Raw genomic sequence first — 54,797 nt, forward strand, 5'->3', positions numbered from 1 at the left:
CGAGCTTTCGAAGGCGACCGGGTCGAAGCCCTGCGCCTTGGCGTAGCTCTCGCCGGTGGTCTCGGCCTGGGCCCGCGACCCCACCCGGGAGGGAAAGGCAGGAGCCCCGCCGCTCTGCTCGCGCAGAGGGTGACGGGGCTCCTTGGGTACTGCTTCCAACCGCGATGAGGTTGGCCCAGGCGACTAGGCCGGGGTGACGTTCTCCGCCTGCGGGCCCTTCGGACCCTGCGTGACGTCGAAGTTCACCGTCTGGTTCTCTTCCAGGGAGCGGAAGCCAGCGGCATTGATCGCGGAGTAGTGGACGAAGACATCCGGGCCGCCGCCGTCCTGGGCGATGAAGCCGAAGCCCTTTTCAGCGTTGAACCACTTGACGGTTCCGGTAGCCATGAGCCCTCCTATGGGCCAAAGGGTCGCCCTGCTCCAGAACCTGCTAAGAAGTCTGAAAACTACAAAAGCCTGCGGGTCACATTCTCCGCAGGCCTCGTACTGCAAGGGAAACCAAACTGCAACTTGCGACGAGCCTAGCACGCACCCTCGGGCCAGGACCAGAGGGAAAGATCACGTCACCCGGACGTTTGAGGCCCGCCGGAACGCTGACGTGATGAGGGGGGCTAGTCTCGCGATGTGGACGTCTATCGCAGCCGGCCCCGCGTCGGCCACATTCAGTTCCTGAACTGCCTGCCCCTCTACTGGGGGCTGGCCAGAACCGGCACGCTGCTGGACCTGGAGCTGACCAAGGACACCCCGGAGAAGCTGAGCGAGCGCCTCGTCGCGGGCGAGCTCGACATCGCCCCCATCACCCTCGTGGAGTTCCTCCGCAACGCCGACCAGCTCGTCGCCTTCCCCGACCTCGCGGTCGGCTGCGACGGTCCCGTGATGTCCTGCGTGATCGTCTCGCAGGTGCCGCTGGAGCAGCTCGACCGCGCCCGCGTCGCGCTCGGTTCGACCTCCCGGACCTCCGTGCGCCTCGCTCAGCTGCTGCTCGCCGAGCAGTACGGGGTCCGGCCCGACTACTACACCTGCCCCCCCGACCTGGGGCTGATGATGCAGGAGGCCGACGCCGCGGTGCTGATCGGCGACGCCGCTCTGCGCGCCTCCCTGCACGACGCCCCCCGGCTCGGCCTGGCCGTGCACGACCTGGGGCAGATGTGGAAGGAGTGGACCGGGCTGCCGTTCGTCTTCGCCGTCTGGGCCGCCCGCAAGGACTACCTCGCCCGCGAGCCCCTCGTCGTCGAGAAGGTCCACGAAGCGTTCCTCGCCTCCCGGGACGTGTCCCTGGAGGAGGTCACCAAGGTCGCCGAGCAGGCGGCCCGCTGGGAGGCATTCGACGCCGACCTCCTGGAGCGGTACTTCACTACCCTCGACTTCCGCTTCGGTCCCGACCAGTTGGCCGGAGTGCGGGAATTCGCGCGGCGCACCGGACCGACGACGGGCTACCCGGCGGATGTCGCCGTGGAGTTGCTGAACACCGTCCGGCGATAGTCCCGCCATGGTCCCTTCATAGGCGGAGCGGGCGAATGCCTTCTTTCCCGGGAATTCCCTCCCTTTTCGCATTACGGTCGCCCCGCGGGAATGCGAAAAGGGAATGCGGGCCGGAGAAGAGCGGCACCGCGGGAAGGCCCGGACCCCGGGCCGCCGCGCCCCCGAAGCCCTAAGGTGCTGAGGGCCGGACCGTGCGGGAGGCCCGGCCCGGGAACTCGGGGGAGGGGAACGCGATGCAGCCGCTCGAAGCCGGCGAACCGCGGACCATCGGCGCGTACCGGCTGCTCGGCCGGCTTGGCGCGGGTGGCATGGGCCGGGTCTACCTGGGGCGCAGCGCGGGCGGCCGGACCGTCGCCGTGAAGATCGTGCACCCGCACTTCGCCGCCGACGAGGAGTTCCGGGCCCGGTTCCGCCGCGAGGTCGAGGCCGCCCGGCGGGTGGGCGGCGAGTGGACCGCGCCCGTCCTGGACGCGGACCCCGGCGCGGCCGTGCCGTGGGTGGCCACCGGGTACGTGGCCGGGCCCTCTCTGGACCGGGCGCTCGCCTCGTACGGGCCGCTGCCCGAGACCTCGGTACGGGCCATCGGCGCCGGGCTCGCCCGCGCCCTGGTCGCCGTACACGGGCTGGGCCTGGTCCACCGGGACGTGAAGCCCTCCAACGTGATGCTGACCCTCGACGGGCCGCGGCTCATCGACTTCGGGATCGCCCGCGCCACCGACGGGACGGCCTCCCTCACCTCCACCGGGGTCTCCATCGGCTCGCCCGGCTACATGTCGCCCGAGCAGATCCTCGGCAAGGGGATCACCGGCGCGGCCGACGTCTTCTCCCTCGGCGCGGTACTGGCCTTCGCGGCGACCGGGCGGCCGCCGTTCACCGGGGACAACTCCGCCACCCTCCTCTACAAGGTCGTCCACGAGCCGCCGGAGCTGGGCGACGTCCCCGCCGGACAGCTCCGCGACCTGATCGGTGCCTGCCTGGCCAAGACGGCCGCCGGCCGGCCCGCCCCCGGGGACGTGGCGGCGGCCCTCGGGGACGCCCTGGGCACCCCGGGCTGGCTCCCGGGGCTCCTCGTCGAGGAGGCCAGCCGGGCCGCGGTGGCCCTGCTCGACCTGGACGCGGCGGCTCCCGAACACCCCTCGGGACCGGTGCCCTTCACCACCCCCTCCTACGGCGGCGCGGCCGCCCCCGGCGCCGGCTTCGGGGCGCCGGACCCCTCGTACGGCTACCCCCACGGCCCGGCCGGGACCGGCTCCGGGCCGCGTCCGGCGACACCGGGCCCGTACGGACGGCCCACCCCGGGCTCCACCGGCTCCCGGAGCGCGCCCGAGGGGCGGCAGGTCACCGTGACCGCCGCCGGACGGCGGTTCAGCTGCACCGTGGTGCTCGCCGCGGCCGCCGTCCTCGCGGTGGTCTCCGGCGGCCTGTACGGGCTCGGCCTGCTGCCCGGCGGCGACGGCGGGGGCCGCGACGTGGCCGGCGACACCGGTGCCTCGGCCTCCCGGACGCCCGTCCCGGCGGGCAGTGCTCCGGCCAGCCCGCGCGCGAGCGGCGGCCCGGGCGGGAGCACCGGCCCGACGGCGAGCGGCGGGCCGCCCGCGGGCACCCGCGACGACGTCCCCCCGGAGCTCGTCGGCACGTGGAAGGGCACGGCCACCACCAACCTGGGGGCACCCGTCGCGTTCGAGATCACCATCCGGGCCGGCCGGACCGGCAGCGTCGTCGGCCGGGACAAGTCCGTCGTCCCGGTCCTCGGCACCGACTGCGGCGGGGACTGGAAGCTGGCCTCCGCCACCGACCGCTCCCTGGTCCTGGACACCTCCGGGGGCCCCAACCCGGCCCCCGGCATCTGCTCCGGCGGCTCCGCCGACGAGCGCTTCACCCTCAACCCGGGCGGAACGCTGCACTACAGGTCGGGCGACAAGGCGGCCGGAAACCCCGAGGGAGACCTCACCCGAAGCCCCTGACGGGCCCGCGGCGGCGCTGGCGTACGCTGGATCGGTCCGGACCTTGACACACCGCCGAAAGGTGACGCACCGGTGACCGACCAGGCCGCTCTCCAGTCTGTCCTCGACCGCGCCGCCGCGGGGGGCCGGATCACCAAGGAAGAGGCGCTCGACCTCTACCGGCACGCGCCGCTGCACGCGCTCGGCCAGGCCGCCGACGCGGTGCGCCGCCGCCGCTACGCCGGCACCGAGCACATCGCGACGTACATCATCGAGCGGAACATCAACTACACGAACGTGTGCGTCACCGCGTGCAAGTTCTGTGCCTTCTACGCGGCCCCCAAGGACGAGAAGAAGGGCTGGTCGCGCGACCTCGACGACATCCTGCGCCGCTGCGCGGAGACCGTCGAACTCGGCGGCACCCAGATCATGTTCCAGGGCGGGCACCACCCGGACTACGGCGTCGAGTACTACGAAGAGCACTTCGCCGCCATCAAGAAGGACTTCCCGCAGCTGGTCATCCACTCCCTCGGCGCGTCCGAGGTCGAGCACATGGCCCGCATCTCCGGCGTCTCCGCCGAGGAGGCCATCGCCCGCATCCACGCGGCCGGCCTCGACTCCTTCGCCGGCGCCGGCGCCGAGCTGCTGCCGGAGCGGCCGCGCACGGCCATCGCGCCGCTCAAGGAGTCCGGCGAGCGCTGGCTGGAGATCATGGAGATCGCCCACCGGCTGGGCGTGGAGTCCACCTCCACCATGCTGATGGGCACCGGCGAGACCAACGCCGAGCGCATCGAGCACATCGCGATGATCCGGGACACCCAGGACCGTACGGGCGGCTTCCGCGCTTTCATCCCGTACACCTACCAGCCCGAGAACAACAAGCTCAAGGGCCGCACCCAGGCGACGATCTTCGAGTACCTTCGCATGATCGCCATCGCGCGCCTCTTCCTCGACAACATCGCCCACATCCAGGGCTCCTGGCTGACCGTGGGCAAGGAGGCGGGCCAGCTCTCGCTGCACTACGGCGCCGACGACCTCGGCTCGATCATGCTGGAGGAGAACGTCGTCTCCTCGGCCGGTGCCAAGCACCGCTCCAACCGCCAGGAGATCATCGACCTGATCCGCAAGGCGGGCCGCACCCCGGCGCAGCGCGCGACCACGTACGAACACCTGCTGGTGCACGACGACCCGGCGAACGACCCGGCCGACGACCGCGTGGTCTCGCACATCTCGTCCACCGCCCTCGAAGGCGGCACGGCGCACCCCGAGTTGAAGCTCATCTCGACCAACTGACCCCGCCGTGCTGACGCTTCACACCGCCGAACACCTCGTCACCGGACCGGGCTCCGCCCCGGTGCCCGGTGGCGCGGTCCTCGTCGAAGGGGACCGGATCGCCCGCGTGGGGGCGTACGCGGAGCTCGCCGCGGCGTACCCGCACGCCCGCTGCCGGCGCTGGCCCGGGGTGCTCACCCCGGGGCTGCTGGTACGGGGCGCGGACGAGCTGCTGGAGCGCACCTACTACCCGGACGACCCGTACGAGGTCGCCGAACTCGGCGCGGAACCGGTCACCGGCGACGCCGCGCTGGCCGGGCTGAAGATGACCGAGGCGCGGTGGGGCCACAGTGCCCGGCGCGGTACGCAGAAGCTGCTCGCGCGCGGGGTGACGGCGCTCACCGGCCGGTTCACGATCGCGGCGGTGCGCACGGCCGTGGTCCGCTCCGGGCTGACGATCCTGCCCCCGGCGGCCGCGCCCGGCGCGGCTCCCGCGTCCCTGGACCCGTTCGCCGGGCGGGCGTCCGTCGAGGAGGCGTTCCACGGGGTGCTGGAGCCGGGCGTCCCGGCCCGGTTCGCGGTCTTCGCGGCCGCGGACCGGGCGGAGCTGCTGGAGCGGGGCGCGACCAGCTGCGTGGCCACGGTCATCGGTGGACGGCTGCTGCACCGCCGCCGCTGAGCGGGCCGCCGGGCGTGTGATCGGGGGCGAGGGCCGTGGTGAGGTTCCGGGCCGGCTCCGTGGTGAGGTCCGGGAAGTCCGCGTCCGCGAGGTCCGCGTCCGCGAGGTCCGCGTCCGCGAGGTCCGCGTCCGCGAGGTCCGCGTCCGCGAGGTCCGCGTCCGGGAGGGTCGTGCGCGGGTCCTCGCGGGCGAGGGCCGCCAGCAGGCAGACCTGGAGCCGGCTGATCCCGCCCAGCTTCGCCCGGATGTTCACCACGTGGAACTTGACCGTGCTGACGGACAGCCGCAGCTCGACCGCGAGTTCGGCGTTGGACGCGCCGGTGGCCAGGCACAGGAACACGGCCGACTCCTGCTCGGTCAGCTGGACCCGGGGCCGGGCCGGCTCCCCCTGCGGGGGGAACCACGCGGGGACGCTGAAGCTGACGACGCGCACGGTTTCCACTCCTCGGCCCCCGGCCGGCCCATCCGATGGCCGGCCCTCCCGGTTATGGGACGCTCGGGCCCGACAGATAAGTTCCGTCCGCACTGTACGGCCAGGCATTGGCCGTACAGCCCAGGAGCCCCTTGATCTGCTGCATCATCGCCGGAGCGGGCTGGCCGGGGCCCGGGCAGGTCTCGTGGTCGCGGCCGATCTCGTGCCCGACCTCGTGGTTCACGATGAGCGCGCGGTACTCCTCGACCGGGCCGTTGAACTGCGGTGATCCCTCCTGCCAGCGCTTGAGGTTCACCACGACGGTGTGCCCGGCCCGGCAGTTGGTCTCGCCGATCAGCTCGGGAGTGACCACCTCGCACAGCCGGTCGGTGGTGGTGGGCGTGGCGATCTTGACGGTGAAGTCGACCGGCTGGCCCGCCCCGACCAGCTGGAAGGCGTACGCCGGGTCCCTGGTCCAGCCGCGCGGGTCGCCGAGGATCGTCTCGACGGAGCGGGCCGCCGTGTCCGGGTCGATCCCGCTGTTCTCCTCGACCTCGATCCGCCAGCGCAGCGGGGTCCCCTTGCCCTGGGGCTGCCCGGCGGCGGCGGAGGGCTTGAAGGTGCCCGGGCCGGAGGCCGGGACGGCCGGGGTCGCCGAGGCGCCGCTCGACGCCGACACGGACGGCTTGGGCACCACCGGGGCCTTCGCCGACGGGGCGGCGGGGGAACGCTCGGGCACGGGGGCCGCCTTGCCGCCCTGCGGAGCCGCCGCACCGGGCCCGTCCGCGGGGCTCTCACCGGCCTCCGGCGTCCGGGCGGCGGCCGCCGGCTTGTCGGAGACCTCGGCGGGATCCTCCCCGGGCACCAGCGCGTAGCCGGTCGCGCAGACCGCGAGGAGCGCCGCGGAGCCGAGGATCGTACGCCGCAGCCGCGTCCGCCGCCGCGCCCGGCGCCTGGCGCGCGGGCTGAGGGAGGAGCGACCGGTGGAATGGCCTGCCGGCATCGTGAAGCCCTTTGCTCGGCGGCCGCTGCCGGACCGGCCGCCACGGGGCCACGCTCCGGAGGTGACCCTCACCCGGGCCGCACCCGGCCAGTCAACGCGGCCGCGGGGCATCGGCGTAACTGGCCTTCGGGCCAGTTGTGCGGTTGGGACCCGGATCGGGTGGGTATACCGGAGGGCCGCCGCCGAGACCGGACACCGGGGTGCCGCCCCGGCGGCCCCGCGTGACCTGGGAGCCCCGCGCGACCCGGCCGCCCCGGCCGCCCCGGCCGAGCCGCCGCGCCCGGGGGAGCCGCGGCCTGAGAGGATGGGCCCGTACCCGCCGATCCGCATCGCACACCGAGGGGCGAACACCAGTGACTAGGGCTTCCCTGGACAAGCAGCCGCACGAAGTCGCCTCCATGTTCGACGGGGTCGCGGCGAACTACGACCTCACCAACGACGTCCTCTCGCTCGGCCAGGCCCGGCTGTGGCGCAAGGAGGTCGCCAAGGCGGTCGCCGCGCGCCCCGGGCAGAAGGTCCTCGACCTCGCCGCGGGCACCGCGACCTCCTCGCTGCCCTTCGCCGCGGCCGGCGCGTACGTCGTCCCCTGCGACTTCTCCCTCGGCATGCTCCGCGAGGGCAAGAAGCGCAACCCCTGGCTGCCGCTGACGGCGGGCGACGCGACGAAGCTGCCGTTCAAGGACGACACCTTCGACACCGTGACGATCTCCTTCGGCCTGCGCAACGTCCAGGACACCGACGCCGCCCTGCGCGAGCTGTACCGGGTGACCAAGCCCGGCGGCAAGGTCGTCATCTGCGAGTTCTCCCAGCCCACCTGGGGGCCCTTCCGCACGGTGTACACCGAGTACCTGATGCGGGCCCTCCCGCCCGTGGCCCGCGCCGTGTCCTCCAACCCCGACGCGTACGTGTACCTCGCCGAGTCCATCCGGGAATGGCCCGACCAGCCCGCGCTGGCCGCCCTGCTGCAGAAGGCCGGCTGGTCGAAGGCCGCCTGGCGCAACCTGAGCGGCGGGATCGTCGCGCTGCACCGCGGCACCAAGGACTGACACTGCCGTGGACTACCAAACGCTGCTGGAACAGGTCGCGGCGGACATCGCCCCGCTGATCGGCAGCGGGACGCCCGCCGAGTACATCCCGGCGCTCGCGTCCGTGGACCCCGCGCGGTTCGGGATGGCGATCGTCGACCTCGACGGCAACGTCTTCGGGGTGGGGGACTGGCAGGTCCCCTTCTCCACCCAGTCGATCACCAAGGTCTTCGCGCTCGCCCTCGCCCTGGCCGAGGGCGGCGTCAGCCTGTGGGAGCGGGTGGGCCGGGAGCCGTCCGGCAACCCGTTCAACTCCCTCGTGCAGCTGGAGTACGAGAACGGCATCCCGCGCAACCCCTTCATCAACGCGGGGGCGCTCGTCGTCACCGACCGGCTCCAGACCCTCACCGGAGACGCGAGCAGCGAACTGCTCGGCTTCCTGAGGGAGGAGAGCGGCAACCCCGACGTCGGCTTCGACGCCGAGGTCGCGGCCTCCGAGCAGGCGCACGGCGACCGCAACGCCGCCGTCGCGCACTTCATGGCCTCGTACGGCAACATCGACAACCCGGTGCCCGCCCTGCTGGAGCACTACTTCTGGCAGTGCTCCATCGAGATGAGCTGCGCCGACCTGGCCCGCGCCGGCCGCTTCCTGGCCCGGCACGGCCTGCGCGCCGACGGCTCCCGGCTGCTGACGCGCAGCGAGGCCAAGCAGATCAACGCCGTCATGCTGACCTGCGGGACCTACGACGCGGCGGGCGAGTTCGCCTACCGCGTCGGGCTGCCCGGCAAGAGCGGGGTCGGCGGCGGCATCGTCGCGGTGGTCCCCGGACAGTGCACCATCGCCGTGTGGAGCCCCGGGCTGGACGACCGGGGCAACTCGGTCGCGGGCGTCGCGGCCCTGGACCGCTTCACGACCCTGACCGGCCTGTCGGTCTTCTGACCGCCGCCGCGGACCCGCGCCCCCGGACGCCGCGGTCAGCTCCCGGACAGCGTCAGCTCGTAGCGGCGGCCGTGGCGCACGCCGCCCGGGAGCAGGAACCGCTCCGCCAGGGTCATGCCGAGCCGCTCCGCCACCGCGATCGACCGCTGGTTCTCGTCGCTGATCATCGCGACGACGTGCGGGACGCCCACCGCGCGGACCCGCTCCACGGTGGCCAGCGCGGCGGCGTACGCGTACCCCTTGCCCCACGCGGCGCGGCCCAGCCGCCAGCCGATCTCGATCTCCCCGACCGGCCCCCACTCCTTCTCCCGGGGCCACGGCTGCGCGCCGGTGAAGCCGATCACCGCGCCGTCCGTGTCGAGCAGGGTCCACAGGCAGTGGCCGAGCTGCGCGTCGTGCATGCGCTGGCGCGCGGTGAACTCCTCGTACAGGGACAGTTCGGCGGGCCCGCCGAGGAACTCCATCACCTCCGGGTCGTCGAAGACCCGGTGCCAGGCACGGGCGTCCTCGTCGGTGGGCACGCGCAGCTGCACGGCGGGAAGCGGCCGGGTCGGCGAGGTGGTCATCGGAGGCACCCTTCGGATCGCGATCTCTCTCGCTGCATAGACTGCACATGTCCGGTGCCGTTGGGCACCCTTTATCGAGCCTTCGGGAGACCCCGCAGTGACCGAGCCCCTCTCCGAACACTCCGCGGACGTGATCGTCGTCGGGGCCGGGCCCGCCGGCTCGACCACCGCGTACTACCTCGCCAAGGCCGGATTGGACGTCCTGCTCCTGGAGAAGACCGCGTTCCCCCGCGAGAAGGTGTGCGGTGACGGGCTGACCCCGCGCGCCACCAAGCAGCTGGTCTCCATGGGCATCGACATCTCCGAAGAGGCCGGCTGGCTGCGCAACAAGGGCCTGCGGATCATCGGCGGCGGCCAGCGCCTCCAGCTGGACTGGCCGGAACTCGCCTCCTATCCGGACTACGGACTCGTGCGCAAGCGCGACGACTTCGACGAGACCCTGGCCCGCCAGGCCCAGAAGGCCGGCGCCCGGCTCTACGAGCGCTGCAACGTCGGCGAGCCGGTGCGCGACCCGCGCACCGGCCACATCACCGGCGTGCAGGCGAAGCTCGGCGAGGAGAAGACCCCGGTCACCTTCAGCGCCCCGCTGGTCGTCGCGGCCGACGGCAACTCCTCCCGGCTGTCCCTCGCGATGGGCCTGCACCGGCGCGAGGACCGCCCCATGGGCGTCGCCGTGCGGACGTACTTCACCTCACCCCGGCACGACGACGACTACCTGGAGTCCTGGCTGGAGCTGTGGGACCGGCGCGGCGCGCAGGACCGGCTGCTGCCCGGCTACGGCTGGATCTTCGGCATGGGCGACGGCACCTCCAACGTCGGCCTCGGCATCCTGAACTCCTCCTCCGCGTTCAAGGAGCTGGACTGGCGCGAGGTCCTCAAGGCCTGGTGCGCGTCCATGCCCGAGGACTGGGGCTACACCCCCGAGAACATGACGCAGCCGATCCGCGGCGCGGCCCTGCCGATGGCCTTCAACCGGCAGCCGCACTACACCAAGGGCCTGCTGCTCGTCGGTGACGCGGGCGGGCTCGTCAACCCGTTCAACGGCGAGGGCATCGCCTACGCGATGGAGTCGGGCCAGATCGCGGCCGACGTCATCGTGCAGGCGCACTCCCGCGCCACCCCGGCGCTGCGCGAGCTCACCCTGCACAGCTACCCGAAGGTCCTCAAGGAGACGTACGGCGGCTACTACACGCTGGGCCGCGCCTTCGTGAAGCTGATCGGCAACCCGAAGGTCATGAAGATCGCCACCCAGCGCGGCCTGACCCACCCGGTGCTGATGCGGTTCACGCTGAAGATGCTGGCCAACCTGACGGACCCGACGGGCGGCGACGCGATGGACCGCATCATCAACGGGCTCTCGAAGGTCGCTCCAAAAGCCTGATGGTGCACGACCTGGCCGCTCGGCAGGGAGCCGAGCGGCCAGGACCCGCGGCGGTTCGGCCTTCAGACGTTGACGATCTTCACCTTCGGTGAGCCGGGAAGCTCCTCGGCGGCCTTGCACAGGGCCGGAATGTGCGAGGTGTCGGACGTGACGAGCAGCACCGGGGGCGGGCAGAGCGCGGCCGTGGCCACCACGAGCGCGTCCACGAGGCATGCGTGTCCGTCAAGGCCCGAGGCGTCCAGCAGCTTCGCCGCGGCGTCCGTCACCGCGTCGTTGACCGGTTTCACGTCGAACCGGGAGAGCGGGAACTGGAGTCGCTTGGCGGCCTCCCCGGTTCGGCGCACTTCCAAGGGCGTCAGTGCGGACAGCGCCACGCGTCGGCCGCTCTGCTGAGCGAGCTCGATGCGCGCGCGCATCCCCTCGTCGCCATCGACGTGCAGCGAAAGCCCTTGGGCGTCCAGGACGAGCGTGCCCTCGCTCTTCGCCTTGATCTTGAGGCGCTTGCTCACCACTCCTGTTCCGCCTGCCGCCGCGCTTCGGCGGAGACCGGGCCGAACGCCTTGCGGTCAGCGGCCACGACTTCGCGGAGCTTCTGCGCGGCGAGCCATTCCTCCAGGGCTTCGGCCACGACGGAGGAGAACCCGTTCTTGCCGGTGCGCTCCTCGACTTCCTTGATCAATGACTGTGCGAGAGACACGGATCTCTTTCCTACCGGCCCTCGGCGGCGTCCCCGGCGCGGTGCACCGCCCGCACGCAGCGGGCCAGCAGCAGCAGCCCGCACAGCAGGAACACCGCCGAGGCGCTCCAGCCGAGGCCGAGGGACAGCGCGCTCCCGGGCTTCTGCCAGGGGCGGGCGGTGCCCAGCAGCCAGCCGCCGACGGCGAGGAAGCCGAGCCCGAGCGCGGCCGGGACGGCGGTGGGGTCGGCGCCGCGGGGGTACTCGTGCGGTCGTGCGCTCACGGGGCCACCACCTCCAGGGTCGGGGCGGTCCGACGGTCCGGGCGCGCCCCCGCCATCTTCGCAGGGCCCCGGGCGGCGCCCGGTCAGCGGTCGGGGCGGCACGTGCGCAGGGCCTCGATGTGCAGCTGCTTGAGGGTGGCCCACTGCTCGGCGGTCGCGCCGCTGTCGTCGACGTCGCCGGTGACCGGATTCGGGTCCGGATACCAGGTGACGCCCGCCGCGCGCAGGCACGCGGATTCCTTCCGCGCCGCGGCGAGTTCCTCGGGGCCGGCCTGTACCGGCGGAGGCGGCGGGGGAATCAGCGATGCGCAGGTTGTGTGCGCGGCTTCGTTCCACGGCTTCGACTTGTCCTCGCGGGGCGCGCCGTAATCGGTGTACACGACAGCCACGCCCTCCTTCTTCAGGCAGTCGTAGTACGCGATTTCCGCCGCGGTGGGCGGCGGACTGTCGCTCGCCAGGGGTTCTTTGCCGCCGCCACACGCCGCCAGTGCAATGCAGACGAGGAACAGGGGAGCGAAATGGCGTGCGCGCACGGAGACTTCCCTTGGGGCAGTAGAAGTGGAAGGTGCGCCTCCATGCGGGACGGTGCACGGGGATGCGCCGGGCGAGAATAGTCAGTTCGGCCGGAACGGCGCAACACCCCTACAGGACAAGGGACTTGCGCGCCCATACGGCGTGATTCCGGCTTGACGCCGTAATCCGCCGGCCCGTTGAATCCGGCCGGGCGGAGAATCCCTTTGCCGCCCGTCTCACCATCCGAACAGAGAGGTACGCGTGATGAATCGAGCAGTGGGAAAGCTGGCATCGGGCTGCGTCGCCGCCGTTTCGGCGGCCGCCATTCTCCTCGCCGGGTCCGGGCCGTCGGCGGCGATGGGAAGGGACGGGAACCTGGAGGACCAGGAATTCGGCCTCTTCTACCTGGCGGGGCGCGCGGGTTGTGTCTTCGATCTTTATACGACGGACACGAACTTCTCCGGAGACGCCTTCAAAAGCGGGTGCAATGGGATGTACAAGAGTGTGAACGACAATACCGAGTCCTACCGGAACCGGGACGTCTACGCCTGGCGGGTGGCGACCGACAAGGACCTCGACGGAAATGTCGGGGAGATCCCGTCGAAGTACGAGGGCAACGCCTCGACGAACTTCAAGAACAAGATCAGTTCGGCCGCCTACACCCTGCACCCCTGATGCGGTCCGCCGGCCGACGACGGCCCGCGGCCCCGGCCGTCCTGCTGACGGCCGCCCTCCTGGCCGGCTGCTCCGGGCCGGGCGGCGCCGCGGGGGGCGAGCCCGCGCTCGGCCGCGTCGAGGTGGCCCCGGCCACGGCCTCGCTGTCCTTCCCCATGGACGCGTACACCGACACCGAAGCCGAGCGGATCCGCATGGGCCGGGTCCAGCAGGCCCTGGTCTCCCGCTGCATGGCGCGGTACGGGTTCACGTACGAGGGGCCGGAGGCGGCGGCCCCCGCCTCCGCCACCGGGGAGGGGGATCCCGAGGACCGGCACCGGTACCTCTTCGGGCTGGCCGACGCGGATCACGCGGCCGCGCACGGGTACGACAAGTCCGCCGGCCGGGGCGCGCCGCCCAAGCCGCCCGCCCCGCAGCTGAGCGACAGCGCGTACGCCGTCATGAACGGCGCGCAGCGCGGCGCCCAGGACGGTCAGGCACCCGACGCGGCCTCGGAGGAGGAGGCCGCGCAGGTGGACAGCGGGGTGACGGCGGCCGGGCGGAAGGTGCCGCCCGGCGGCTGCGGACGGGAGGCGTTCCGCACGCTGTACGCCCCGGGCAAGGACAGCGTGGACCTGCTCTTCGCCTTCGGCCTGGCCTCGGAGGCCCACGAGCGGTCCAGGCGGGACTCCCGCGTCGTCGCCGTGCTCGGGGCGTGGTCGGCTTGCATGGAGAAGTCCGGGTACGGGGGGATCCGTACGCCGTACGACGTCGTGGAGGAGGCCGGGCTGGCGGACGACAAGGGCGGTCCGCGGGCCGTCATGGCCGCCAGGGCCGACGTGGCGTGCAAGAGCGAGGTGAACCTGGTCGGCGTCTGGGCCGCGGCCGAGAAGGCGTACCAGGAGCGGCTCGTCGAGGAGCACGCCGAGACGCTGGCGCTCTACGGGCGCCAGCGCGAGGCCCGCTTCAAGCTGGCCGCCTCCGTGCCCTGAGGCACGCCGAAGGGCCGGTGCTCCACCCCCGAGCGGGGGAGCACCGGCCCTTCCTGACGCTCCGGAGACCGGAGGACGGCTCAGAGGACGCGCACGGCGCCCGTCGGCTTGTCGTAGTTCAGGGAGCGCTCGACGATGCCGGTGCTGGGGTTCTGCGCACCGACGAACTTGCCGCCGCCCACGTAGACGGCGACGTGGTAGGCGTTGCCCTTGGAGCCCCAGTACAGGATGTCGCCCGCCTGAAGGGCACTCAGGGACACCGAGGTGCCGAACGAGGACTGGTCCTGGGACATGCGCGGCAGGGTGATGCCGGCCTGGCGGTAGGCGGCCCGGACGAGACCGGAGCAGTCGTACGAGGACGGGCCGGTGCCGCCGAGCACGTACGCCTTGCCGACCTGGGCGCGGGCGAAGTTCACGATGGCCGCGGCGGAGCCGGTGGCCGGGGCGGTGACGGTGCCCGTGCCCTGGGAGGGGGCGGTGCTCTTGCCGGAGCCCGAGGAGGACTTCGAGCCCGTGTCGGAGCCGGCGGCGGAGGCGGGCGCCGAGGCGGTGGCCAGCGCGGTGCGGGCGGAGCTGCGGTTGGCGCGCTCGGCCGCTTCCTTGCGGTCGGCCTCCTCCTTCGCCTTCTTCTCGGAGTCGGCCTTCTGCTGGGCGTCCTCCTTGGCCTTCTTCGCCTCGGCGGCGGCGCCGGTGCGGGCGCTCTCCTCCTGGGCGGTCAGTTCGCCCTCGACGGCGGCCAGGCGGGTGTTCTCGGCGGCGGTGGTGACGGCGGAGGAGACCTCGGCGCCGAGGTCCAGGTCGAGGACCGGCATCTCGAGCGTCGTCTCGGCCACGGGCTCTGCGGTCGGGGACGCGCTCGCGGTTCCGGCCATGGCCAGGGTGCTGAGGACGCCACCGGCTACTCCGGCGCGGACCGCGAGCTTCGAGGCGCTGCGGCGGGGCTTCCGGTGGCTGGGTATGTGAGCGGTGTGGGACATGAGGACAAGCGCTATCAGGGCGTCAGGGTTCGCTTCAAGAAACGTGGTCTGCGCCACAGTTGCGCGCGAAGCGGGCTAACCGGGCGCGTCGGCCCTCTTATTGACGCGGTAACGGGCTAATCGGACACACCGTCACAACCCTGTGATCATGTCGTTTCTGTATTAAGTCCGAATTGATCCTCGGCCTACCATTTCGTCGGACAGTTGGCCAAGCCCCGTTTCGGAAGCACCAATTCACCGTGACGCAGGTCACAGTGACCTCGTGCTGTGCGGACGCCGTGGCCCCGTTGTGACCCGGCTGTGAAGGTGTCGCGCGGCTCGTGAACGGATGCACGTGGGCGGCTGCCCTTTATGCCCGCCTTCTTCCCCGCGTCCACCTCCGTACGTGAGCGGTCCCCCGGTCGGAGTAGGCGAGATGCCGATAGCACTTGATCCGCACCGGTGCCAATTTGCCTGTAGGGGGCACACTTGATAGAGGAGCCATGCTCCCTACCTGCGGTAACGATGATGGATGTCACCATTCGTAACCGTCCGGATGCTTCGCGTATGAAGATCACCGCTCATCCGACTTCATGATCGTTCGTCAGGTGGTGGAGATCACAAACTCGTTGTTGCAACCCGTGTCGCAGATCACAGAGAGGCAGGCATAGGATGCGCAGCAGTCCGGCTTGTGAACTGCCTCACATGTACACGATCTTCGCGAGGCGGGTCACGCCCCCAGCCCACCGCTGGGCGGTACTCCCGGCCGGTACGGCGGTCCAACGGTCAAGGACGACTGGAAGGAGCGAGGAGCGTGAATGCGTACGCGCCCATCCTCGTGCTCGGCGCCCTCGGCGCAGGGTTTGCGATCTTCTCCGTGGTCATGGCCACGCTGATCGGTCCAAAACGGTACAACCGGGCAAAGCTCGAAGCGTATGAGTGCGGCATCGAGCCGACTCCGATGCCGGCCGGCGGCGGCCGCTTCCCCATCAAGTACTACCTGACGGCGATGCTCTTCATCGTCTTCGACATCGAGGTTGTCTTCCTCTACCCCTGGGCCGTCACCTTCGACTCCCTGGGGATCTTCGGGCTCGTGGAGATGCTGCTCTTCGTGCTCACCGTCTTCGTCGCCTACGCCTACGTCTGGCGCCGCGGCGGCCTGGAATGGGACTGAGGGGCTGAGGTTTCCATGGGACTGGAAGAGAAGCTGCCGAGCGGCTTTCTGCTGACCACCGTCGAACAGGCCGCGGGATGGGTGCGCAAGTCATCCGTCTTCCCCGCGACCTTCGGCCTCGCCTGCTGCGCCATCGAGATGATGACCACCGGAGCGGGCCGGTACGACCTGGCCCGCTTCGGCATGGAGGTCTTCCGCGGCTCTCCGCGCCAGGCCGACCTGATGATCGTGGCCGGCCGGGTCAGCCAGAAGATGGCGCCCGTGCTGCGGCAGGTGTACGACCAGATGCCCGCTCCCAAATGGGTCATCTCCATGGGGGTTTGCGCATCCTCGGGCGGAATGTTCAACAACTACGCCATCGTCCAGGGCGTCGACCACATCGTCCCGGTGGACATCTACCTGCCCGGCTGCCCGCCGCGCCCCGAGATGCTGTTGGACGCGATCCTCAAGCTCCACCAGAAGATCCAGGGCTCCAAGCTCGGCGTGAACCGGGAAGAGGCCGCCCGCGAGGCGGAGGAGGCGGCCCTCAAGGCACTCCCCACCATCGAGATGAAGGGGCTGCTCCGGTGAGCGAGAGCCAAGAGCCGGAGAACGGCAGCAACCTCCCCGCTCCGCGGGCGCAGGGCCCCGAGGTCATCGGCGTCCGCACGGGCATGTTCGGGGCGGCGGCCGGCGGCGACACCAGCGGCTACGGCGGCCTGGTCCGCACCGTGGCCCTGCCCGGCGCGAGCAGCCGCCCGTACGGCTCGTACTTCGACGAGGTCGCCGACGAGCTCGAAGGGGCCCTGGAGGAGCAGGACGTGCTCCCCGGGAACGCCGTCGAGAAGACGGTGGTCGACCGGGGCGAGCTGACCTTCCACATCGCCCGCGAGCACCTCGTCCGCGTCGCGCGCACCCTGCGCGACGACCCGGCGCTGCGCTTCGAGCTCTGCACCGGCGTCTCCGGGGTGCACTTCCCCGGCGACAAGGGGCGCGAGCTGCACGCCGTCTACCACCTGCGCTCGCTCACCCACGGACGGATCCTGCGGCTGGAGGTGTCGGTCCCGGACAGCGACCCGCACGTTCCCTCGCTGGTCGCGGTCTACCCGACCAACGACTGGCACGAGCGCGAGACCTACGACTTCTTCGGCCTGGTCTTCGACGGGCACCCCGCCCTCACGCGGATCATGATGCCGGACGACTGGCAGGGCTTCCCGCAGCGCAAGGACTACCCGCTCGGCGGCATCGCCGTCGAGTACAAGGGCGCCCAGATCCCGGCTCCCGACCAGCGGAGGTCGTACAGCTGATGTCCACTTCACACGCCTCCTCCCGGGAGACCACCGAAGGCCCCGTCTACACCGTCACCGGCGGCGACTGGGACGAGATCGTCCAGTCGGCGGCCCGCGCGGACGACGAGCGGATCGTCGTCAACATGGGCCCCCAGCACCCGTCCACCCACGGAGTGCTCCGCCTGATCCTGGAGATCGACGGCGAGACGGTCACCGAGGCCCGCTGCGGCATCGGCTACCTGCACACCGGCATCGAGAAGAACCTCGAATACCGGAACTGGACGCAGGGCACCACCTTCGTGACGCGCATGGACTACCTGACGCCGTTCTTCAACGAGACGGCCTACTGCCTCGCCGTCGAGAAGCTCCTCGGGATCACCGACCAGATCCCGGACCGCGCCACCGTCATCCGCGTCCTGCTGATGGAGCTCAACCGGCTCTCCTCCCACCTGGTGTGCATTGCCACCGGCGGCATGGAGCTGGGCGCGACCACGATCATGATCTACGGCTTCCGCGACCGCGAGCTGATCCTGGACGTCTTCGAGCTGATCACCGGCCTGCGCATGAACCACGCGTTCGTCCGCCCCGGCGGCCTCGCCCAGGACCTGCCCCCGGGCGCGGTCGACCAGCTGCGCGAGTTCGTCAAGACCATGAAGAAGAACCTGCCGGAGTACGACAAGCTCGCCACCGGCAACCCCATCTTCAAGGCCCGCATGCAGGACGTCGGCTACCTCGACCTCACCGGCGCCATGGCGCTCGGCGCCACCGGCCCGGTGCTGCGCTCCGCCGGCCTGCCGCACGACCTGCGCAAGTCGGACCCGTACTGCGGATACGAGAGCTACGAATTCGACGTCCCGACCACCGAGACCTGCGACTCGTACGGGCGGTTCCTGATCCGCCTGGAGGAGATGCGCCAGTCGCTGCGGATCGTCGAGCAGTGTCTGGACCGGCTGGAGCCGGGGCCGGTCATGGTCGCCGACAAGAAGATCGCCTGGCCGGCGCAGCTCGCCATGGGCCCCGACGGGCTCGGCAACTCGCTCGACCACATCAAGAACATCATGGGCACCTCCATGGAGGCCCTCATCCACCACTTCAAGCTGGTGACCGAGGGCTTCCGCGTCCCCGCCGGGCAGGCGTACGCGGCCGTCGAATCGCCCAAGGGCGAACTCGGCGTCCACGTCGTCTCCGACGGCGGCACCCGCCCCTACCGGGTCCACTTCCGCGACCCGTCCTTCACCAACCTTCAGGCCATGGCCGCGATGTGCGAAGGCGGCCAGGTCGCCGACGTCATCGTCGCCGTCGCCTCCATCGACCCCGTGATGGGAGGCGTCGACCGATGACCGACATCCAACTGGGCATGCCGCAGCTGCCCGCCCCCGACTATCCGGCCGAGGTGCGCGAGCGGCTCGCGGCGGACGCCGCCGAGGTCATCGCGCGCTACCCCGACAGCCGCAGCGCGCTGCTGCCCCTGCTGCACCTCATCCAGTCGCAGGAGGGCTACGTCTCGCGCACCGGCATCCGCTTCTGCGCCGACGTGCTGGGCCTGACCACCGCCGAGGTCACCGCCGTGGCCACCTTCTACACGATGTACCGGCGCAAGCCCTCCGGCGACTACCAGGTCGGCGTCTGTACGAACACCCTGTGCGCGGTGATGGGCGGCGACGCCATCTTCGACGAGCTGAAGGAACACCTCGGGGTCGGCAACAACGAGACCACCCCCGACGGCAAGGTCACCCTCGAACACATCGAGTGCAACGCGGCCTGCGACTTCGCCCCCGTCGTGATGGTGAACTGGGAGTTCTTCGACAACCAGACCCCCGAGTCCGCCAAGGCCATGGTCGACGACCTGCTGGCCGGCCGCCCGGTCGAGCCGACCCGGGGCGCGCCGCTGTGCACGTACAAGGAGACGGCCCGCATCCTGGCCGGCTTCCCGGACGAGCGCGAGGGCGCGGTCGAGGCCACCGGCGGCGCCGGCCACGCCTCCCTCATCGGACTGCGCATCGCCCGCGGCGAGAGCCCGCACACCTCGATCGTGCACCCCCGTGGCGAGACCACCACCCAGGGAGGGGAGTGATGACCGTGTCCACTCCGAAGGAAAGCCGCGGGGAGACCTCCCCGCCGGAGGCCGGGGGAAGCGGCAGCCCGGAGAAGCTCCTGGCGCCCGTCCTGTCGGCGTTCTGGGACGACCCGCAGTCGTGGACACTGGCGACCTACCGGCGCCACGAGGGGTACGAGGGCCTGCGCAAGGCACTCGCGATGACCCCCGACGACCTGATCGCCTACGTGAAGGACTCCGGCCTGCGCGGCCGCGGCGGCGCGGGCTTCCCCACCGGGATGAAGTGGCAGTTCATCCCGCAGGGCGACGGCAAGCCGCACTACCTCGTCGTGAACGCGGACGAGTCGGAGCCGGGCACCTGCAAGGACATCCCGCTCCTCTTCGCCAACCCGCACTCCCTCATCGAGGGAATGATCATCGCCTGCTACGCGATCCGCTCGGCGCACGCCTTCATCTATCTGCGCGGCGAGGTCGTCCCCGTCCTGCGGCGCCTGCACGAGGCCGTGCGCGAGGCGTACGAGGCCGGATACCTCGGGAAAGACATCCTCGGCAGCGGGCTCGACCTCGACATCACGGTGCACGCCGGGGCGGGCGCGTACATCTGCGGCGAGGAGACGGCGCTGCTCGACTCCCTCGAAGGCCGGCGCGGACAGCCCCGGCTGCGGCCGCCCTTCCCGGCCGTCGAGGGGCTCTACGCGTGCCCCACCGTCGTCAACAACGTCGAGTCCATCGCCTCGGTGCCCGCGATCCTGAACAACGGCAAGGACTGGTTCAAGGCGATGGGGACGGAGAAGTCCCCCGGCTTCACGCTCTACTCGCTCTCCGGCCACGTCTCCGGCCCCGGCCAGTACGAGGCCCCGCTCGGCATCACCCTGCGCCAGCTGCTCGACATGAGCGGCGGGATGCGCCCGGGGCACCGGCTGAAGTTCTGGACCCCGGGCGGCTCCTCCACCCCGATGTTCACGGACGAGCACCTCGACGTGCCCCTCGACTACGAGGGAGTCGGCGCGGCCGGCTCGATGCTCGGCACCAAGGCGCTCCAGTGCTTCGACGAGACCACCTGTGTGGTGCGGGCCGTCACCCGGTGGACCGAGTTCTACGCCCACGAGTCCTGCGGCAAGTGCACCCCCTGCCGGGAGGGCACGTACTGGCTGGTCCAGCTGCTGCGCGACATCGAGACCGGCAAGGGCGTCATGTCCGACCTCGACAAGCTGAACGACATCGCCGACAACATCAACGGCAAGTCCTTCTGCGCCCTCGGCGACGGTGCGGCCAGCCCGATCTTCTCCTCGCTCAAGTACTTCCGCGAGGAGTACGAGCAGCACATCACGGGCAAGGGCTGCCCCTTCGACCCCAAGAAGTCGACCCTCTGGGCTGACACGGAGGTGAACGCATGACCATCACCACCAACGCGCCGGCCGGTGGCGGGGAGGCCGCCGTACCCCCGGAGAACCGGGTGTCGCTGACCATCGACGGCGTCGAGCTGTCGGTGCCCAAGGGCACCCTGGTGATCCGGGCCGCCGAACAGCTCGGCATCGAGATCCCCCGGTTCTGCGACCACCCCCTCCTCTCCCCGGCCGGCGCCTGCCGCCAGTGCATCGTCGAGGTCGAGGGCCAGCGCAAGCCGATGGCCTCCTGCACCATCACCTGCACCGACGGCATGGTCGTCAAGACGCAGCTGACGTCGGAGGTCGCCGACAAGGCCCAGCGCGGGGTGATGGAGCTGCTGCTCATCAACCACCCGCTGGACTGCCCGGTCTGCGACAAGGGCGGCGAGTGCCCGCTGCAGAACCAGGCGATGTCCCACGGCAACGCCGAGTCCCGCTTCGAGGGCCGCAAGCGCACCTACGAGAAGCCCGTCCCGATCTCCACCCAGGTGCTGCTGGACCGCGAGCGCTGCGTACTGTGCGCGCGCTGCACCCGCTTCTCCAACGAGATCGCCGGCGACCCGATGATCGAGCTGCTGGAACGCGGCGCGCTCCAGCAGGTCGGCACCGGCGAGGACGACCCGTTCGAGTCGTACTTCTCCGGCAACACCATCCAGATCTGCCCCGTCGGCGCGCTGACCTCGGCCGCCTACCGGTTCCGCTCCCGCCCGTTCGACCTCGTCTCCTCCCCGAGCGTGTGCGAGCACTGCGCGGGCGGCTGCGCGACCCGGACCGACCACCGGCGCGGCAAGGTGCTGCGCCGCCTGGCCGCCGAGGACCCCGAGGTCAACGAGGAGTGGATCTGCGACAAGGGCCGCTTCGGGTTCCGCTACGCCCAGCGCCCGGACCGGCTCACCACCCCGCTGGTCCGCGGCACCGACGGCATCCTGGCCCCGGCGAGCTGGCCCGAGGCGCTGGAGGCCGCGGCGAACGGGCTGGCCGGGGCGCGCGGCCGGGCCGGCGTGCTGACCGGCGGCCGGCTCACCGTCGAGGACGCCTACGCGTACGCCAAGTTCGCGCGGGTGGTGCTCGACACCAACGACATCGACTTCCGGGCCCGCGTGCACAGCGCCGAGGAGGCCGAGTTCCTGGCCGCCTCCGTCGCCGGCACCGGCAAGGACCTCGACGGCACCGGCGTCACGTACGCCTCGCTGGAGGCGGCGCCCGCGGTGCTGCTGGCCGGCATCGAGGCCGAGGAGGAGGCCCCCGGCGTCTTCCTCCGGCTGCGCAAGGCCCACCGCAAGCACAAGCAGCGGACCTTCGCCCTCGCCCCCTTCGCCACCCGGGGCCTGGCCAAGGCGGGCGGCACCCTGCTGGCCGCCGCCCCCGGCACCGAACCCGCGTGGCTCGACGCCCTGGCCACCCGCGGCGGGCTGGAGGCCGGCGGCTCCACCGCCGCCGACGCGCTGCGCGAGCCCGGCGCCGTCATCGTCGTCGGGGAGCGCCTCGCCGGTGTTCCGGGCGCGCTGACCGCCGCCGTACGGGCCGCCAACGCCACCGGCGCCAAGCTCGTGTGGATCCCGCGCCGGGCCGGGGAGCGGGCCGCCGTCGAGGCGGGCGCGCTGCCGTCCCTGCTGCCCGGCGGCCGCCCGGCCACCGACCCGCGGGCCCGCGGCGAGGTCGCCACCGCCTGGGGCCTGGACGAACTCCCGCACCGCTACGGCCGCGACACCGGCCAGATCATCGAGGCCGCGGCCACGCGCGAACTGTCCGCCCTGCTGGTCGCGGGCGTGGAGGTCGCCGACCTGCCCGACCCGGCCCGCGCGCGCACCGCGCTCCAGGAGGCGTTCGTGGTCTCCCTGGAACTGCGGCCCAGCGAGGTCACCGACCACGCGGACGTGGTGTTCCCGGTCGCCGCGGTCGTCGAGAAGCCGGGCGCGTTCGTCAACTGGGAAGGCAGGGTCCGGCCGTTCGAGGCCGCCCTCAAGCCCGAGCAGATGACCCGGCGCCTCGCCCCCGCCGACTCCCGCGTGCTGCACATGCTGGCCGACGCGGCCGACCGGCCGATCGCCCTGCCCGACGTACACGCCGTACGCAGGGAGCTGGAGCGGCTCGGCCCGTGGGAGGGGGCGCTCGCCTCCGAGCAGTCCACCGGCCCGGAGCCGCTGCCCCGCCCCGGAGCGGGCGAGGCGGTCCTCGCGGGCCACCGGCTCCTCCTCGACCAGGGCCGCCTCCAGGACGGCGACGACGCCCTGGCCGGCACCCGGCACGAGGCGAGCGCCCGGCTGTCCGCGGCCACGGCCGCCGAGACCGGCGTCAAGAGCGGCGACGTCCTCGCGGTCACCGGCCCCGCCGGAACCGTGGAACTGCCGCTGCGGATCACCGAGATGCCCGACCGGGTGGTCTGGCTCCCGCTGAACTCCACCGGATCCGGCGTACTCGCCGACACCGGCGCCCGCCCGGGCACCCTCGTGCGCATCGGCCCGGCGACCCCGGCCGGCGCGGGCGCCAGCACTGCGGAGGTGGACGCGTGAACGCGGTACAGATCGCCGCGGAGGACCTCTCCCTCTTCGGCCGCGACGTGTGGTGGCTCGTCGTCGTCAAGGCGGTGTTCTGCTTCGCCTTCCTGATGGTGACCGTGCTGTTCTCCATCGTGTGGGAGCGCAAGGTCGTCGCCTGGATGCAGCTGCGCATCGGCCCCAACCGGCACGGCCCCTGGGGCATGCTCCAGTCGCTCGCCGACGGCGTGAAGCTGATGCTGAAGGAAGACCTGATCGTCAAGCGGGCCGACAAGGTCGTCTACGTCCTGGCCCCGATCATCGCGGCGATCCCGGCCTTCATGGCCATCGCGGTGATCCCCTTCGGGCCCGCGGGCAACGAGGTCTCCATCTTCGGCCAGCGCACCACGATGCAGCTGACCGACCTGCCCATCGCGATGCTCTACATCCTCGCGGTGGCCTCGGTCGGCATCTACGGCATCGTCCTCGCCGGCTGGTCCTCCGGTTCGACCTACCCGCTCCTCGGCGGCCTGCGCTCCTGCGCGCAGATGATCTCGTACGAGATCGCGATGGGCGCGGCCTTCGCCTCGGTCTTCCTCTACTCCGGATCGATGTCGACCTCGGCGATCGTGGAAGCCCAGGCGGACCGCTGGTACATCATCCTGCTGCCGGTCTCCTTCATCATCTACGTGATCACGATGGTCGGCGAGACGAACCGCGCCCCCTTCGACATGCCGGAGTCCGAGGGCGACCTCGTCGGCGGCTTCAATACCGAGTACTCCTCCATCAAGTTCGCGCTGTTCATGCTGGCCGAGTACGTCAACATGGTCACCGTCTCGGCGGTCTCGGTCACCCTCTTCCTGGGCGGCTGGCGGGCCCCGGCGCCGATCTCCACCTACTGGGAGGGCGCGAACCACGGCTGGTGGCCGATGCTCTGGTTCGTCCTCAAGGTGCAGCTCCTCCTCTTCTTCTTCATCTGGCTCCGCGGCACGCTGCCCCGCGTGCGCTACGACCAGCTGATGAAGCTCGGCTGGAAGGTCCTGATCCCGGTCTCGCTGGTCTGGCTGATGCTGGTGGCCACCGTCCGCGCCCTGCGCAACGAGGCGTATGACTTCAGCGAGATCGTCCTCTACGTCGGCGGCGCCGTCGTGGCGATCCTGCTCCTCTCCTTCGTCGTGGACCTGTTCCGCGACAAGCGGGAGAAGGCGGCGGCCCAGGAGGCCGTGCACGACGCCGAGCCCTTCGACCCGATGGCGGGCGGGTTCCCCGTACCGCCCAAGCCCGGCCAGCACCTGGCACCCGTACCGCGCCGGAGGTCCCGCGGCGATCGGGAGCTGATCGTCAGCGGCGGGACGCATTCCGACAGTGACCGAGAGGAGGCTTGAGAGATGTCCGACGACAAGTGGCAGAACCCGGTGGCGGGCTTCGGCGTGACCTTCAAGGCCATGTTCAAGAAGCGCCTCACCGAGCAGTACCCGGAGCAGCGGAAGACCACCGCTCCGCGCTTCCACGGACGGCATCAGCTCAACCGGCACCCGGACGGTCTGGAGAAGTGCATCGGGTGCGAACTGTGCGCCTGGGCCTGTCCCGCCGACGCGATCTACGTGGAGGGCGCGGACAACACCGAGGAGGAGCGCTACTCCCCGGGTGAGCGGTACGGCGCCGTCTACCAGATCAACTACGCCCGCTGCATCCTGTGCGGGCTGTGCGTCGAGGCGTGCCCGACGCGGGCGCTGACCATGACGAACGAGTTCGAACTGGCCGACTCCAGCCGCGAAGCGCTCATCTACACCAAGGAGCAGCTGCTCTCCGGCCTCACCGAGGGCATGGTCGAGGCACCGCACTCGATCTTCCCCGGCGCGGACGACACGGACTACTACCGCGGACTGGTGACGGGCGCCGCCCCGGGCACGGTCCGGCAGGTCGCGGTGTCCAAGGGCGAGACGGCGGCGGACGAATCCGAGGAGGTGGGGGCATGAGCACGATCGCCGCTGCGGCCACCTCGCTCACCTCCACCGGTGAGGCCGTGCAGTTCTGGATCCTCGGCACCGTCGCCGTCATCGGCGCGCTGGCCACGATCCTGATGAAGAAGGCCGTCCACAGTGCGCTGAGCCTGGCCGGGACGATGATCATCCTGGCGGTCTTCTACCTCGCCAACGGGGCGTATTTCCTGGGCGTCGTCCAGATCGTCGTCTACACCGGCGCGATCATGATGCTCTTCCTCTTCGTGGTCATGCTCGTCGGCGTCACCGCCGCGGACTCCCTGACGGAGACCATCAAGGGGCAGCGCTGGCTGGCCGCCCTGTGCGGACTCGGCTTCGGCACCCTGCTGATCGCCGGCATCGGCAACGCCGGGATCACCCACTTCAACGGGCTCGGCCGGGTCAACTCCGGCGGCCACGTCGAGGGACTGGCCCAGCTGATCTTCACCAAGTACGTCTTCGCCTTCGAGCTCACCGGCGCACTGCTGATCACCGCCGCCGTCGGCGCGATGGTGCTCACCCACCGCGAGCGCACCGAGCGGGCCGCCACGCAGCGCGAGCTCGCCGACCGGCGCGTGCGGGGCGGCGTCCAGCTCCCGCCGCTGCCCGCCCCCGGCGTCTACGCCCGGCACAACGCGGTGGACGTCCCCGGCCTGCTGCCGGACGGCACCCCGTCCGAGCTGACGGTCAACCAGACCCTGCGCGCCCGCGGTCAGATCCGGGACGTCTCCGGCCAGGCGCTGGACGACCTCAAGGCACTGGAGCAGGCATCCTCGGAGCGCCTCGGCCGTGAGGAGACCTCGAAGTGAACCCGGTCAATTACCTGTACCTGGCGGCCCTGCTGTTCACCATCGGCGCGGCCGGCGTGCTGATCCGGAAGAACGCGATCGTGCTGTTCATGTGCGTCGAGCTGATGCTCAACGCCTGCAACCTCGCCTTCGTCGCCTTCTCCCGCATGCACGGCAACCTCGACGGCCAGATCATCGCCTTCTTCACGATGGTCGTCGCCGCCGCGGAGGTCGTGGTGGGCCTCGCGATCATCGTGTCCCTGTTCCGTACCCGCCACTCGGCCTCGGTCGACGACGCCAGCCTGATGAAGCTGTAAGGGGCGTTCACCGTGGAGAATCTGATTGCGCTGCTGGTGGCGGCGCCCCTGCTCGGAGCGGTGGTGCTGCTCTGCGGCGGCCGGCGCCTCGACAAGACCGGCCACTGGATCGGCACGCTGTTCGCGGCCGTGTCCTTCGGCATCGGGGTCGCGCTGTTCGCCGACATGCTGGGGCGCGGCGCCGAGGACCGCACCCTGCACCAGTTCCTGTTCCGCTGGATTCCGGTGGAAGGCTTCCAGGCCGACATCGCGTTCCAGCTCGACCAGCTGTCGATGACGTTCGTCCTGCTCATCTCCGGGGTGGGCACGCTCATCCACGTGTACTCGATCGGGTACATGGAGCACGACGAGCGCCGCCGCCGCTTCTTCGGCTACCTGAACCTGTTCGTCGCGGCGATGCTGCTGCTCGTCATCGCCGACAACTACCTTCTGCTGTACTTCGGCTGGGAGGGCGTCGGCCTCGCCTCGTACCTCCTGATCGGTTTCTGGCAGCACAAGCCCAGCGCGGCCACCGCCGCGAAGAAGGCGTTCCTGGTCAACCGCGTCGGCGACATCGGCCTGTCGATCGCGATCATGCTGATGTTCACCACGTTCGGCACCTTCGCCTTCGGCCCGGTGCTCGGCGCGGTCGGCGAGACGTCGGAGGGCACGCTGACGGCGATCGGCCTGATGCTGCTGCTGGCCGCCTGCGGCAAGTCGGCGCAGGTGCCGCTGCAGTCCTGGCTCGGCGACGCGATGGAGGGCCCGACCCCGGTCTCGGCCCTGATCCACGCCGCCACCATGGTCACCGCGGGCGTCTACCTGATCGTCCGCTCGGGCGCCATCTTCAACGGGGCGCCCGACGCCCAGCTGGTGGTCACCGTCGTCGGCGCGGTCACGCTCCTCTTCGGTGCGATCGTCGGTTGCGCGAAGGACGACATCAAGAAGGCCCTCGCGGGCTCGACGATGTCGCAGATCGGCTACATGATCCTCGCCGCGGGCCTCGGCCCCATCGGCTACGTCTTCGCGATCATGCACCTGGTCACGCACGGCTTCTTCAAGGCCGGCCTGTTCCTCGGCGCGGGTTCCGTGATGCACGGGATGAACGACGAGGTCGACATGCGCAAGTACGGCGGCCTGCGGAAGTACATGCCGGTCACCTTCGTGACCTTCGGTCTCGGCTACCTGGCGATCATCGGCTTCCCCGGCCTGTCCGGCTTCTTCTCCAAGGACATGATCATCGAGGCGGCCTTCGCCAAGGGCGGCACCCAGGGCTGGATCCTCGGCGGGGTCACCCTGCTGGGCGCCGGCATCACCGCGTTCTACATGACCCGCGTCATGATCCTCACCTTCTTCGGCGAGAAGCGCTGGCAGCCGACCGCCTCCGGGGAGATGCCGCACCCGCACGAGTCCCCGAAGTCGATGACCATCCCCATGGTCCTGCTCGCCTTCGGCTCCGTCTTCGCGGGAGGCTTCTTCAGCATCGGGGACCGCTTCGTGAACTGGCTGGAGCCCGTCACGGGCTACGCGCACGGCCACCCGCCGGTCAGCGCCCTGACGGTGACCGCGGCCACCATGGTCGTCCTGGCGGCCGGTGTCGCCGTCGCCTGGTCGATGTACGGCCGGCGGCCCGTCCCGGTGGTCGCCCCGCGCGGTTCGGTCCTCACCCGGGCCGCCCGCCGGGATCTCTACCAGGACGACTTCAACCACGCCGTGCTGGTGCGCGGCGGGGAGCACCTGACCCGTTCCCTCGTGTACGTGGACCACAGCCTGGTCGACGGAGTGGTCAACGGGACGGCCGCCGGAGTCGGCGGGCTGTCGGGCCGGCTGCGCAAGCTCCAGAACGGCTACGCCCGCAGCTACGCGGTCTCGATGTTCGGGGGCACGGCGATCCTGATCGCCGCGACCCTGCTGATGAGGGCGGTGTGAGATGAATTTCCCGCTTCTGACGGTGACGGCGGCGCTGCCCGCGGTCGGCGCGATCCTCACGGCGGCCGTCCCGGCCGCCCGCCGGACGTTCGCCAAGTGGCTCGCGCTGCTGTTCTCGCTGGCGACCCTGGCCCTGGCCGTGCTCGTGGCGATCCGTTTCGAGCCCGGTGGCGACCGCTACCAGCTGACCGAGTCCCGTGCCTGGATCGCCGACTTCGGCGTCCGCTACGAGCTGGGGGTCGACGGCATCGGGGTGGTGCTCATCGCGCTCACCGCGCTGCTGATCCCCTTCGTGATCGCGGCCGGCTGGAACGACGCCGACCCTCTGGAGACCTCCTCGTCCCGCTGGCGGCCGACGCAGGGCTTCTTCGCCCTGATCCTGCTGGTCGAGGCGATGGTGATCATCTCCTTCGAGGCCACCGACGTCTTCCTCTTCTACATCTTCTTCGAAGCCATGCTCATCCCGATGTACTTCCTCATCGGCGGCTTCGGCGACCGGGCGCACTCCGGTTCGGACGAGAAGGCGGCCGCGCAGCGCTCGTACGCGGCCGTCAAGTTCCTCCTCTACAACCTGGCCGGCGGCCTGATCATGCTGGCCGCCGTCATCGGGCTCTACGTGGTCGCCGGGAACTTCTCGCTCCAGGAGATCACCGCCGCCCGCGCCGCGGGCACGCTCGACATGGCGACCAACACCGAGCGGTGGCTGTTCCTCGGCTTCTTCTTCGCCTTCGCGGTGAAGGCCCCGCTGTGGCCGCTGCACACCTGGCTGCCGAACGCGATGGGCGAGGCCACCGCCCCGGTCGCCGTCCTGATCACCGCGGTCGTCGACAAGGTCGGCACCTTCGCGATGCTCCGCTTCTGCCTCGGGCTCTTCCCCGAGGCCAGCAAGTGGGCCACGCCGGTGGTCCTGGTCCTGGCCCTGATCAGCATCGTCTACGGCGCGCTGGTCGCGGTCGGCCAGCGGGACATCAAGCGGCTGGTCGCGTACGCCTCGATCTCGCACTTCGGCTTCATCATCCTGGGCATCTTCGCGATGACCTCCCAGGGCCAGTCCGGGGCGACGCTCTACATGGTCAACCACGGGATCTCGACGGCGGCGCTGATGCTGGTGGCCGGGTTCCTGATCTCGCGGCGCGGTTCGCGGCTCATCGCCGACTACGGAGGCGTCCAGAAGGTGGCCCCGGTCCTCGCCGGCACCTTCCTGATCGGCGGCCTCGCCACCCTCTCGCTGCCGGGCCTCGCGCCCTTCGTCAGCGAGTTCCTGGTCCTGGTCGGCACGTTCTCCCGGTATCCGGTCGTCGGCATCATCGCCACGACCGGCATCGTGCTGGCCGCGCTCTACACGCTGGTGCTCTACCAGCGCACGATGACCGGCCCGGTGAAGGAAGAGGTCCGCGCCATGCCGGACCTGCACCTGCGCGAAGTGCTGGTGGTCGCGCCGCTGATCGTGCTGCTGATCGGACTGGGCGTCTACCCGAAGCCGCTGACCGACATCGTCAATCCGGCGGTGCAGCACACCATGTCCGACGTGAAGCAGACGGACCCGGCGCCCGAAGTGGCCGTCGAGGCCGTGCCTGCGAAGAATGGGGAGGCGGCCAAGTGAGTACCGCGACTGCTGCCCAGGGTCTGTGGGCGCTGGCGGCCGAGGGGCCGGCCGACCGGATCCCGACGCCGGTCATCGAATACGCGCAGCTCGCGCCCACGCTGATCGTGGTGGGCGCGGCGATCCTCGGAGTCCTCGTCGAGGCCTTCGTGCCCCGCAAGTCCCGCTACTACGTGCAGGTGTTCCTCGCCGTCGCCGCGCTGGCGTCCGCCTTCGCGGCGGTCGTCGGCCTCGCCGCCGGCGGGTACGGGAGCACGAAGGCGCAGGTCGCCGCCATGGGCGCCATCGCCGTGGACGGCCCGGCGCTGTTCCTCCAGGGCACGATCCTGCTGGCCTCGATCGTGGCGGTGTTCACCTTCGCCGAGCGGCGGCTCGACCCGGAGGCGCACGGCAGCCGGGTGGACTCCTTCGCCGCCCAGGCGGCGTCCGTACCGGGCAGCGAGAGCGAGAAGGCCGCCGTGAAGGCGGGCTTCACCACCACCGAGGTCTACCCGCTGGCACTGTTCGCCGTCGCCGGAATGCTGATCTTCCCCGCGGCCAACGACCTGCTGACACTGTTCATCGCGCTGGAGGTCTTCTCCCTCCCGCTCTACCTGCTCTGCGCCGTCGCCCGCCGCCACCGGCTGATGTCGCAGGAGGCCGCGGTGAAGTACTTCCTGCTGGGAGCCTTCTCCTCCGCGTTCCTCCTCTTCGGCATCGCGCTGCTCTACGGGTACGCGGGCTCGGTCTCGTACGCCGTGATCGCCGACGTGGTCGACGGCACGGTCACCAAGATCGACCCGGCGCTGGCCTCCACCATGGGCAACGACGCGCTGCTGCTGATCGGCGGCGCGCTGATCCTGATGGGCCTGCTCTTCAAGGTCGGCGCGGTCCCCTTCCACATGTGGACCCCGGACGTCTACCAGGGCGCCCCGACCCCGATCACCGGCTTCATGGCCGCGGCGGTGAAGGTGGCCGCCTTCGGCGCCCTCCTGCGCCTCCTCTACGTGGTCCTGCCGGGTCTGCGCTGGGACTGGCGGCCGGTGATGTGGGGCGTCGCGATCGTGACGATGCTGGCGGGCGCGGTGATCGCCGTGACCCAGACGGATGTCAAGCGGCTGCTGGCGTACTCCTCGATCGCGCACGCGGGCTTCATCCTGGCCGGTGTCATCGCGACCTCGGCGGAGGGTGTCAAGTCCGTCCTGTTCTACCTGGGCGCGTACTCCTTCGTGACGATCGGCGCCTTCGCGGTGGTCACGCTGGTGCGCGACGCGGGCGGCGAGGCCACGCACCTGTCCAAGTGGGCGGGTCTGGGGCGGCGTTCGCCGCTGACCGCGGCGGTCTTCGCCGTGTTCCTGCTGGCCTTCGCCGGCATCCCGCTGACGTCGGGCTTCTCCGGGAAGTTCGCCGTGTTCAAGGCGGCCGCGGAGAGCGGCGCGGGGGCGCTGGTCGTAGTGGGCGTCATCTCGTCCGCGATCGCCGCGTTCTTCTACGTCCGGGTGATCGTGCTGATGTTCTTCAGCGAGCCGAAGGCCGACGGCCCGACGGTGGCCGTGCCCTCGCCGCTGACGATGACCACCATCGCGGTGGGCGTCGCGGTCACGCTGGTGCTGGGCGTGGCCCCGCAGTACTTCCTGGAACTGGCCGGGCAGGCGAGCACGTTCGTCCGCTGACCCGTCCCGGTACGGCGCAGGGCCCGGCCCCCTTCGGCCTTCGGGGGACCGGGCCCTGCGGCCTACTCGGGGCGCTTGCGCTTCGGTGTGATGGCGCTGAGATCCAGATCGACGGGGAAGGGCACGGAGACCTTCAGGCGGTCGTGGAAGATCCCGGTGGCGACGTACTTCTGGGTGGCGGGATCGAGCTCGTAGACGTAGACCACGGCCCGGCCGTCCGTATTCTCCACGCGCCAGAAGTGGGGGATCCCTGCCCGGGCATACTTCAACGGCTTGCTCTCACGATCACGGGAGACTGATTCGGGAGACACGACTTCGATGGCGAGCCGAACGGATTCCGCAGGAAGACGGGTCTGATCCAGATCCTCGTAGGGCTCCTCCGGTACGACGATCACATCCGGTTCGGGTCGATTGTGGCGATCGATATCGATGGTGAACTCCCGCATGACCTCCAGTCCTTCCGGGGCTGCGGATCGCAGCCGACTTTCGAGGAAACTGACCGCGCGCCAGTGAAAGCGGGTCTGCGGACTCACGAAGATCAGGCTCCCGTCGATCAGCTCCGTGTGCGGAGGCAGATTCGGAAGCGTGTCCAGGTCGTCGGCAGACCAGCCGCCTGCCGGCGGGATCGGCCAGCAAGGCCCTGGCTCCGGTTCAGGCTGCGGCGCTGCGGATTCGACGCTCATCAGTGCTCCCATGAGGCGGAGTCTTGCGAGTGCGACCAGCGTATCGCCGGGAATCCGCGGGACACCGTCCTTCGGGTGAGTCATATGCGGGAGGCACTTGACGTCATCGGTCGGAGCGGGCTAGTGCCCGTGCGCGTGGCCGGTGCCGCCCGCCGCCGGGGTCTTCTTCGGGCAGGTCAGCGCGGGGTTCCAGTTGTGGAAGCGGCCGGCCGGGTTCTTCTTGTACGCCCACATGTGCAGGTCGTAGTGCTTGGGCATGCCCGCCCAGTGGCCCGGCATGGGCCCGTCGAACGGCAGCCCGAACATGCTCGGCCGGTCGCCGGCGGTCTTCAGGTCCTGGTCCCCGTCCGTCGCCATCCACTCCACGGTCTGGAGCGCGCGGCGGCCGTGGCGGTCCTTCTCGGTGCTGTAGAGGAGCGCGGTGGGCTTCGCGGGGTCCATGGACCCCCAGTTGGCCTGTTTGACGTAGTGGTAGCCCATGGCGCCGACGCCGAACGGGTTGGTCATGCAGGTCTCGCCCTTCGGGACGTACCCGTCCCTGAGCGCCGCGCGTTCGTCCACGTACCTGGCCGTCGCCCGGATCGCCGTCGCCATGTCCTTCATCGCCCTGTGGTCCCGCGGGTCGGGCGCGGGTCCCTCGACGCCGTGCGCCGGGGTCACGGCGGCCAGGCCGAGCGACACGGCGGCGGCGCAGGCGAGCGCGGTCTTCAGGCTGCGTACGGGCATGGCGGCTCCTCCGGGTGGGGGTACGGGGTACGGGTTCCCGATCCGTCCGTCCACCATCCCGGCCCCCCGCGCGCGCCGCACGCGGGCCGCGCCCAAAGGGGTGCGGCCCGCGTGACGGGGCGTCGGGTGAGGGGGCGTCGGGAGCCGGACCGCCCCGACGCCCGCGCCCGCTAGCGGGAGGCGGTGATGCGGCCCGTGACCTCGCCGAGGCCCACGCGGGTGCCGTCGGGGCCCGGGGCCCAGGCGGTGAGGGTGACGGTGTCGCCGTCCTCCAGGAACGTCCGCTTGCCGTCGGCGAGTTCGATGGCGTCGCGGCCGTTCCAGGTGAGCTCCAGCAGGGAGCCGCGCTGGTCCACGTCCGGGCCGCTGACGGTGCCGGAGCCGTAGACGTCGCCGGTGCGCAGGGAGGCGCCGTTGACGGTCATGTGGGCGAGCTGCTGGGCGGCCGTCCAGTACATCGAGGCGAACGGCGGCCGCGAGACCTCCTGCCCGTTGATGGAGACCGTGAGGTGCAGGTCGAAGCCGCCGGGCCGGTCGCTGCCCGCGTCGTCGAGGTACGGCAGGAGCGGGAAGTCCCGGGCCGGAGGGGCGACGCGGGCGGCGTCCAGGGCCTCCAGCGGCGTGACCCAGGCGGAGACGGAGGTGGCGAAGGACTTGCCGAGGAACGGGCCGAGCGGCACGTACTCCCAGGCTTGCACGTCGCGCGCCGACCAGTCGTTGAGGAGGAAGAGACCGAAGACGTGGTCCTCGAACTCGCCCAGCGCCACCGGGCGGCCCAGCTCCGAGGGGGCGCCGACGACGAAGCCCACCTCGGCCTCGATGTCGAGCTTGACGGACGGGCCGAACACGGGCGCCGGGTCGGACGGGGCCTTGCGCTGCCCGCAGGGCCGTACGACGTCCGTGCCGGAGACGACGATCGTGCCGGCGCGGCCGTGGTAACCGATCGGCAGATGCTTCCAGTTGGGGGTCAGCGCGTCCCCGTCCGGGCGGAAGATCTTCCCGACGTTGGTGGCGTGGTGCTCGCTGGCGTAGAAGTCGACGTAGTCGGCGACCTCGTACGGCAGGTGCAGCTCGACCGCGTCCAGGGACAGCAGGTGCGGCTCCACGGCCGGGCGGTGGCCGGGGTCGGTGACCCAGGCGGTCAGCGCGCGGCGCACGTCGCGCCAGGCGGTGCGCCCGGCGGCCAGCAGCGGGTTGAGGGAGGGCTGCCCGAGCAGTCCGGCGTACGGGGAGCCGAGCGCGGCGGCGGCCGCCCCCGCGTCGAGGACGTGCCCGCCGATGCGCACACCGATCCGGCGGCGGCTCTCCCCGGCGGTGGAGAAGACGCCGTAGGGGAGGTTATGCGGCCCGAACGGGTCGCCCTCGGGGACATCGAGGGGGCTCTGCTGGGGCATGGGTTGCTGCCTCGCTTTCGACGCGGTCCGGGGGTGTCCCGGGGGCTGGTTGACACGTTACGTGGCTGATGATGCCTGCGGGAGGCCGGATTCGGGCGCTATTTGTAGGACTTGTCCAACGGGGTCCGTATCCTTGGCGCCGTGACTTCCGCCCTCCTCTTTGACCTGATCGCCACCGACCTGGACGGGACTCTGCTGTGCGCCGGTGACACCGTCTCCGACCGCTCCCACCAGGCACTCGCCACCGCCCGCGCCGCCGGGGCCCGCCACATCATCGTCACGGGACGCCCCGTCCCGCAGGTCCGCCACGTCCTGGACGGCCTCGGCTATTCGGGGCTCGCGGTGTGCGGACAGGGCGCCCAGGTGTACGACGCGGCGCGCGGGGTCCTGCTGCACTCCGTCTCCATGGACCGGGGGCTGGCCGAGATCGCCCTCGGCAAGATCGAGGCGGAGATCGGCGAGGTCTACGCGGCGGTCAACCAGGAGGGGGTGGACGCGGAGATGCTGATAGGGCCCGGCTACCGGATGTGGCACCCCCACCTGCCGACCGTCCGGGTGCCGCGCAGGTCGGACCTGTGGTCGGCCCCGATCAACAAGGTGCTGCTCCAGCACCCCGAGCTGGACGACGACGAGCTGACGCGCCTCGCGCGGTCGGTGGTCGGCGACCTGGTGAACGTCACCATGGCCGGCGAGCACACGGTGGAACTCCAGCCGCCGGGCATCGACAAGGCCAGCGGGCTGGCCCGGGCGGCGGAGTTCCTGGGGGCGTCGGCGGCGGGGACGATCGCGTTCGGGGACATGCCGAACGACATCCCGATGTTCGCGTGGGCCGCCCGGGGGGTGGCGATGGCGAACGCGCACCGCGAGCTGGTCGCGGTGGCCGACGAGGTGACGCTGTCCAACGAGGACGACGGCATCGCGGTCGTCCTGGAACGCCTCTTCCCCTGACGGACAGAGCCCGGGGCGGGCCCCGGGGGCCCGGCGGCCCGTCAGCCCGCCGTGCGGGGGAGGCGGCGTTCCCACGTGCGGTGGAAGACGACCTCGTCGCCCTCCCGGCACACCACCTCGTTCGACGTCAGGAAGCCGCCCTCGTCGCAACGGATCTCCGACCGGGTCTCGACCCGCGCGTCCCAGCCCAGGTCGGGCCTGCGCAGCCGCACCTTCCACTCCGACCGGGTCGACGCCGACAGCGCGTCCGCCTCCTGGATCTCGTACACCTCCACCGCGTCCTCGCCGAACTCCAGCCCGTCCGGATAGACCCGCGTGCCCCCGTAGCGCGGGTCCACCTCCAGCCGCCACGTCCCGCGCGCGACGTCCCGTACGACCAGCCGCTCGGGCCGCGCCTCGTCCAGCGTGTCCGGGTAGACCACGCCCAGCGGCTCCGACTGCTCCGGTTCCCCGAAGACGATCCCGTCGTCCCCGGCGGACCGCGCCCGCACCGGGAGGGTCACCTCGCTGCCCGCCGGGTCCAGGGTCCAGCCCGCCTCGGAGCCGGCCCGCGGCCAGATCCACGGCCAGTACGCGGAGGACAGCGACAGGCGGATGCGGTGGCCCGGCGCGAAGGCGTGCCCGATGCCGTTCAGCTCGAAGGTGACGTCCTCGTACGCGCCCGTCGGCCACGGGACGGCCCGGTCCCGGCCGTGGCGCGCGGAGAGGTTCAGCGCGCCCCGCGTGACGAGCGTCGAGGAGCCGTCCGGGGCCACGTCGCACAGCCGGGCCACGACCTGCCCGTACGGGACGTCCAGCCGCAGCCGCAGGGTCACCGCGGGGCGGCCCAGGATCTCCACCGGCTCGCCCTCGCCCACCGGGAACTCGAAGCAGGCCGACTTCGCGTCCTCCTCGCGCTGGTCCGGCGGCAGGTCGGCGTCGTTGCCGAACGGGAAGAACCGGCCCGCGTCCAGCCCGGTGTGCTGCGGCGAGGCGACCTCGACCGGCGCGCCCTGGAGTCCGTACGGGACGGGGATCACCGACGCGGACGGCCACGCCTTCTCGCCGACCCAGCGGCCCGGCAGCTGCGCGTACACGGTGGCCGGCGGATGCGAGTCGCTGATCCACGAGCGCAGCAGCGGCTCGTCCATCACACCGTTGTCCTCGCCCTTGAGCCAGTGGTCCCACCAGCGCAGGGTCTCCTGGAGGAAGCCGATCGCCGGGCCCGGCGGCAGCCCGCGGTCGGGGTACTGGTGCGACCACGGGCCGATCAGGCCCCGGACCCGGTCCGCGGGCAGGTGCTCGACCAGCCGCAGCACGGTGTCCCGGTACGGGTCGTGCCAGCCGCCCACCGCGAGGACCGCCGCGCCGACGGCCGCGTAGTCCTCGCAGACGCTGCCGTGGCGCCAGTAGTCGTTGCGGGTCTGGTGCGAGAGCCAGGTGTGGACGAGCGGCTCGACGCCCTCCAGGCGGTCCAGCCACTGCTCCCGCCAGCCGTCGCCCGCGTACAGCGGGTCCGGCGGGCGCGCGGCGAAGGCCAGCATCGTCGCCGCCCAGGCGTGCATGTCCACGGCCAGCACCGAGCCGCCCATGTAGTGCACGTCGTTGTCGTAGCGGTCGTCGGTCGAGCACACGGTCACGACGGCCTTCAGCGCCTCGGGGCCGAGCGCGGCGATCTGGAGGCTGTTGAAGCCGCCCCAGGAGATCCCGAACATGCCCACCGAGCCCGAGCACCACGGCTGTGCCGCCAGCCACTCGACCACGGCGACCCCGTCGGCCAGCTCCCGGGCGTCGTACTCGTCGCCGGGACGGCCCCCGCTGCATCCGTGGCCGCGCACGTCCACCCGGACCGAGGCGTAGCCGTGGCCCGCGTACCAGGGGTGGCGCTGCCAGTCGCGGGGCGCGGTCCAGTCGGTGAGCCGGTAGGGGAGGTACTCCAGCAGGGCGGGGACGGGGCCGTCCGTCACCGGGCGCCAGATCCGGGCGTAGAGCTCGACGCCGTCGGACAGCGGGATCCGGACATCCTCGCGGGTGGTCTCGTACGGGAGATCGGTACGGATGATCATCGGAGTGGGTCGCCAATCGCCTCAGTGGACGGGGTGCATCGTGCGCCGCAGCCAGGGTGCGAGCGCGAGGACGGCCAGGCCGACGGCCACGGCGACGGCGCCGTTGACGCCGAAGTACACGGGGTGGGAGACCTGGTCGTAGAGCTTCACGACCTGGGCCTGGATGCCGTTGGCCAGGGCCAGGGAGAGGAACCACAGGGCCATCGTCTGGCTGCTGAAGGCCGCGGGGGCGAGCTTGGTGGTGGCCGACATGCCGGAGGTCTCCAGCAGGACGTCGCCGAGGCCGAGCAGCAGGTAGGAGCCGACGATCCACCAGGCGGCCATCCGGTAGGCGCCGCCGTCGTGCCCCGAGGTCGGGATGACCATCAGCAGGAACGACAGGCCGCCCAGGATCACGCCGATGGCGATCTTGTTGGAGGCGTGCGGCTGGCGGGGGCCCATCCTGGCCCACAGGGCGGCGACGACCGGGGCGAGCGCGACCTCGAAGGCGCCGAGCGCGGAGGCGTACCAGCTCGCGGGGAAGTCGAAGCCCAGGATGGTGGTGCGGGCGTTGGTCGAGGCCAGCAGCATCATCGTGGAGTACGCCTGGAAGAGGATGAAGTTGAAGGCGACGGAGGCGAGGAAGAGGACGACGTACGGGCGCAGCCGGCCTCGCTCCTGCGCCGTCACCCGCGGACTGCGGAACATGACGGCGAAGTAGACGGCCGGGGCGATCACCGAGACGAGGGTGAGCAGGTCGACGAAGCGGTCCATCGTCAGCCGGCCGGTGAGGGCCAGAAGGGTGGCGGCCGCGGCGAACGCGACACACCCGGCGACGATCCGCCACACGGCGCGGCGCATCGCGGCCGGCGCGAGGGGGAACTCGGCGGAGTGCCGGCGCCCGGCCAGGTGCCGGCGGCCCAGGACGTACTGGATCAGGCCGAAGGTCATGCCGATGGCGGCCGCGGAGAAGCCCCAGTGCCAGCCTTCGTGCTCACCGAGCCAGCCGGTGATCAGGGGTCCGGCGAACGCGCCGATGTTGATGGACATGTAGTAGAGCGCGAAACCGGCGTCGCGCCGGTCGTCGTCGGTGCGGTACAGCTTGCCCACCATGGTGGCCACATTGGGTTTGAGCAGGCCGGTTCCCGCGCTGATCAGGCCGAGGCCCACCCAGGTCATGGCGGCGGTGGGGACCGCCATGGCGTAATGGCCGCAGGCGATCAGGATCCCGCCCCACAGCACGGCCCGGTAGGAACCGAGGATGCGGTCGGCGAGCCAGCCGCCCGCGACGGAGACGAGGTAGACCATGGTCCCGTAGGCCGCGGAGACGGACGCCGCGGTGCCCGGGTTCATCCCCAGGCCGCCGTTCGCCACCGTGTCCGCGAAGTAGAGGACGAGGATGGCCTGCATGCCGAGGAACGAGAAGCGCTCCCAGACCTCCAGCCCGGACAGGGTGGCGAGACCCCGGGGGTGGCCGAGGAAGGCGTGGTCGTCCTCGGGCGGCGGCTGCTCGGCCTCCGGGTCCGGGGATTCGTCTGTGTCGGACGCAGTTCTGGACAAAAGACATTCTCCGGTTGTATCGGCTCCACAAGAACATACCGGTGCCCTTCGGGCACTGCGCGGGTGGCGGCCGGACAGGCGCTCTCCGTGATCGAAAACAGACCGGATACGCTGGCTTGAGTGATGGCAGCGACACATCGACAATCCATGTGATCGTCAGCGTGATCGTCAGCAGACAGGAGTACCCCTCGTGACCGTCGTCGGGCCGTTCGGACTGAGCGTGCGGGACCAGGCTCTTGAGACCGATGTCCAGGCGGGACTGGCCGCCGTCGAGGCGGGTCTGCTGGAGGCCACCAAGAGCGAAGTCCCCTTCATCACCGAGGCCGCGCAGCACCTCGTGCGGGCCGGCGGCAAGCGGTTCCGGCCGCTGCTGGTGATGCTCGCGTCCCGTTTCGGCGATCCGTACGCCCCCGGGATCGTGCCGTCCGCCGTGGTGGTCGAGCTCACCCACCTGGCGACGCTCTACCACGACGACGTCATGGACGAGGCGGACGTACGCCGCGGCGTGGACAGCGCGAACGCCCGCTGGGGCAACTCGGTGGCCGTCCTGACGGGTGACTTCCTGTTCGCCCGGGCCTCGCACATCCTGGCCGACCTCGGACCCGAGGCCGTGCGCATCCAGGCCGAGGCGTTCGAGCGGCTGGTGACCGGCCAGATCCTGGAGACGGCCGGCCCGCGCGACGGCCGCGACCCCGTCGCCCACTACCTCGACGTCATCGCGGGCAAGACCGGCTCGCTGATCGCCGTCTCCGGCCGCTTCGGCGCGCTGATGTCCGGCGCCGACGAGTCGGTCGTCGACATCCTCACCCAGTACGGCGAGCGCCTCGGCACCGCCTTCCAGCTCGCCGACGACGTCCTCGACATCGCCTCCGACGCGCACGAGTCCGGCAAGACCCCGGGCACCGACCTGCGCGAGGGCATCCCCACCCTGCCCGTGCTGCGGCTGCGCGAGATCGCGGCCCGCGACGGGCGCGCCGAGGACCTGGAGCTCGTACGGCTCCTGGACGGCGACCTGACGGACGACGCCCGGCACACCGAGGTCCTGACCCGGCTGCGGGCGCACCCGGCCCTGGAGCAGGCCCGCCGCGACACCATCCGGTACGCGGAGGACGCGCGCGCCACGCTCGCGCCGCTGCCCGAGTGCTTCGCGAAGTCGGCCCTGGAAGAGCTGTGCGATGCCGTGGTGCACCGCGCCGGCTGACGCCGCCCCGCCGCGGCGCCGACGACCGCCGCACCGCGGCGGCGGTCCCGGCCGTGGTCCGCGCTGTGGAACGGGCCCTTCCGCCCCGTCGACCCCTACGGGTCGGGGCAGGGGGGCCCGCGTCGTGTCATCCCACGGTCGTACGCGCAATTGCGTCCGGGGGCTGACGCCCCGGAGCCGTCGATTTGGTCAGATGGAGTCATCAACCCCACCAGATCGGGTGAGCGCGGCGACACGGGGGTCGCCGCCGTCGACACAGAGGGCAGGGCACTGACATGGCAGCGAACACGAAGACTTCTCGCAAGGTCGCCCGGTACGGCGTACCGGTCGCGGTGGCAGGTGTGGCCGCGGCGACCATCGCGATGGTCCCGGCCTTCGCCAACGCCGCGGGGCCCGACCTGCCCAAGGTGACGGCGCAGGAACTCATCGCGAAGATCGCGGCATCGGACGTACAGCAGCTGTCCGGCACGGCCAAGATCAGCACCGATCTGGGCCTGCCGAAGCTCGCGACCGGGCTGCTCGGGGGCGGCGGCGTCGCGGGCGGCTCGGCCAACCCGGAGGACAAGGTCGCGCAGCTGGCGAACGGCACGCACACCGTGCGCGTCGCCGCCGACGGCCCGGACCGCCAGAAGCTGACCTTCCTGGACGGCAAGGACGAGTACAGCCTCATCCACAACGGCAACGACGTGTGGGGATACGACTCCCAGTCGAACGAGGTCTTCCACGAGAAGAACGCCGGCGAGGCCAAGGAGCACAAGACGGGCGACCGCCTCGGCGGCGTCTCGCCCCAGCAGCTGGCCCAGGACGTCCTGAAGGCCGCCGGAACCACCACGGACATCAGCGTCGGCGACACCGCCCAGGTGGCGGGCCGGGATGCCTACCAGCTGGTGCTCAAGCCCAAGCAGACCGGCTCCACGGTCGGCTCGGTCAAGATCGCGGTGGATGCCAAGAACGGTGTGCCGCTGCGCGTGCAGCTGCTCTCCGCCCAGGGCGGCAAGCCGATCGCGGACGCGGGCTTCACCCAGATCGACTTCACCAAGCCGGCGGCCGGCACCTTCGCCTTCACCCCGCCCAAGGGCGCCAAGCTGACCGAGGGCACGGACGGGCCGGCGGCCGGCAAGGACGCCCACGACAAGGGCCTCAAGGCCCTGGAGTCCTTCCCGGGCCTCGGCCAGCTGGCGGGCGGCGGGAACGGCAAGGGCGACGTGAAGGTCCTCGGCGAGGGCTGGGCGACCGTCGCCCGGATCGACACCGGCGCGGGCACGAACCTCAAGGACCTGGAGAACGACAAGAACACCCCGAAGGAGGCCAAGCAGTTCCTGAACTCCCTCGGGGAGAAGGTCTCCGGGTCGTTCGGCGAGGGCCGGGTCCTGTCGACCCGTCTGGTCAACGCCCTGATCACGGACGACGGCAAGGTCTACGTCGGCGCGGTCACCAAGGACCAGCTGGTCAAGACGGCCGACACCGCCAAGTAAGGCGGAGACCGCCGCGTCAGGGTGGCCCGGGACCTGTGTCCCGGGCCACCCTTCTGCCGTAGCCCTCCTGCGTACACCCGCCCCCGCTGTACGGTGGGGGGATGTCGAGACACGTCACCATCCGCCTGGACGAGGACTTCCACGAACGCCTGAAGGCGCGCGCGGCGGCGCTGGGAACGACGGTCACCGCGCTGATCACCGAGGTCACGGAACGCGAACTCGACGACGACCGGAAGAACTTCCTCTCCGGGATAGAGGAGTTCGCCGACCACTGGGGCTACTTCCAGGAGCGGTTCGGCCATTGAAGATCACCATGGAATGGGCCTGGACCGCCCTGGCCCACCATCTCCCGTCCGATCCCGCGGTGTGGGACCCCTCAGGGGTCGCAGCCGCCGTCGCCCGGCACCAGAACGACCTCGTCCTGGTACCCGAACAGCCCGCCCCGGACACCGCGTGGCGGGCTGCCGCGTTCCTGCACACCCTCGCGGTGTGCCCGGCGCTGGAATCGCCGATGAACGAGTTCTACGCCGCCGCCGCGACCCGCTCGTACCTGCGCGTCGCCGGAGCCAGGCAGCTGCCCTCGCCGGAGGTGCTCGGCGATCTGGTCGAGGCGGCGAAGCTGGGCCGGCTGGACGTGGCCGACGTGGCCGCGGAACTGCGCGCCCGGATACAGGAGCCGCTGTCGGCCTCGCTGCGCTCCCGCGCGGAAGGCGCGTAGCGCCCCCGTACGCCCTGAGGGCCCCGTACGCGGCTGCCGCCGCCGCTCCCGCGCCGGGAGGCGGGGTGAGCGGCGGCGGCCCGGGCGGTCGGCTGCCGGTGGTGCCTGCGGCCGGTGCTAGAAGGTGATCTTCCAGCTGTTGATGTAGCCGACGTCCTGTGCGGCCGCGTCCCTGGCCCGGAGCTTCCAGGATCCGTTGGCCACCTCGGAGGACGCGTTCACGGTGTACGACTGGACGAGGTTGTCGGCGCTGCCGCCGGTGCGGTTGTGCAGGTTGTAGACGGTGCCGTCGGGGGCGACCAGGTCGACCACCAGGTCACCGCGGTAGGTGTGGACGATGTTCACGTCCACCTTGGTGGTGGCCGGGGCGTTGCCCGCGACACCCGAGACGGTGATCGGCGAGGTCACCGCGGTGGTGGAGTTGTCCGGGATGCTGACGTCCGCGGTGTTCTCGAACGACGGGCCCGGCGGGACCGGGGTGGAGGCTCCGAGGTTCCAGATCGCGTAGGCGATGGCGTCGGCGTTGCGGTCCAGGGCGGTGTCGTTGATGTTCGTCAGCGAGTCGCAGGACGAGTGGTAGCAGCGGTCGAAGGCCTGACCGGAGGTGCCGCCCCACTTCTGCGCCTGGGCCGCCGTCTTGCTGTTGCTGGCGCCGGTGAACAGGCCGCCGACCGGGATGCCCACGTTCTTGAAGGACGCGTGGTCCGAGCGGCCGTCGCCCTCGGTCTCGATCTCCGTCGCGACGCCGAGGCCCGCGTAGTAGTTCTTGAAGGTCTGCTCGATCGTCGGGTCGTCGTCGTAGACGAAGTAGCCCGGGTTCGGCGAGCCGATCATGTCGAAGTTCAGGTACCCGGCGAACTTCGCGCGCTCGGCGGTCGGCAGGTTGTTGACGTAGTACTTCGACCCGATCAGGCCGAGCTCCTCCGCGCCCCACCAGCCGAAGCGCAGGTGCTTCGTGGGTTGGAGGCCGGCGCGGGAGACGGCGAGGGCGGTCTCCAGCACGGCCGCGCTGCCGGATCCGTTGTCGTTGATGCCCGCGCCGGACGTCACCGAGTCGAGGTGGGCGCCGGACATCAGGACCGAGTTCGGGTCGCCGCCCGGCCAGTCGGCTATCAGGTTGTAGCCGGTGGCGCCGCTGGAGGTGAAGGTCTGCAGCGTGGTGGTGAAGCCCGCCGCGTCCAGCTTGGCCTTCACGTAGTCGATCGAGGCCTTGTAGCCGGCCCGGCCGTGGGCGCGGTTGCCGCCGTTGTTCGCGGCGATGGTCGAGAGCTGCGACAGGTGGGCCTTGACGTTGGCCAGTGGAATGTCGGGCGGCGTCGGCGCCGCGGTGGCCGCCGAGGGGGCGGCCAGGGCGACAGGGGCGGTGGAGGCGAACAGGCCGGCGACCGCGAACGCGGTCACGGCGGCGAGGCGCCGGGAGACGGACAGGCTCATGTGGGGGCTCCGGGATTCCGCGGGGATATGACGGAACGAGCGTGATAGAGCAGGTGAGCGATAGTGCGTCAGTGCGAGCCTGATGTTCAGCGAGAGTGTGACTGCCCGTCAAGACCACAATCCGGTCAAGGGGGTTCGGAAAACGGACGGTCCCCGGTACGGGAGTTCCGTACCGGGGACCGTGGGGGCGGTGTGCGAGCGGTTACGCCGGTTCGCGCGCCGGCGCCGGAGTGCCGAGGGGGGTGACGTCGAGCCGTACCCGCGAGCGCCGCGCGGCGCGCAGCGCGTCCCAGGTCAGCAGGGTGAGCGCCGCCCACACCAGGGAGAATCCGGCCCAGCGCTCAGGCGGCATGGCCTCGTGGAAGTAGAGGATGCCCAGCAGGAACTGGAACACCGGGGCCATGTACTGGAGCATGCCCAGGGTCGACAGCGGGACCCGGATCGCGGCCGCCCCGAAGCACACCAAGGGGATCGCGGTGACCAGGCCGGTCGCGGCGAGCAGCGCCGTGTGCCCGGTCCCGTACGCGGAGAAGGTGGACCGGCCCTGCGCGCCCAGCCAGAGCAGGTAGCCGAGGGCGGGCAGGAACAGGACGGCCGTCTCGGCGGCGAGGGACTCCAGCCCGCCCATGCCGAGCTTCTTCTTGATCAGGCCGTACGTCGCGAAGGAGAAGGCCAGGGCCAGCGAGATCCACGGCGGGCGCCCGGCGCCGATGGCCAGCACGAGCACGGCGACGACGGTGATCCCGACCGCCGCCCACTGCGCGCGGCGCAGCCGCTCACCGAGCACCAGCACCCCGATCGCGATGATGACCAGGGGATTGATGAAGTAGCCGAGGCTCGCCTCGACGACGTGGCCGCTGTTGACGGACCAGATGTACAGGCCCCAGTTGACGGTGATGACCGAGGCGGCCAGCGCCGTCAGGGCGAGTTTGCGCGGTTGGCGGAGCAACTCCCGTATCCAGCTCCAGCGCCGCAGCGCGAGCAGGCCGATCCCGACCACGACGAGCGACCACACCATGCGGTGGGCGAGGATCTCGACCGCGCCGGAGGGCTTGAGCAGCGGCCAGAAGAGGGGGACCAGCCCCCACACGCCGTATGCGGCGAATCCGCTGAGCAAACCCGTGCGCTGCTCGGTCCGTTGCTTCACGGGCTCCTCCTGTGCGATTTCCGGCCAACCTCACGACGGTAGCGCCGCGCTCCCCGGATGTCATGCCCATTGTGGCGGGAGACTCATGACAGCGAGGAGGCCCGCCCCGGCCGGCCGGGGTCCGCGCGCCCCGGGCCGGTGCGGGATCAGGCCAGGGCGGCGCTGATCGCCTCCGCCACCGGCGTCGTCGGCCGCCCGATCAGCCGGGCCAGGTCCCCGCTGGTGCCCGCCAGGCGGCCGCGGGCGATGGCCGCGTCCACGTCGACGAGGATCGCCGCGAAGGGCTCGGGCACCCCGGCGCCGGTCAGTGCCGCCAGGTGCTCGGCGGCCGGGACGTCGGTGTACGTGACCTCACGGCCCGACTGCGCCGACAGCTCCGCGGTGTACTCCGCGAGGCTCCAGGCGGTGTCCCCGGAGAGCTCGTAGGCCCGGTTCAGGTGGCCCTCGCCGGTCAGTGCCACGGCCGCCGCGGCGGCGTAGTCGGCCCGCGCCGCCGAGGCGACCCGGCCCCCGCCCGCGCTGGCGACGACGGTGCCCTGCTCCAGGGCGGCGGGGAGCTGGGCGGTGTAGTTCTCGTGGTACCAGCCATTGCGCAGGAAGGTGTACGGCACCCCGGAGTCGAGGACGGCCCGCTCGGTGGCCCGGTGCTCGGCGGCCAGGTCGAAGTCGGCCTCCGGGCCGCCGAGGACGCCGGTGTAGGCGAGCTGTGCCACGCCGGCGGCCCGGGCGGCCTCCAGTACGGCGGTGTGCTGGGCGACGCGGCGCCCGATCTGGTTGCCGGAGATGAGCAGCACCCGGTCACCGGCCCGGAAGGCGCCGGCCAGGGCGGCGGGGTCGTCGTAGTCGGCGACGCGGACCTCCACGCCGCGCCCGGACAGGTCGGCGGCCTTCGCGGGGTCGCGGACGACGACGGCGACCCGGTCGGCGGGGACCCGGTCCAGCAGTTCTTCGACGACGAGACGGCCGAGGGCTCCGGTGGCTCCGGTGACGACGATGCTCATGATTGCTCTCCTCGTGGGGCGGGACGATAGTGCCACCCTACGGTAAGCGCTAACTTTTAGAAAGTGCTCCGGTGTCGCTCGTGTCCTCCACGCCGAAGCGCGCACGCGCCGGAGCCCGGCCCTCCGCTTCGGGGGGCCGGGCTCCGGCGGGGCGCCGTACGGGTCAGCCGACGACGGTCCAGGTGTCGCCGCCGGCCAGGAGGGCGCCGAGGTCGCCCTTGCCGCTCCGGTCGACGGCCGCGTCGAGCTGCTCGGCCATGAGGGTGTCGTAGACCGGGCGCGCGACGCTGCGGAAGACCCCGATGGGGGTGTGGTGCAGCGTGTCGGGGTCGGCCAGCCGCGACAGGGCGAAGGCGTGCGTGGGGCTGGTGCCCTTCGCGTCGTGGACCAGGATCCGCGCCTCGTTCTCCGGGGTCACGGCGACGACCTCCAGGTCTCCGGTGGCCGGATCGCGGACCACGCCCTTGGCCCCGTCGGCGCCGAACCGGATCGGCTGGCCGTGCTCCAGCCGGATCACGGCCTCCTCGGCCCGTTCCTTGTCCTTGAGGACCTCGAAGGCGCCGTCGTTGAAGATGTTGCAGTTCTGGTAGATCTCCACCAGCGCCGTGCCCTGGTGGTCGGCGGCCTGGCGCAGCACCTCGGTCAGGTGCTTGCGGTCCGAGTCGACCGTGCGGGCGACGAAACTGGCCTCCGCGCCGATCGCGAGGGACACCGGGTTGAAGGGCGCGTCCAGGGAGCCCATCGGAGTCGACTTCGTGATCTTGCCGACCTCGGAGGTGGGGGAGTACTGCCCCTTCGTCAGGCCGTAGATCCGATTGTTGAACAGGAGGATCTTGAGGTTGACGTTGCGGCGCAGCGCGTGGATGAGGTGGTTGCCGCCGATGGACAGGGCGTCGCCGTCCCCCGTGACCACCCACACCGACAGGTCACGGCGCGAGGTGGCCAGGCCGGTCGCGATGGCCGGGGCGCGGCCGTGGATGGAGTGCATCCCGTAGGTGTTCATGTAGTACGGGAAGCGGGAGGAGCAGCCGATGCCGGAGACGAAGACGATGTTCTCCTTCGCCAGCCCCAGTTCGGGCATGAAGCCCTGCACGGCGGCGAGGACGGCGTAGTCGCCGCAGCCGGGGCACCAGCGGACCTCCTGGTCCGACTTGAAGTCCTTCATCGACTGCTTGGCCTCGGCCTTCGGCACGAGGGACAGCAGGGTCGGCGCCGGTGTCGGCGTCGGATGGGGGGCGTCGGTCACCTCAGTCATGGATGGCCTCCTCGAGGACCGTCGCGAGCTGCTCCGCCTTGAACGGCATTCCGTTGACCTGGTTGTACGACTGGGCGTCGACCAGGTATTTCGCCCGGACCAGGGTGGCGAGCTGCCCGAGGTTCATCTCCGGCACCACGACCTTGTCGTAGCGCCCCAGGACCTCGCCCAGATTCCCGGGGAAGGGGTTCAGGTGGCGCAGGTGGGCCTGCGCGATGGGCCGCCCGGTCAGGCGCAGCCGTCGGACGGCGGCGGTGATGGGGCCGTACGTGGAGCCCCAGCCGAGGACCAGCGTGCGGGCCCCGTCCGGGTCGTCGACGTCCAGGTCGGGGACGGCGATGCCGTCGATCTTGGCCTGACGGGTGCGGACCATCAGGTCGTGGTTGGCCGGATCGTAGGAGATGTTGCCGGTGCCGTCCTGCTTCTCGATGCCGCCGATGCGGTGTTCGAGGCCGGGGGTGCCGGGCACGGCCCAGGGGCGGGCCAGGGTCTGCGGGTCGCGCTTGTACGGCCAGAACACCTCGGTGCCGTCGGCCAGCTCGTGGTTGGGCCCGGCCGCGAACGGGACCTTCAGGTCCGGGAGGTCGTCGACGTCCGGGATCTTCCAGGGCTCCGAGCCGTTGGCGAGGTAGCCGTCGGAGAGCAGGAACACGGGGGTCCGGTAGGCGAGCGCGATCCGGGCCGCGTCGAGGGCGGCGTCGAAGCAGTCCGCCGGGGTGCGCGGGGCCACGATCGGGACCGGGGCCTCGCCGTTGCGCCCGTACATGGCCTGGAGCAGGTCGGCCTGCTCGGTCTTGGTCGGCAGGCCGGTGGACGGGCCGCCGCGCTGGATGTCCACGATCAGCAGCGGCAGTTCGAGGGAGACCGCGAGCCCGATCGCCTCCGACTTCAGGGCCACGCCCGGCCCGGAGGTGGTCGTCACGGCGAGCGAACCGCCGAAGGCGGCCCCGAGGGCCGCGCCGATGCCGGCGATCTCGTCCTCGGCCTGGAAGGTCCGTACGCCGAAGTTCTTGTGCCGGCTCAGCTCGTGCAGGATGTCGGAGGCCGGGGTGATCGGGTACGAACCCAGGTAGAGCGGCAGATCGGCCTGACGGCCGGCCGCGATCAGCCCGTACGACAGCGCCAGGTTTCCCGAGATGTTGCGGTAGGTGCCGGTGGGGAAGGCGCGGGTGGCGGGCGCCACCTCGTAGGAGACCGCGAAGTCCTCGGTGGTCTCGCCGAAGTTCCAGCCCGCGCGGAAGGCGGCGACGTTGGCCTCCGCGATGTCCGGCTTCTTCGCGAACTTCTGCCGCAGGAAGCTCTCGGTCCCCTCGGTGGGCCGGTGGTACATCCACGACAGCAGGCCCAGCGCGAACATGTTCTTGCTGCGCTCGGCCTCCTTGCGGGGGAGCCCGAACTCCTTGAGCGCCTCGAGCGTGAGGGTCGTCAGCGGTACGGGGTGGAGGTTGTAGGCGTCGAGGGAGCCGTCGTCGAGGGGGGAGGTCTCGTAGCCCACCTTGGCCATGGGGCGCTTGGTGAACTCGTCGGTGTTGACGATGATCTCCGCACCGCGCGGCACGTCCCCGATGTTCGCCTTCAGGGCCGCCGGGTTCATCGCGACCAGCACGTTCGGCGCGTCCCCCGGCGTGAGGATGTCGTGGTCGGCGAAGTGGAGCTGGAAGGAGGAGACGCCCGGCAGTGTTCCGGCGGGGGCGCGGATCTCGGCGGGGAAGTTCGGGAGCGTCGACAGGTCGTTGCCGAACGACGCCGTCTCCGCGGTGAACCGGTCACCGGTGAGCTGCATACCGTCACCCGAGTCGCCCGCGAATCTGATGATCACACGATCGAGGCGGCGGACTTCCTTGCCGCCCGGGCCCGCCGGGGCGCGCTGTCCGCCGACAACCGCACCCCCGGCCCCGTCGGCCTGCTCGGCCGGGCTGCTGACCTGGCTGGTCACTGAACTGGACCTCCTTCGAGGCGTGGGCACCCCCGGGATCCACCCTACGTCCGTAGGAGTGCGCTCCCGGGGAGCGGCCACATTCTGGACCGTCGGACCGTACCTTGAGACGACCCGGCCGGTATGCATATCTGACAGAGTGTCAGTCGATCAAGACTTCAGATAGGTGAGAACGGCCAGTACACGCCGGTGATCCCCGTCACTCGGTGACAGGCCCAGCTTCATGAAGATGTTGCTGACGTGCTTTTCCACCGCTCCGTCGCTCACGACCAGCTGCTTGGCCACGGCGGAATTGGTACGGCCTTCGGCCATCAGCCCCAGTACCTCGCGCTCCCGGGGCGTCAGCCCCGCCAGCACGTCCTGCTTGCGGCTGCGGCCGAGCAGCTGCGCGACGACCTCGGGATCCAGCGCGGTACCGCCCCGGGCCACCCGCACCACCGCGTCCAGGAACTCCCGCACGTCGGCGACCCGGTCCTTGAGCAGGTACCCCACCCCGGTCGAGGAGCCCGCCAGCAGTTCGGTGGCGTACTGCTCCTCCACGTACTGCGACAGCACGAGCACGCCTATGCCCGGATGCTCGCGCCGCAGCCGGACGGCCGCCCGTACGCCCTCGTCGGTGTGCGTCGGCGGCATCCGTACGTCGGCCACCACCACGTCCGGCAGCGCGTTCTCCGCCGCCAGCTCGTCCACCGTCTTGATCAGGGCTTCGGCGTCCCCGACGCCGGCGACGACGTCATGCCCCCGGTCGGTCAGCAGCCGGGTCAGGCCCTCCCTCAGCAGCACCGAATCCTCGGCGATGACCACCCGCACCCTGTCTTCCACGATTCAGCAGCTCCCGCGTCCACTCGTACCCGTACCACCTGGCTCAGCCAAGCATCCCAGCCTCAAGCCCGGATAAAGGCAGAGCCGGGACAACGGGTGCGGGTTCGGGGGGAGTTTTCACATGCGGAGGAACCCGCGCGGCCCCGGCCCGCCACACCGGCGCCGGACGGCGGGAGTTGCCGGGGCGGAGCGGGGCGGGACGGGACGGGGCGATGCGGGGCGGGCTCGCGCGGGGCGGCGGCCGGGAGCGGCCGGGGCTACGACCGCCAGGGGAGCCCGGCGGTCACCCTCGTACCGCCCTCCTCGGGCGAGTCGACCACCAGTACGCCGTCCACCGCGTCCAGCCGCTCCGCCAGGCCCGCCAGCCCGGTCCCGGACTCCGGGTCCGCACCGCCCCGGCCGTCGTCGCAGACCTGGATCAGCAGCCGCTCCCCGGCCTTCCACACGTCGACCGAGGCTGCCCGGGCCGAGGCGTGCTTGCTGATGTTCTGGAGCAGCTCGGAGACCGTGAAGTACGCGATCCCCTCGATCGCCGCCGCGGGCCGCGCCGGCAGGTCCACCGCCACCCGCACCGGTACCGCGCATCGCGAGGCCACCGCGGACAGCGCCGCGTCCAGCCCCCGGTCGGTCAGCACGGCCGGATGGATCCCGCGGGCCAGGTCGCGCAGCTCCCGCAGGGCCGTCTTCACCTCCCCGTGGGCCTCGTCCACCATCCGCGCCGCGGCCTGCGGGTCCTCGCGCAGCTTCTCCTTCGCCAGCCCCAGGTCCATGGCGAGCGCCACCAGCCGGGCCTGCGCCCCGTCGTGCAGATCGCGCTCGATGCGCCGCAGGTCGGCCGCGGCGGTGTCCACGACCACACCCCGGCCGGACTCCAGCTCGATGACCCGGCTGTCCAGCCGGGACGGCCCGAGCAGCCCGCCGACCAGGACCCGGTCGATGGTGGTCAGGGCCCGGACGACCCACGGGGTGGCGAGCGTGAACGCCAGCCCGACCAGCGAGGTCAGGACGATCGCGGCGGGGGAGTCGAGGTAGTAGGAGTAGTCGTCGTTCTGGAACAGCTGGAGACCGGGCTGGTCGGTGAAGACCGGGAACACCCAGAACCACAGCGGGTACAGCAGGTAGGTCCAGCCGACCGCCCAGAACACCAGTGCCACCACGAACCCGAACACCGCCCACGGGAAGTGGACCACGCAGTACAGCACGTGCCGCCACGCGCTCCCGCTCTTGAGCAGCGCGCCCATCGCGGACAGCGCCCCGCCCTTCTTCGCCCGGACCGGCGCGGGATCGGCGATGTCCACCCCGAGCAGGACGCGCACCCGTGCCCGCTCCAGGTGGCCGAACCCGCGGCACAGGGCCAGTACGCCCGCCAGGACCGGGATGCCGAGGAAGGTGACGAGCAGCCCGGCGCCGAGGCTCACCCCGGTGACCACCAGCGAGAAGTACAGAATGCTCAGCGGCAGCCCGCTCAGCAGGTACCCGAACGCGCGCCAGGTCCGTGCCGCGAGCGGAGCCCGCAGCACCACACCGATCCCACCGCCCGCGCCGCCGCCGTCCTCGCCGTTGCCCATGATCCCGACCAGCCCCTTCCGTCCAACCGCCCGTGTCCCTCCGATGCCTCCAGCCTGCCGCCCGGGACCCCGCCGAACCATGCGGTGGGTGGGCCTCTCCGCCGGGGGGATAACCCCACCCCGGGGAGGCCCGGGCCGTCCCGGTGCCGGGCGGGGTCCGGGCCGCTGGGACCGCTGGGCCGGGCGCACGGCCCGGGCCGTCCCCGCCGGGCCGCCGGGACGCTGTCTCTCCCCGCGCCGCCGCGCAGACCCCGGGGCGGGCGCGGCCCGGGCGGGGCATCCGTACCGCCCGGGCCGGGAGCCGTGCCGGGCCTTCCCCGCGCTGGGCGGGGGCCGCGCCGCGCCGGAGCCGAGGGCCCGGGAACGCCGAAGGACCCCCGCCCACACCCCGGACGGGAGTCCCACCGTCACGCGTACGGGCCGGCGGCCGGCGGCGGCACGGGAGTCCCGCCGCCACGCGCCCGGCCGAGCCCCGGCCCGGCGGTCCCAGCGCCCCGGCCCGGTCAGTGCGCCCGGCCCGGCGGTCCCAGCGCCCCGGCACGGTCGCGCCACGGCAGTTCCGCCGTGACCACCGTCCCCGCGCCCTCGGGGGAGTCCACGACGAACACCCCGTCCACCGCCTCCAGCCGCTCCGCGAGCCCCGCCATGCCGGTCCCGCCGGCCGGCCGCGCCCCGCCGCGCCCGTCGTCCGAGACCCGGATCAGCAGCCGCGCCCCGGACTTCCACACCTCCACGCCCGCGCCCCGCGCGCCCGCGTGCTTGCTGACGTTCTGGAGCAGCTCCGACACCACGAAGTACGCGATCCCCTCGATCGCCTCCGCCGGCCGCGCCGGCAGGTCCACCGCCACCTTCACCGGCACCAGGCACCGCGCCGCCACCGACGACAGCGCCGCGTCCAGCCCCCGGTCGGTCAGCACGGCCGGGTGGATGCCCCGCGCCAGGTCCCGCAGTTCGCGCAGCGCCAGCTTCACTTCCCCGTGGGCCTCGTCGACCATCGCCGCCGCGCCCTCCGGGTCCTCCAGCAGCTTCTCCTTCGCCAGCCCGAGCCCCATGGCCAGCGCCACCAGCCGGGCCTGCGCCCCGTCGTGCAGGTCCCGCTCGATGCGCCGCAGGTCCGCCGCCGCCGTGTCGACGACGACGCCCCGGTCGGACTCCAGCTCCGCGATCCGCCGCTCCAGCTCGTCGGAGGGCGAGAGCAGCCCCCGTACCATCGCCCGGTCCACGTTCGCCAGCGCCCGCACCACGTACGGCAGCACCGGCCACAGCACGAACAGCCCGGTCAGCACGACGCTGAAGGTCAGCACCCCCCACGGCAGCCGGATCAGCTCGTACAGCACCGTCCGCCAGGCCACCGGGTCCTTGAGGCTCGTCCACAGCCAGGGGAAGAAGCCGCCGGCCCGCTTCGGGCCGGGGATCGGGGTCGGCTCGTCCACCCGTACCCCGAGCAGCGCCCGGGCCCGGGCCCGCTCCAGCCGTCCCAGCTGCCGGGACAGGAAGAGACCGCCGGCGAGCAGCGGAAGGCCGACCGCGGTCACGGACAGACCGCCCGAGACGCTGACCATGACGACCGTGTAGACGAAACCGGCCAGCGACACCGGCAGGTTGCCCAGCAGGTGGGCGATCTCCTTCCACGTCACCGCGTCGAAGGCGGGGCGTACGGGCGGGGGCCGGTCGTCGCCGGCGGTGTCGTTCGTCAGGATGCTCGCGGTCATGCGGCACAGCCTGTCAAGCGGACCCCGCTGATGCCATGGGGTGGCCGGGGTGCCGTGAACGGGGGATAACCCCACCCCGTTGAAGGCAGGCCCTAGACTCCCGTCCGTAACAGATCGCCGACAGTGGCCGAGGAGCGAAGACGGACGTGCCCGAACCAACGGTATCGACCGTGACCGTGCTCGCCGCGGACTACTTCCGGAGTTATTCGGTCGTCGGCCTGCTCGCCGTCCTCGGTGTGCTCTTCGTGACGGTGGCCTTCACCGCGAACCGCCTGCTGCGGCCCACCGTCCCGACCCCGGAGAAGCTGCTGACGTACGAGTGCGGCGTCGACCCGGTCGGCGAGGGCTGGGCCCACACCCAGGTCCGCTACTACGTCTACGCCTTCCTCTACGTCATCTTCGCCGTCGACTCGATCTTCCTGTTCCCCTGGGCGACCGTGTTCGCCGCCGCCGGCTACGGCGCCACGACGCTCGTGGAGATGTTCGTCTTCCTGGGCTTCCTGGCCGTCGGCCTGCTCTACGCGTACAAGAAGGGCGTCCTCGAATGGACGTGACACCGGCCCGGCCGGAGCTGCTCCCCGAGCCGAAGCGACTCGGCGTGCTCTCCCGCCTCGCCCCCGAGCCCATGAAGGTGGTCCTCAACTGGGGCCGCCGCTACAGCCTGTGGGTCTTCAACTTCGGCCTCGCCTGCTGCGCGATCGAGTTCATCGCCGCGTCGATGGCCCGGCACGACTTCATCCGCCTGGGCGTCATCCCCTTCGCGCCCGGACCCCGGCAGGCGGACCTCATGATCGTCTCGGGCACCGTCACCGACAAGATGGCCCCGGCCGTCAAGCGGCTGTACGAGCAGATGCCGGAGCCGAAGTACGTCATCTCCTTCGGCGCCTGCTCCAACTGCGGCGGCCCGTACTGGGACTCGTACTCGGTGACGAAGGGCGTCGACCAGATCATCCCCGTCGACGTCTACGTACCGGGCTGCCCGCCGCGCCCCGAGGCGCTCCTCCAGGGCATCCTCAAGCTCCAGGAGAAGATCGCCCGCGAGTCCCTGGCGGAGCGCTACGCGCAGGCCCCGTCCGTCGGGCAGCTCACCAGCGGCCTGGTCACGCCCCCGCCCGCCCCGGGAGCCGGCGCGTGAACCTCTACGACTCCCTGCCCGACGCGGCGTCCACGGTCTTCGGCGAGGAGGCGGTGGGCTCGTACGCGTACGAGCTCCTCACCGTCGACGTCCCCCTCGGTTCCTGGATCCCGTCCCTCGAAATCGCCCGGGACAAGCTGGGCTGCACGTACTTCGACTGGCTGAGCGCGGTCGACGAGCCGGGCACCGGCTTCCGGATCTGCGCACACGTCGTCTCCCTGGAGAACCACCGCGTACGCCGCCTGCTGCTGCGCACCACCGTCCCGCACACGGCGCCGTCGCTGGCCTCCGCCGTGGCCGTCTACGCGGGCGCGCAATGGCACGAGCGCGAGACCTTCGAGATGTTCGGAGTGGTCTTCACCGATCACCCGCACCTCGTCCCGCTCCTCCTGCCGGAGAACTTCGAAGGGCACCCGCTGCGCAAGGACTTCGTCCTGGCGGCGCGCGTCGCCAAAGCCTGGCCGGGCGCCAAGGAACCGGGCGAGGGCGCCGACCCCGACGGCCCGAAGCGCCGCCAGATGCTCCCGCCCGGCGTCCCGGACCCCAACGACTGGGGCCCGATGAAGGGCCAGCTCCCGCCGGGACTTCCTGTACAGTTGTCCAGGAAATGGGGGCGCCGCCACGGCCATCCCCGCCCGACCCTTCCGAGAAGTGGAGGCGGCCATGC

53 protein-coding genes are annotated in these 54,797 nt (G+C 71.4%); 31 read left to right on the forward strand and 22 right to left on the reverse strand.

Annotated elements, in window-relative coordinates; genetic code table 11:
- Positions 1 to 183 precede the first annotated feature (183 nt).
- Positions 184 to 387 carry a cold-shock protein gene (locus ABT106_RS11555; RefSeq protein WP_351275452.1) on the reverse strand — a complete coding sequence of 68 codons (204 nt, stop codon included), beginning with the start codon at positions 385 to 387 and terminating at the stop codon, positions 184 to 186.
- 237 nt (positions 388 to 624) lie between these two features.
- On the opposite strand from ABT106_RS11555, the gene ABT106_RS11560 reads away from it, so the two are divergent.
- The 4 genes from ABT106_RS11560 to ABT106_RS11575 all read left to right on the forward strand — a co-directional run bounded on the left by ABT106_RS11560 (position 625) and on the right by ABT106_RS11575 (position 5,376).
- Positions 625 to 1,482 (forward strand): menaquinone biosynthetic enzyme MqnA/MqnD family protein, encoded by an 858-nt coding sequence (locus ABT106_RS11560; RefSeq protein ID WP_351275454.1) that lies wholly within the window; start codon positions 625 to 627, stop codon positions 1,480 to 1,482.
- A 233-nt stretch (positions 1,483 to 1,715) separates the two neighbouring features.
- Complete coding sequence (locus tag ABT106_RS11565; protein ID WP_351275456.1) at positions 1,716 to 3,446, forward strand: serine/threonine-protein kinase; 1,731 nt, start codon at positions 1,716 to 1,718, stop codon at positions 3,444 to 3,446.
- 72 nt (positions 3,447 to 3,518) lie between these two features.
- Positions 3,519 to 4,718, forward strand: coding sequence for a cyclic dehypoxanthinyl futalosine synthase (gene mqnC / locus ABT106_RS11570; protein ID WP_351275458.1), 1,200 nt, complete (start codon positions 3,519 to 3,521; stop codon positions 4,716 to 4,718).
- Between the two features lie 7 nt (positions 4,719 to 4,725).
- Positions 4,726 to 5,376: an imidazolonepropionase-like domain-containing protein gene (locus tag ABT106_RS11575; protein WP_351275460.1), complete on the forward strand. Its 651-nt coding sequence runs from the start codon at positions 4,726 to 4,728 to the stop codon at positions 5,374 to 5,376.
- On the opposite strand, the gene ABT106_RS11580 is transcribed toward ABT106_RS11575, so the two are convergent.
- Entirely contained in the window at positions 5,342 to 5,809 is a 468-nt protein-coding gene (locus tag ABT106_RS11580) for a response regulator transcription factor (protein ID WP_351275462.1), read from the reverse strand. The genes ABT106_RS11575 and ABT106_RS11580 overlap by 35 nt on opposite strands.
- Before the next feature lie 52 nt (positions 5,810 to 5,861).
- Positions 5,862 to 6,791, reverse strand: coding sequence for a DUF3152 domain-containing protein (locus tag ABT106_RS11585; protein WP_351275464.1), 930 nt, complete (start codon positions 6,789 to 6,791; stop codon positions 5,862 to 5,864).
- Positions 6,792 to 7,144: 353 nt separating this feature from the next.
- Between ABT106_RS11585 and ABT106_RS11590 the strand changes: the two genes are divergently transcribed.
- Positions 7,145 to 7,837, forward strand: coding sequence for a demethylmenaquinone methyltransferase (locus ABT106_RS11590; protein WP_351275466.1), 693 nt, complete (start codon positions 7,145 to 7,147; stop codon positions 7,835 to 7,837).
- A 7-nt stretch (positions 7,838 to 7,844) separates the two neighbouring features.
- Positions 7,845 to 8,756: a glutaminase gene (locus tag ABT106_RS11595; RefSeq protein WP_351275468.1), complete on the forward strand. Its 912-nt coding sequence runs from the start codon at positions 7,845 to 7,847 to the stop codon at positions 8,754 to 8,756.
- 35 nt (positions 8,757 to 8,791) lie between these two features.
- Here ABT106_RS11595 and ABT106_RS11600 read toward each other — a convergent pair whose 3' ends face one another.
- Positions 8,792 to 9,322 (reverse strand): GNAT family N-acetyltransferase, encoded by a 531-nt coding sequence (locus ABT106_RS11600; protein WP_351275470.1) that lies wholly within the window; start codon positions 9,320 to 9,322, stop codon positions 8,792 to 8,794.
- 97 nt (positions 9,323 to 9,419) lie between these two features.
- On the opposite strand from ABT106_RS11600, the gene ABT106_RS11605 reads away from it, so the two are divergent.
- Positions 9,420 to 10,703, forward strand: coding sequence for a geranylgeranyl reductase family protein (locus tag ABT106_RS11605; RefSeq protein ID WP_351275472.1), 1,284 nt, complete (start codon positions 9,420 to 9,422; stop codon positions 10,701 to 10,703).
- 62 nt (positions 10,704 to 10,765) lie between these two features.
- Here ABT106_RS11605 and ABT106_RS11610 read toward each other — a convergent pair whose 3' ends face one another.
- The 4 genes from ABT106_RS11610 to ABT106_RS11625 all read right to left on the reverse strand — a co-directional run bounded on the left by ABT106_RS11610 (position 10,766) and on the right by ABT106_RS11625 (position 12,196).
- Positions 10,766 to 11,212, reverse strand: coding sequence for a PIN domain-containing protein (locus tag ABT106_RS11610; RefSeq protein ID WP_351275474.1), 447 nt, complete (start codon positions 11,210 to 11,212; stop codon positions 10,766 to 10,768).
- On the reverse strand, positions 11,209 to 11,400 hold the full coding sequence (locus ABT106_RS11615; protein ID WP_351275476.1) for a hypothetical protein: 192 nt from the start codon (positions 11,398 to 11,400) through the stop codon (positions 11,209 to 11,211). Before ABT106_RS11615 ends, ABT106_RS11610 begins: the two co-directional genes overlap by 4 nt.
- Before the next feature lie 11 nt (positions 11,401 to 11,411).
- Positions 11,412 to 11,663 carry a hypothetical protein gene (locus ABT106_RS11620; protein ID WP_351275478.1) on the reverse strand — a complete coding sequence of 84 codons (252 nt, stop codon included), beginning with the start codon at positions 11,661 to 11,663 and terminating at the stop codon, positions 11,412 to 11,414.
- Positions 11,664 to 11,746: 83 nt separating this feature from the next.
- Positions 11,747 to 12,196 carry a hypothetical protein gene (locus ABT106_RS11625; protein ID WP_351275480.1) on the reverse strand — a complete coding sequence of 150 codons (450 nt, stop codon included), beginning with the start codon at positions 12,194 to 12,196 and terminating at the stop codon, positions 11,747 to 11,749.
- A gap of 244 nt (positions 12,197 to 12,440) precedes the next feature.
- On the opposite strand from ABT106_RS11625, the gene ABT106_RS11630 reads away from it, so the two are divergent.
- Both ABT106_RS11630 and ABT106_RS11635 read left to right on the forward strand, forming a co-directional pair.
- A complete protein-coding gene (locus ABT106_RS11630; protein WP_351275482.1) occupies positions 12,441 to 12,851 on the forward strand; it encodes a hypothetical protein in 411 nt (136 codons plus the stop codon).
- Positions 12,851 to 13,822: a hypothetical protein gene (locus tag ABT106_RS11635; protein WP_351275484.1), complete on the forward strand. Its 972-nt coding sequence runs from the start codon at positions 12,851 to 12,853 to the stop codon at positions 13,820 to 13,822. Before ABT106_RS11630 ends, ABT106_RS11635 begins: the two co-directional genes overlap by 1 nt.
- A gap of 80 nt (positions 13,823 to 13,902) precedes the next feature.
- Here the strand turns inward: ABT106_RS11635 and ABT106_RS11640 are convergent, their stop codons facing one another.
- Positions 13,903 to 14,799 (reverse strand): C40 family peptidase, encoded by an 897-nt coding sequence (locus ABT106_RS11640; protein WP_351275486.1) that lies wholly within the window; start codon positions 14,797 to 14,799, stop codon positions 13,903 to 13,905.
- A 793-nt stretch (positions 14,800 to 15,592) separates the two neighbouring features.
- Between ABT106_RS11640 and ABT106_RS11645 the strand changes: the two genes are divergently transcribed.
- Genes ABT106_RS11645 through nuoN form a run of 14 tightly spaced genes read left to right on the forward strand, consistent with a single transcriptional unit; the run spans position 15,593 to position 31,391 of the window.
- On the forward strand, positions 15,593 to 15,952 hold the full coding sequence (locus tag ABT106_RS11645; protein WP_030010013.1) for an NADH-quinone oxidoreductase subunit A: 360 nt from the start codon (positions 15,593 to 15,595) through the stop codon (positions 15,950 to 15,952).
- Between the two features lie 15 nt (positions 15,953 to 15,967).
- Positions 15,968 to 16,522, forward strand: coding sequence for a NuoB/complex I 20 kDa subunit family protein (locus ABT106_RS11650; protein WP_123079911.1), 555 nt, complete (start codon positions 15,968 to 15,970; stop codon positions 16,520 to 16,522).
- On the forward strand, positions 16,519 to 17,238 hold the full coding sequence (locus tag ABT106_RS11655) for an NADH-quinone oxidoreductase subunit C (RefSeq protein ID WP_351275488.1): 720 nt from the start codon (positions 16,519 to 16,521) through the stop codon (positions 17,236 to 17,238). The genes ABT106_RS11650 and ABT106_RS11655 overlap by 4 nt, the downstream gene beginning before the upstream one ends.
- On the forward strand, positions 17,238 to 18,560 hold the full coding sequence (locus ABT106_RS11660) for an NADH-quinone oxidoreductase subunit D (RefSeq protein ID WP_351275490.1): 1,323 nt from the start codon (positions 17,238 to 17,240) through the stop codon (positions 18,558 to 18,560). The genes ABT106_RS11655 and ABT106_RS11660 overlap by 1 nt, the downstream gene beginning before the upstream one ends.
- Positions 18,557 to 19,294, forward strand: a complete 738-nt coding sequence (gene nuoE / locus ABT106_RS11665) for an NADH-quinone oxidoreductase subunit NuoE (protein ID WP_351275492.1) — start codon at positions 18,557 to 18,559, stop codon at positions 19,292 to 19,294. The genes ABT106_RS11660 and nuoE overlap by 4 nt, the downstream gene beginning before the upstream one ends.
- Positions 19,294 to 20,673, forward strand: a complete 1,380-nt coding sequence (gene nuoF, locus ABT106_RS11670) for an NADH-quinone oxidoreductase subunit NuoF (RefSeq protein WP_351275494.1) — start codon at positions 19,294 to 19,296, stop codon at positions 20,671 to 20,673. Before nuoE ends, nuoF begins: the two co-directional genes overlap by 1 nt.
- Positions 20,670 to 23,177: an NADH-quinone oxidoreductase subunit G gene (locus ABT106_RS11675; protein ID WP_351275496.1), complete on the forward strand. Its 2,508-nt coding sequence runs from the start codon at positions 20,670 to 20,672 to the stop codon at positions 23,175 to 23,177. The genes nuoF and ABT106_RS11675 overlap by 4 nt, the downstream gene beginning before the upstream one ends.
- A complete protein-coding gene (gene nuoH, locus ABT106_RS11680) occupies positions 23,174 to 24,526 on the forward strand; it encodes an NADH-quinone oxidoreductase subunit NuoH (RefSeq protein ID WP_351275498.1) in 1,353 nt (450 codons plus the stop codon). The genes ABT106_RS11675 and nuoH overlap by 4 nt, the downstream gene beginning before the upstream one ends.
- Positions 24,527 to 24,529: 3 nt before the next feature.
- Entirely contained in the window at positions 24,530 to 25,120 is a 591-nt protein-coding gene (gene nuoI, locus ABT106_RS11685; protein WP_351275500.1) for an NADH-quinone oxidoreductase subunit NuoI, read from the forward strand.
- Positions 25,117 to 25,932, forward strand: a complete 816-nt coding sequence (locus ABT106_RS11690) for an NADH-quinone oxidoreductase subunit J (protein WP_351275502.1) — start codon at positions 25,117 to 25,119, stop codon at positions 25,930 to 25,932. Before nuoI ends, ABT106_RS11690 begins: the two co-directional genes overlap by 4 nt.
- The gene (nuoK, locus tag ABT106_RS11695; RefSeq protein WP_030864698.1) at positions 25,929 to 26,228 is read left to right on the forward strand and encodes an NADH-quinone oxidoreductase subunit NuoK; all 300 of its coding nucleotides are present in this window, start codon (positions 25,929 to 25,931) and stop codon (positions 26,226 to 26,228) included. The genes ABT106_RS11690 and nuoK overlap by 4 nt, the downstream gene beginning before the upstream one ends.
- Before the next feature lie 12 nt (positions 26,229 to 26,240).
- On the forward strand, positions 26,241 to 28,136 hold the full coding sequence (gene nuoL / locus ABT106_RS11700) for an NADH-quinone oxidoreductase subunit L (RefSeq protein ID WP_351275504.1): 1,896 nt from the start codon (positions 26,241 to 26,243) through the stop codon (positions 28,134 to 28,136).
- Position 28,137: 1 nt separating this feature from the next.
- Positions 28,138 to 29,739: an NADH-quinone oxidoreductase subunit M gene (locus ABT106_RS11705; protein WP_351275506.1), complete on the forward strand. Its 1,602-nt coding sequence runs from the start codon at positions 28,138 to 28,140 to the stop codon at positions 29,737 to 29,739.
- A 23-nt stretch (positions 29,740 to 29,762) separates the two neighbouring features.
- Positions 29,763 to 31,391 (forward strand): NADH-quinone oxidoreductase subunit NuoN, encoded by a 1,629-nt coding sequence (gene nuoN, locus ABT106_RS11710; protein ID WP_502979315.1) that lies wholly within the window; start codon positions 29,763 to 29,765, stop codon positions 31,389 to 31,391.
- 62 nt (positions 31,392 to 31,453) lie between these two features.
- Here the strand turns inward: nuoN and ABT106_RS11715 are convergent, their stop codons facing one another.
- The 3 genes from ABT106_RS11715 to fahA form a co-directional block, all read right to left on the reverse strand.
- The gene (locus tag ABT106_RS11715; protein ID WP_502979314.1) at positions 31,454 to 32,086 is read right to left on the reverse strand and encodes a Uma2 family endonuclease; all 633 of its coding nucleotides are present in this window, start codon (positions 32,084 to 32,086) and stop codon (positions 31,454 to 31,456) included.
- A gap of 108 nt (positions 32,087 to 32,194) precedes the next feature.
- The gene (locus ABT106_RS11720) at positions 32,195 to 32,800 is read right to left on the reverse strand and encodes a hypothetical protein (RefSeq protein WP_351275510.1); all 606 of its coding nucleotides are present in this window, start codon (positions 32,798 to 32,800) and stop codon (positions 32,195 to 32,197) included.
- A gap of 170 nt (positions 32,801 to 32,970) precedes the next feature.
- Positions 32,971 to 34,194: a fumarylacetoacetase gene (gene fahA / locus ABT106_RS11725; protein WP_351275512.1), complete on the reverse strand. Its 1,224-nt coding sequence runs from the start codon at positions 34,192 to 34,194 to the stop codon at positions 32,971 to 32,973.
- Positions 34,195 to 34,335: 141 nt separating this feature from the next.
- Here fahA and ABT106_RS11730 point away from each other — a divergent pair, with 141 nt between their 5' ends.
- Positions 34,336 to 35,142: an HAD family hydrolase gene (locus ABT106_RS11730; RefSeq protein ID WP_351275514.1), complete on the forward strand. Its 807-nt coding sequence runs from the start codon at positions 34,336 to 34,338 to the stop codon at positions 35,140 to 35,142.
- A 41-nt stretch (positions 35,143 to 35,183) separates the two neighbouring features.
- On the opposite strand, the gene ABT106_RS11735 is transcribed toward ABT106_RS11730, so the two are convergent.
- Both ABT106_RS11735 and ABT106_RS11740 read right to left on the reverse strand, forming a co-directional pair.
- On the reverse strand, positions 35,184 to 37,187 hold the full coding sequence (locus tag ABT106_RS11735) for a CocE/NonD family hydrolase (protein WP_351275516.1): 2,004 nt from the start codon (positions 37,185 to 37,187) through the stop codon (positions 35,184 to 35,186).
- A gap of 21 nt (positions 37,188 to 37,208) precedes the next feature.
- The gene (locus ABT106_RS11740) at positions 37,209 to 38,726 is read right to left on the reverse strand and encodes a peptide MFS transporter (RefSeq protein ID WP_351275518.1); all 1,518 of its coding nucleotides are present in this window, start codon (positions 38,724 to 38,726) and stop codon (positions 37,209 to 37,211) included.
- A gap of 190 nt (positions 38,727 to 38,916) precedes the next feature.
- Here ABT106_RS11740 and ABT106_RS11745 point away from each other — a divergent pair, with 190 nt between their 5' ends.
- The 4 genes from ABT106_RS11745 (at position 38,917) to ABT106_RS11760 (ending at position 42,120) form a co-directional block, all read left to right on the forward strand.
- Positions 38,917 to 39,927 (forward strand): polyprenyl synthetase family protein, encoded by a 1,011-nt coding sequence (locus ABT106_RS11745; RefSeq protein WP_351275520.1) that lies wholly within the window; start codon positions 38,917 to 38,919, stop codon positions 39,925 to 39,927.
- A 275-nt stretch (positions 39,928 to 40,202) separates the two neighbouring features.
- Positions 40,203 to 41,402: a LolA family protein gene (locus ABT106_RS11750; protein WP_351275522.1), complete on the forward strand. Its 1,200-nt coding sequence runs from the start codon at positions 40,203 to 40,205 to the stop codon at positions 41,400 to 41,402.
- Between the two features lie 101 nt (positions 41,403 to 41,503).
- Positions 41,504 to 41,707, forward strand: coding sequence for a YlcI/YnfO family protein (locus tag ABT106_RS11755; RefSeq protein WP_351275524.1), 204 nt, complete (start codon positions 41,504 to 41,506; stop codon positions 41,705 to 41,707).
- Positions 41,704 to 42,120: a hypothetical protein gene (locus ABT106_RS11760; protein WP_351275526.1), complete on the forward strand. Its 417-nt coding sequence runs from the start codon at positions 41,704 to 41,706 to the stop codon at positions 42,118 to 42,120. The genes ABT106_RS11755 and ABT106_RS11760 overlap by 4 nt, the downstream gene beginning before the upstream one ends.
- A 117-nt stretch (positions 42,121 to 42,237) precedes the next feature.
- On the opposite strand, the gene ABT106_RS11765 is transcribed toward ABT106_RS11760, so the two are convergent.
- The 8 genes from ABT106_RS11765 to ABT106_RS11800 form a co-directional block, all read right to left on the reverse strand.
- Positions 42,238 to 43,554, reverse strand: a complete 1,317-nt coding sequence (locus ABT106_RS11765) for a M28 family metallopeptidase (RefSeq protein WP_351275528.1) — start codon at positions 43,552 to 43,554, stop codon at positions 42,238 to 42,240.
- A 202-nt stretch (positions 43,555 to 43,756) separates the two neighbouring features.
- A complete protein-coding gene (rarD, locus tag ABT106_RS11770; protein ID WP_351275530.1) occupies positions 43,757 to 44,701 on the reverse strand; it encodes an EamA family transporter RarD in 945 nt (314 codons plus the stop codon).
- Positions 44,702 to 44,847: 146 nt separating this feature from the next.
- Entirely contained in the window at positions 44,848 to 45,702 is an 855-nt protein-coding gene (locus ABT106_RS11775) for an SDR family oxidoreductase (RefSeq protein WP_351275532.1), read from the reverse strand.
- 163 nt (positions 45,703 to 45,865) lie between these two features.
- Positions 45,866 to 46,957: a 2-oxoacid:ferredoxin oxidoreductase subunit beta gene (locus ABT106_RS11780; protein ID WP_351275534.1), complete on the reverse strand. Its 1,092-nt coding sequence runs from the start codon at positions 46,955 to 46,957 to the stop codon at positions 45,866 to 45,868.
- The gene (locus ABT106_RS11785; protein WP_351275536.1) at positions 46,950 to 48,893 is read right to left on the reverse strand and encodes a 2-oxoacid:acceptor oxidoreductase subunit alpha; all 1,944 of its coding nucleotides are present in this window, start codon (positions 48,891 to 48,893) and stop codon (positions 46,950 to 46,952) included. The genes ABT106_RS11780 and ABT106_RS11785 overlap by 8 nt, the downstream gene beginning before the upstream one ends.
- Positions 48,894 to 49,043: 150 nt before the next feature.
- A complete protein-coding gene (locus tag ABT106_RS11790) occupies positions 49,044 to 49,703 on the reverse strand; it encodes a response regulator transcription factor (protein ID WP_351275550.1) in 660 nt (219 codons plus the stop codon).
- 269 nt (positions 49,704 to 49,972) lie between these two features.
- Positions 49,973 to 51,283 (reverse strand): sensor histidine kinase, encoded by a 1,311-nt coding sequence (locus ABT106_RS11795; protein ID WP_351275538.1) that lies wholly within the window; start codon positions 51,281 to 51,283, stop codon positions 49,973 to 49,975.
- A gap of 503 nt (positions 51,284 to 51,786) precedes the next feature.
- Complete coding sequence (locus ABT106_RS11800; protein WP_351275540.1) at positions 51,787 to 52,995, reverse strand: sensor histidine kinase; 1,209 nt, start codon at positions 52,993 to 52,995, stop codon at positions 51,787 to 51,789.
- A 146-nt stretch (positions 52,996 to 53,141) separates the two neighbouring features.
- On the opposite strand from ABT106_RS11800, the gene ABT106_RS11805 reads away from it, so the two are divergent.
- The 3 genes from ABT106_RS11805 to ABT106_RS11815 all read left to right on the forward strand — a co-directional run.
- Entirely contained in the window at positions 53,142 to 53,549 is a 408-nt protein-coding gene (locus ABT106_RS11805) for an NADH-quinone oxidoreductase subunit A (RefSeq protein ID WP_351275542.1), read from the forward strand.
- Entirely contained in the window at positions 53,540 to 54,130 is a 591-nt protein-coding gene (locus ABT106_RS11810) for an NADH-quinone oxidoreductase subunit B (RefSeq protein ID WP_351275544.1), read from the forward strand. The genes ABT106_RS11805 and ABT106_RS11810 overlap by 10 nt, the downstream gene beginning before the upstream one ends.
- The coding region (locus ABT106_RS11815; protein ID WP_351275546.1) for an NADH-quinone oxidoreductase subunit C at positions 54,127 to 54,797 on the forward strand (671 nt) is incomplete at its 3' end. The genes ABT106_RS11810 and ABT106_RS11815, both read left to right, overlap by 4 nt.

The organism is Streptomyces sp. NPDC002044 (genome assembly GCF_040296725.1).
Lineage (GTDB): Bacteria > Actinomycetota > Actinomycetes > Streptomycetales > Streptomycetaceae > Streptomyces > Streptomyces antarcticus.

Excerpts from the sequence above, each read along its gene's own strand:
- ABT106_RS11690 (WP_351275502.1), top strand. The coding sequence starts at position 25,117 with ATGAGCACGATCGCCGCTGCGGCCACCTCGCTCACCTCCACCGGTGAG.
- ABT106_RS11660 (WP_351275490.1), top strand. The coding sequence starts at position 17,238 with ATGTCCACTTCACACGCCTCCTCCCGGGAGACCACCGAAGGCCCCGTC.
- ABT106_RS11800 (WP_351275540.1), bottom strand. The coding sequence starts at position 52,995 with ATGACCGCGAGCATCCTGACGAACGACACCGCCGGCGACGACCGGCCC.
- ABT106_RS11640 (WP_351275486.1), bottom strand. The coding sequence starts at position 14,799 with ATGTCCCACACCGCTCACATACCCAGCCACCGGAAGCCCCGCCGCAGC.
- ABT106_RS11775 (WP_351275532.1), bottom strand. The coding sequence starts at position 45,702 with ATGAGCATCGTCGTCACCGGAGCCACCGGAGCCCTCGGCCGTCTCGTC.
- ABT106_RS11780 (WP_351275534.1), bottom strand. The coding sequence starts at position 46,957 with ATGACTGAGGTGACCGACGCCCCCCATCCGACGCCGACACCGGCGCCG.
- ABT106_RS11675 (WP_351275496.1), top strand. The coding sequence starts at position 20,670 with ATGACCATCACCACCAACGCGCCGGCCGGTGGCGGGGAGGCCGCCGTA.
- ABT106_RS11765 (WP_351275528.1), bottom strand. The coding sequence starts at position 43,554 with ATGAGCCTGTCCGTCTCCCGGCGCCTCGCCGCCGTGACCGCGTTCGCG.
- ABT106_RS11630 (WP_351275482.1), top strand. The coding sequence starts at position 12,441 with ATGAATCGAGCAGTGGGAAAGCTGGCATCGGGCTGCGTCGCCGCCGTT.
- ABT106_RS11720 (WP_351275510.1), bottom strand. The coding sequence starts at position 32,800 with ATGCCCGTACGCAGCCTGAAGACCGCGCTCGCCTGCGCCGCCGCCGTG.
- ABT106_RS11650 (WP_123079911.1), top strand. The coding sequence starts at position 15,968 with ATGGGACTGGAAGAGAAGCTGCCGAGCGGCTTTCTGCTGACCACCGTC.
- fahA (WP_351275512.1), bottom strand. The coding sequence starts at position 34,194 with ATGCCCCAGCAGAGCCCCCTCGATGTCCCCGAGGGCGACCCGTTCGGG.
- ABT106_RS11705 (WP_351275506.1), top strand. The coding sequence starts at position 28,138 with ATGAATTTCCCGCTTCTGACGGTGACGGCGGCGCTGCCCGCGGTCGGC.
- ABT106_RS11715 (WP_502979314.1), bottom strand. The coding sequence starts at position 32,086 with ATGGGAGCACTGATGAGCGTCGAATCCGCAGCGCCGCAGCCTGAACCG.
- ABT106_RS11810 (WP_351275544.1), top strand. The coding sequence starts at position 53,540 with ATGGACGTGACACCGGCCCGGCCGGAGCTGCTCCCCGAGCCGAAGCGA.
- ABT106_RS11755 (WP_351275524.1), top strand. The coding sequence starts at position 41,504 with ATGTCGAGACACGTCACCATCCGCCTGGACGAGGACTTCCACGAACGC.
- ABT106_RS11555 (WP_351275452.1), bottom strand. The coding sequence starts at position 387 with ATGGCTACCGGAACCGTCAAGTGGTTCAACGCTGAAAAGGGCTTCGGC.
- nuoI (WP_351275500.1), top strand. The coding sequence starts at position 24,530 with ATGTCCGACGACAAGTGGCAGAACCCGGTGGCGGGCTTCGGCGTGACC.
- ABT106_RS11735 (WP_351275516.1), bottom strand. The coding sequence starts at position 37,187 with ATGATCATCCGTACCGATCTCCCGTACGAGACCACCCGCGAGGATGTC.
- ABT106_RS11585 (WP_351275464.1), bottom strand. The coding sequence starts at position 6,791 with ATGCCGGCAGGCCATTCCACCGGTCGCTCCTCCCTCAGCCCGCGCGCC.
- ABT106_RS11795 (WP_351275538.1), bottom strand. The coding sequence starts at position 51,283 with ATGGGCAACGGCGAGGACGGCGGCGGCGCGGGCGGTGGGATCGGTGTG.
- ABT106_RS11635 (WP_351275484.1), top strand. The coding sequence starts at position 12,851 with ATGCGGTCCGCCGGCCGACGACGGCCCGCGGCCCCGGCCGTCCTGCTG.
- ABT106_RS11565 (WP_351275456.1), top strand. The coding sequence starts at position 1,716 with ATGCAGCCGCTCGAAGCCGGCGAACCGCGGACCATCGGCGCGTACCGG.
- ABT106_RS11750 (WP_351275522.1), top strand. The coding sequence starts at position 40,203 with ATGGCAGCGAACACGAAGACTTCTCGCAAGGTCGCCCGGTACGGCGTA.
- ABT106_RS11600 (WP_351275470.1), bottom strand. The coding sequence starts at position 9,322 with ATGACCACCTCGCCGACCCGGCCGCTTCCCGCCGTGCAGCTGCGCGTG.
- nuoE (WP_351275492.1), top strand. The coding sequence starts at position 18,557 with ATGACCGACATCCAACTGGGCATGCCGCAGCTGCCCGCCCCCGACTAT.
- nuoF (WP_351275494.1), top strand. The coding sequence starts at position 19,294 with ATGACCGTGTCCACTCCGAAGGAAAGCCGCGGGGAGACCTCCCCGCCG.